The 52,159-nt window shown below is 67.5% G+C and carries 43 protein-coding genes and 1 pseudogene; 25 read left to right on the forward strand and 19 right to left on the reverse strand.

All coding sequences use genetic code 11. The annotated features are described in order from the left end of the window. Positions 1–29 precede the first annotated feature (29 nt). From J1C47_RS14265 to J1C47_RS14285, 5 genes are all read right to left on the reverse strand, one after another. Positions 30–2,453, reverse strand: coding sequence for an aerobic carbon-monoxide dehydrogenase large subunit (locus J1C47_RS14265; RefSeq protein WP_207351441.1), 2,424 nt, complete (start codon positions 2,451–2,453; stop codon positions 30–32). Beyond that, positions 2,450–2,941, reverse strand: coding sequence for a (2Fe-2S)-binding protein (locus tag J1C47_RS14270; protein ID WP_207351442.1), 492 nt, complete (start codon positions 2,939–2,941; stop codon positions 2,450–2,452). The genes J1C47_RS14265 and J1C47_RS14270 overlap by 4 nt, the downstream gene beginning before the upstream one ends. A gap of 110 nt (positions 2,942–3,051) precedes the next feature. After that, positions 3,052–3,906 carry an FAD binding domain-containing protein gene (locus J1C47_RS14275; RefSeq protein WP_207351443.1) on the reverse strand — a complete coding sequence of 285 codons (855 nt, stop codon included), beginning with the start codon at positions 3,904–3,906 and terminating at the stop codon, positions 3,052–3,054. Between the two features lie 448 nt (positions 3,907–4,354). Next, positions 4,355–5,638 carry an MHYT domain-containing protein gene (locus J1C47_RS14280; RefSeq protein WP_207351444.1) on the reverse strand — a complete coding sequence of 428 codons (1,284 nt, stop codon included), beginning with the start codon at positions 5,636–5,638 and terminating at the stop codon, positions 4,355–4,357. A 250-nt stretch (positions 5,639–5,888) separates the two neighbouring features. After that, complete coding sequence (locus tag J1C47_RS14285; protein ID WP_207351445.1) at positions 5,889–6,551, reverse strand: GntR family transcriptional regulator; 663 nt, start codon at positions 6,549–6,551, stop codon at positions 5,889–5,891. Positions 6,552–6,714: 163 nt separating this feature from the next. Between J1C47_RS14285 and J1C47_RS14290 the strand changes: the two genes are divergently transcribed. The 9 genes from J1C47_RS14290 to J1C47_RS14330 all read left to right on the forward strand — a co-directional run bounded on the left by J1C47_RS14290 (position 6,715) and on the right by J1C47_RS14330 (position 17,347). Further along, positions 6,715–7,830, forward strand: coding sequence for a sugar ABC transporter substrate-binding protein (locus tag J1C47_RS14290; RefSeq protein WP_207351446.1), 1,116 nt, complete (start codon positions 6,715–6,717; stop codon positions 7,828–7,830). 178 nt (positions 7,831–8,008) lie between these two features. Further along, complete coding sequence (locus J1C47_RS14295) at positions 8,009–9,559, forward strand: sugar ABC transporter ATP-binding protein (RefSeq protein ID WP_207351447.1); 1,551 nt, start codon at positions 8,009–8,011, stop codon at positions 9,557–9,559. Positions 9,560–9,591: 32 nt separating this feature from the next. Then, a complete protein-coding gene (locus tag J1C47_RS14300; RefSeq protein WP_207351491.1) occupies positions 9,592–11,661 on the forward strand; it encodes an ABC transporter permease in 2,070 nt (689 codons plus the stop codon). 1 nt (position 11,662) lies between these two features. Beyond that, a complete protein-coding gene (locus J1C47_RS14305) occupies positions 11,663–12,457 on the forward strand; it encodes an SDR family oxidoreductase (RefSeq protein ID WP_207351448.1) in 795 nt (264 codons plus the stop codon). After that, the gene (locus J1C47_RS14310) at positions 12,457–13,416 is read left to right on the forward strand and encodes a 3-hydroxyacyl-CoA dehydrogenase (RefSeq protein WP_207351449.1); all 960 of its coding nucleotides are present in this window, start codon (positions 12,457–12,459) and stop codon (positions 13,414–13,416) included. Before J1C47_RS14305 ends, J1C47_RS14310 begins: the two co-directional genes overlap by 1 nt. A 15-nt stretch (positions 13,417–13,431) precedes the next feature. Further along, positions 13,432–14,364 carry a 3,5-dioxohexanoate:acetyl-CoA acetone transferase gene (gene kce, locus J1C47_RS14315; RefSeq protein ID WP_207351450.1) on the forward strand — a complete coding sequence of 311 codons (933 nt, stop codon included), beginning with the start codon at positions 13,432–13,434 and terminating at the stop codon, positions 14,362–14,364. Positions 14,365–14,380: 16 nt separating this feature from the next. Then, positions 14,381–15,253 carry an SMP-30/gluconolactonase/LRE family protein gene (locus J1C47_RS14320; protein ID WP_245396564.1) on the forward strand — a complete coding sequence of 291 codons (873 nt, stop codon included), beginning with the start codon at positions 14,381–14,383 and terminating at the stop codon, positions 15,251–15,253. Between the two features lie 10 nt (positions 15,254–15,263). Further along, on the forward strand, positions 15,264–16,142 hold the full coding sequence (locus J1C47_RS14325) for an SMP-30/gluconolactonase/LRE family protein (RefSeq protein WP_207351451.1): 879 nt from the start codon (positions 15,264–15,266) through the stop codon (positions 16,140–16,142). 173 nt (positions 16,143–16,315) lie between these two features. Next, complete coding sequence (locus J1C47_RS14330) at positions 16,316–17,347, forward strand: 3'-5' exonuclease (RefSeq protein WP_207351452.1); 1,032 nt, start codon at positions 16,316–16,318, stop codon at positions 17,345–17,347. A 187-nt stretch (positions 17,348–17,534) separates the two neighbouring features. Here J1C47_RS14330 and J1C47_RS14335 read toward each other — a convergent pair whose 3' ends face one another. Continuing rightward, positions 17,535–18,491 carry a formylglycine-generating enzyme family protein gene (locus J1C47_RS14335; RefSeq protein WP_207351453.1) on the reverse strand — a complete coding sequence of 319 codons (957 nt, stop codon included), beginning with the start codon at positions 18,489–18,491 and terminating at the stop codon, positions 17,535–17,537. A 142-nt stretch (positions 18,492–18,633) separates the two neighbouring features. Next, on the reverse strand, positions 18,634–19,620 hold the full coding sequence (locus J1C47_RS14340; RefSeq protein ID WP_207351454.1) for a LysR family transcriptional regulator: 987 nt from the start codon (positions 19,618–19,620) through the stop codon (positions 18,634–18,636). A gap of 39 nt (positions 19,621–19,659) precedes the next feature. Between J1C47_RS14340 and J1C47_RS14345 the strand changes: the two genes are divergently transcribed. The 5 genes from J1C47_RS14345 (at position 19,660) to J1C47_RS14365 (ending at position 25,327) form a co-directional block, all read left to right on the forward strand. After that, complete coding sequence (locus J1C47_RS14345) at positions 19,660–20,544, forward strand: carbohydrate ABC transporter permease (RefSeq protein ID WP_207351455.1); 885 nt, start codon at positions 19,660–19,662, stop codon at positions 20,542–20,544. Continuing rightward, positions 20,541–21,362 (forward strand): carbohydrate ABC transporter permease, encoded by an 822-nt coding sequence (locus tag J1C47_RS14350; RefSeq protein ID WP_207351456.1) that lies wholly within the window; start codon positions 20,541–20,543, stop codon positions 21,360–21,362. The genes J1C47_RS14345 and J1C47_RS14350 overlap by 4 nt, the downstream gene beginning before the upstream one ends. Positions 21,363–21,390: 28 nt before the next feature. After that, positions 21,391–22,701 carry an ABC transporter substrate-binding protein gene (locus tag J1C47_RS14355; protein WP_207351457.1) on the forward strand — a complete coding sequence of 437 codons (1,311 nt, stop codon included), beginning with the start codon at positions 21,391–21,393 and terminating at the stop codon, positions 22,699–22,701. A gap of 106 nt (positions 22,702–22,807) precedes the next feature. Continuing rightward, a complete protein-coding gene (locus tag J1C47_RS14360) occupies positions 22,808–24,295 on the forward strand; it encodes a sulfatase family protein (protein WP_207351458.1) in 1,488 nt (495 codons plus the stop codon). Between the two features lie 33 nt (positions 24,296–24,328). Beyond that, positions 24,329–25,327 carry an ABC transporter ATP-binding protein gene (locus tag J1C47_RS14365; protein WP_207351459.1) on the forward strand — a complete coding sequence of 333 codons (999 nt, stop codon included), beginning with the start codon at positions 24,329–24,331 and terminating at the stop codon, positions 25,325–25,327. 142 nt (positions 25,328–25,469) lie between these two features. Here J1C47_RS14365 and J1C47_RS14370 read toward each other — a convergent pair whose 3' ends face one another. Further along, positions 25,470–26,777: a glutamine amidotransferase-related protein gene (locus tag J1C47_RS14370; protein ID WP_207351460.1), complete on the reverse strand. Its 1,308-nt coding sequence runs from the start codon at positions 26,775–26,777 to the stop codon at positions 25,470–25,472. Here J1C47_RS14370 and J1C47_RS14375 point away from each other — a divergent pair. After that, a complete protein-coding gene (locus J1C47_RS14375; protein ID WP_207351461.1) occupies positions 26,769–27,989 on the forward strand; it encodes a pyridoxal phosphate-dependent aminotransferase in 1,221 nt (406 codons plus the stop codon). The genes J1C47_RS14370 and J1C47_RS14375 overlap by 9 nt on opposite strands. Before the next feature lie 80 nt (positions 27,990–28,069). On the opposite strand, the gene J1C47_RS14380 is transcribed toward J1C47_RS14375, so the two are convergent. From J1C47_RS14380 to J1C47_RS14410, 7 genes and pseudogenes are all read right to left on the reverse strand, one after another. Further along, the gene (locus tag J1C47_RS14380) at positions 28,070–28,996 is read right to left on the reverse strand and encodes a dihydrodipicolinate synthase family protein (RefSeq protein ID WP_245396565.1); all 927 of its coding nucleotides are present in this window, start codon (positions 28,994–28,996) and stop codon (positions 28,070–28,072) included. A gap of 37 nt (positions 28,997–29,033) precedes the next feature. After that, a complete protein-coding gene (locus J1C47_RS14385) occupies positions 29,034–30,203 on the reverse strand; it encodes a M24 family metallopeptidase (protein ID WP_207351462.1) in 1,170 nt (389 codons plus the stop codon). A 3-nt stretch (positions 30,204–30,206) separates the two neighbouring features. Beyond that, positions 30,207–31,304: a mandelate racemase/muconate lactonizing enzyme family protein gene (locus J1C47_RS14390; RefSeq protein WP_207351463.1), complete on the reverse strand. Its 1,098-nt coding sequence runs from the start codon at positions 31,302–31,304 to the stop codon at positions 30,207–30,209. A gap of 11 nt (positions 31,305–31,315) precedes the next feature. Then, positions 31,316–32,470 (reverse strand): M20 family metallopeptidase, encoded by a 1,155-nt coding sequence (locus J1C47_RS14395; protein ID WP_207351464.1) that lies wholly within the window; start codon positions 32,468–32,470, stop codon positions 31,316–31,318. 61 nt (positions 32,471–32,531) lie between these two features. Next, a pseudogene (locus J1C47_RS14400) lies at positions 32,532–33,322 on the reverse strand (amino acid ABC transporter ATP-binding protein). Between the two features lie 9 nt (positions 33,323–33,331). After that, a complete protein-coding gene (locus J1C47_RS14405) occupies positions 33,332–34,045 on the reverse strand; it encodes an amino acid ABC transporter permease (RefSeq protein ID WP_207351465.1) in 714 nt (237 codons plus the stop codon). A 245-nt stretch (positions 34,046–34,290) separates the two neighbouring features. Further along, positions 34,291–35,232 carry an ABC transporter substrate-binding protein gene (locus J1C47_RS14410; RefSeq protein ID WP_342591990.1) on the reverse strand — a complete coding sequence of 314 codons (942 nt, stop codon included), beginning with the start codon at positions 35,230–35,232 and terminating at the stop codon, positions 34,291–34,293. Positions 35,233–35,377: 145 nt separating this feature from the next. Between J1C47_RS14410 and J1C47_RS14415 the strand changes: the two genes are divergently transcribed. Continuing rightward, positions 35,378–36,358 (forward strand): GntR family transcriptional regulator, encoded by a 981-nt coding sequence (locus tag J1C47_RS14415; RefSeq protein WP_207351466.1) that lies wholly within the window; start codon positions 35,378–35,380, stop codon positions 36,356–36,358. Between the two features lie 243 nt (positions 36,359–36,601). On the opposite strand, the gene J1C47_RS14420 is transcribed toward J1C47_RS14415, so the two are convergent. Together J1C47_RS14420 and J1C47_RS14425 are read right to left on the reverse strand one after the other, a co-directional pair. Then, complete coding sequence (locus J1C47_RS14420) at positions 36,602–36,967, reverse strand: hypothetical protein (RefSeq protein ID WP_207351467.1); 366 nt, start codon at positions 36,965–36,967, stop codon at positions 36,602–36,604. Between the two features lie 74 nt (positions 36,968–37,041). Then, positions 37,042–38,052, reverse strand: a complete 1,011-nt coding sequence (locus tag J1C47_RS14425) for a LacI family DNA-binding transcriptional regulator (protein ID WP_207351468.1) — start codon at positions 38,050–38,052, stop codon at positions 37,042–37,044. A gap of 141 nt (positions 38,053–38,193) precedes the next feature. Here J1C47_RS14425 and J1C47_RS14430 point away from each other — a divergent pair, with 141 nt between their 5' ends. The 4 genes from J1C47_RS14430 to J1C47_RS14445 are packed head-to-tail and all read left to right on the forward strand — an operon-like array spanning position 38,194 to position 43,428. Then, entirely contained in the window at positions 38,194–39,222 is a 1,029-nt protein-coding gene (locus J1C47_RS14430) for an ABC transporter substrate-binding protein (RefSeq protein WP_207351469.1), read from the forward strand. 59 nt (positions 39,223–39,281) lie between these two features. Next, complete coding sequence (locus tag J1C47_RS14435; protein ID WP_207351470.1) at positions 39,282–41,513, forward strand: ABC transporter permease; 2,232 nt, start codon at positions 39,282–39,284, stop codon at positions 41,511–41,513. After that, complete coding sequence (locus tag J1C47_RS14440) at positions 41,510–42,619, forward strand: ABC transporter ATP-binding protein (RefSeq protein WP_207351471.1); 1,110 nt, start codon at positions 41,510–41,512, stop codon at positions 42,617–42,619. The genes J1C47_RS14435 and J1C47_RS14440 overlap by 4 nt, the downstream gene beginning before the upstream one ends. Beyond that, the gene (locus J1C47_RS14445) at positions 42,616–43,428 is read left to right on the forward strand and encodes an inositol monophosphatase family protein (protein WP_207351472.1); all 813 of its coding nucleotides are present in this window, start codon (positions 42,616–42,618) and stop codon (positions 43,426–43,428) included. The genes J1C47_RS14440 and J1C47_RS14445 overlap by 4 nt, the downstream gene beginning before the upstream one ends. 344 nt (positions 43,429–43,772) lie before the next feature. Here the strand turns inward: J1C47_RS14445 and J1C47_RS14450 are convergent, their stop codons facing one another. Further along, positions 43,773–45,155 (reverse strand): sulfatase-like hydrolase/transferase, encoded by a 1,383-nt coding sequence (locus J1C47_RS14450; protein WP_207351473.1) that lies wholly within the window; start codon positions 45,153–45,155, stop codon positions 43,773–43,775. A 60-nt stretch (positions 45,156–45,215) separates the two neighbouring features. After that, positions 45,216–46,142 (reverse strand): LysR family transcriptional regulator, encoded by a 927-nt coding sequence (locus tag J1C47_RS14455; RefSeq protein ID WP_207351474.1) that lies wholly within the window; start codon positions 46,140–46,142, stop codon positions 45,216–45,218. Positions 46,143–46,299: 157 nt separating this feature from the next. Here J1C47_RS14455 and J1C47_RS14460 point away from each other — a divergent pair, with 157 nt between their 5' ends. From J1C47_RS14460 to J1C47_RS14480, 5 genes are read left to right on the forward strand one after another with little or no spacing between them, the layout of a single operon-like run. Beyond that, positions 46,300–47,637, forward strand: a complete 1,338-nt coding sequence (locus J1C47_RS14460) for an extracellular solute-binding protein (protein WP_207351475.1) — start codon at positions 46,300–46,302, stop codon at positions 47,635–47,637. After that, positions 47,634–48,596 (forward strand): carbohydrate ABC transporter permease, encoded by a 963-nt coding sequence (locus tag J1C47_RS14465; protein WP_207351476.1) that lies wholly within the window; start codon positions 47,634–47,636, stop codon positions 48,594–48,596. The genes J1C47_RS14460 and J1C47_RS14465 overlap by 4 nt, the downstream gene beginning before the upstream one ends. Further along, on the forward strand, positions 48,593–49,423 hold the full coding sequence (locus J1C47_RS14470; protein WP_207351477.1) for a carbohydrate ABC transporter permease: 831 nt from the start codon (positions 48,593–48,595) through the stop codon (positions 49,421–49,423). Before J1C47_RS14465 ends, J1C47_RS14470 begins: the two co-directional genes overlap by 4 nt. A gap of 11 nt (positions 49,424–49,434) precedes the next feature. Beyond that, positions 49,435–50,484: an ABC transporter ATP-binding protein gene (locus tag J1C47_RS14475; RefSeq protein ID WP_207351478.1), complete on the forward strand. Its 1,050-nt coding sequence runs from the start codon at positions 49,435–49,437 to the stop codon at positions 50,482–50,484. Positions 50,485–50,509: 25 nt separating this feature from the next. Beyond that, complete coding sequence (locus J1C47_RS14480; RefSeq protein ID WP_207351479.1) at positions 50,510–52,021, forward strand: sulfatase; 1,512 nt, start codon at positions 50,510–50,512, stop codon at positions 52,019–52,021. Positions 52,022–52,159: the final 138 nt, after the last annotated feature.

A 52,159-nucleotide genomic window follows, 5' to 3' on the forward strand; every position in this document is an offset into this window, starting at 1 on the left:
CGGCGAACCGTCTTCGGCGTCACCGCCCGTCACCCATGCAGGCCGAGATCGCGGGCGATCTTCCAGATCCGCCAGTGGTCGTGCGGCATGTGCGACTGCCTCAGGCCGAAGGGGCGGAAGGCGTCGTGCACGGCGTTGGAAAAGGCCGGCACGCCCCCGACGTTCGGGCTCTCGCCGACGCCCTTGGCCCCGATCGGATGGTGCGGGCTCGGCGTCTCGGTGAAGTCGGTGGTGTAGTGCGGCGTCTCCCATGCCGTCGGCAGGAAGAAATCCATCAAGGTGCCGGTCTTGACGTTGCCGATCTCGTCATAGGCGATCTCCTGGCCCATCGCGATCGCCAGCGCCTCGGTCAGGCCGCCATGGACCTGGCCCTCGATCACCATCGGGTTGATCCGCGTGCCGCAGTCGTCGAGGGCGTAGAACTGCCGGATCTCGTGGACCCCGGTGTCGACGTCGATCTCCATGACGCAGACATAGGCTCCGAACGGGTAGGTCATGTTCGGCGGGTCGTAGTAGCTGACCGCCTCGAGGCCCGGCTCGACGCCCGGGATCGCCTGGTTGTAGGAGGCGAAGGCGATCTCCTTCATCGTCTTGAAGCGCTCGGGCGCGCCCTTGACCACGAAGCGGTCGACGTCCCATTCGAGGTCGCCGTCATGGACTTCGAGGAGATAGGCGGCGATCATCTGGGCCTTCGCCCGGATCTTGCGGCCGGCCATGGCGGTCGCCGCGCCGGCGACCGGCGTCGAGCGCGAGCCGTAGGTGCCGAGACCGTAGGGCGCCGTGTCGGTGTCGCCCTCCTCGACGGTGATCGAATCCGCCGGCAGGCCGATCTCCGAGGCAAGGATCTGGGCGAAGGTGGTGGCATGGCCCTGGCCCTGGCTGATCGTGCCGAGCCGCGCCACGGCCGAGCCGGTCGGATGGATGCGGATTTCGCAACTGTCGAACATGCCCATGCCGAGGATGTCGCAGTTCTTGACCGGCCCGGCGCCGACGATCTCGGTGAAGTGGGTGAGCCCGATGCCGATCAGCTTTCGCGTCTCGCCGCGCCTGAACGCCTCGACGCGCTCGGCCTGTTCCTTGCGCAGATCCGCGTAGCCGACGGCCTTCAGCGCCTTGTCCCAGGCGGTGTGGTAGTCGCCGGAATCGTATTCCCAGCCGAGGGCCGAATGATAGGGGAACTGCTCCTTGCGGATGAAGTTCTTCGCCCTGAGTTCGGCAGCGTCCATGCCGAGCTCGATCGCCAGCACCTCGATCATCCGCTCGATGAAATAGGCCGCCTCCGTGACCCGGAACGAGCAGCGATAGGCGACGCCGCCCGGCGCCTTGTTGGTGTAGACGCCGTCGACGCCGACATGGGCGACGGGAATGTCGTAGGAGCCGGTGCAGATGTGGAAGAAGCCGGCCGGGAACTTGGACGGATCGGCGCAGGCGTCGAAGGCGCCGTGGTCGGCGGTGACGTGGCAGGAAAGGCCGGTGATCCTGCCGTCCTTCGTCGCCGCGATCTTCCCCTTCATCCAGTAGTCGCGGGCAAAGGCCGTGGCCGTCAGGTTCTCCATCCGGTCCTCGATCCACTTGACCGGCCGGCCGGTGACGATCGAGGCGACGATCGAGCAGACATAGCCCGGATAGACGCCGACCTTGTTGCCGAAACCGCCGCCGATATCCGGCGAGATCACCCGGATCTTGTGCTCCTCGATGCCGGACAGCAGCGAGGCGACGGTGCGCACCACGTGCGGCGCCTGGAAGGTGCCGTGCACCGTCAGCTTGCCGTTGACCGTGTCCATCGAGGCGACGCAGCCGCAGGTCTCGAGCGGGCACGGATGGGTCCGGTGATAATAGACCATCTCCTCGGCGACGACGTCGGCCGATGCGATCACCTCGTCGGTGGCGGCCTTGTCGCCGGCCTCCCACAGGAAGATGTGGTTGTGATGCCGGCGATCGCCGTGGGCGCCGGAGGTCCGGCCCTGAAGATCCTCGCGCAGCACCGGCGCGTCCGGCTGCAGCGCCTTGAACGGATCCGTCACCACGGGGAGTTCCTCGTAGTCGACGACGACGAGATCCACCGCGTCGGCGGCGACGTAGCGGTCGGAGGCGACGACGAACGCGACCTCCTGGCCCTGGAACAGCACCTTGCCGTCGGCGAGCACCATCTGCTTGTCGCCGGCGAGCGTCGGCATCCAGTGGAGATTCAGCGGTGCCAGATCCTCCGCCGTCAGCACCGCGACGACGCCCGGCAGCGCCAGGGCGGCGCTCTTGTCCACCGACTTCACCCGGGCGTGGGCGTAAGGGCTGCGCACGAAGTCGCCGTGCAGCATGCCGGGCAGCTTCAGATCGTCGACGTAATTGCCCTTGCCCTGCGTGAAGCGGACGTCCTCGACGCGCTTGCGCGAACAGCCGAGGCCCTTCAGCTTCTCCACCCGCTCCTCGCGGCTGATCGGCGCCATCTCGTTCATTCTGCGGCCTCCCTGACGGCGTTCAACTCGGCGGCGGCGGCCATGATCGCCTTGACGATGTTCTGATAGCCGGTGCAGCGGCAGAGATTGCCGGCCATGCCGAAGCGCACCTCCTCCTCGCTGGGATTGGGGTTTTCCTGCAGGAAGCGGTGGGCGCGGGTGATCATGCCGGGCGTGCAGAAGCCGCATTGAAGGCCGTGATGCTCGCGGAAGGCCTGCTGCAGCACGCTGAGCCCGCCCGGCGCTCCCAGCCCCTCGATGGTGGTGACGTCGGCGCCGTCGGCCTGGGCGGCGAAGACCGTGCAGGACTTCACCGAGCGGCCGTCCATGTCGACGGTGCAGGCCCCGCAATGCGAGGTGTCGCAGCCGACATGCGGGCCGGTCAGTCCGAGCCTTTCGCGCAGCACGTAAACGAGCAGTTCGCGCGGCTCGACGAGGAGCTCCGCCGCCTCGCCGTTGACCGTCAGCCTCAGTTGCATCTTCGCCATGGATCTCCTCCCGTGGAGCCGCCGGCCCAAGGCCCTGCGCCGCTCCGAATTGTCCGGTCGCGGCCTCCCGCCGGCCCGGCCGTTGCCGATCGCCGCCCGCCTGCGAAAGCTCAGGCGCGCGACCAGGCCCGCTCGATGGCGCGGCGGATGACCACGCCGGCGGCGTGGCGCTTGAACTCGGCCGGTCCGCGGTTGTCCGCCGTCGGCGCGATGTCGGCGAGCGCGGCCGCCACCGCCCTGCCGACATCCGCCGGGCCGCAGGCGCTCCCGACCAGCGCGTCGCCGGCGGCCTTCGACCAGACCGGGACGTCGGAAAGGTTGGTCATCGCGACGGAGGCGGCGCTGCAGGCCGTGCCGTCCTTCCGGATCGTCACCGCGGCGGCGGCCGTCGCATAGTCGCCGATCTTGCGCTTCTGCTTCTCGTAGGCATAGCCGCCGCCCGGCGCCGCGAAGTCGATGGCAACGAGGATCTCGTCGTCCTCGCGGGCGGTCACATAGGCGGCTTCGTAGAATTCGCGGGCCTTGACCGCGCGGCTGCCATTCGGCCCGACGAGGGAGAAACTGGCATCGAGGCACTGCATCAGCGCCGGCATGTCGTTGCCGGGATCGCCGTTGGCGACGTTGCCGCCGATCGTGCCGACGGCGCGCACCTGCGGGTCGGCGATCTGCAGCGCCGTCTCGCGCAGGATCGGAGCGGCGCGGGCGAGCGCCGCATCGGCGATCAGTTCCTGCTGGGTCACCATGGCGCCGATCCGGACCGCCGCACCGTCGATGCGGATGCCCTTCAGGTCGGCGATCGCCCGGAGATCGACGAGATGGCCGATCGTCGCCATGCGCAGCTTCATCATCGGAACGAGGCTGTGGCCGCCGGCGATGACCCGCGCCTCGTCGCCGAACTCTTGGAGCGTCGCCAGCGCGGCCTGAAGGTCGGTCGGCCGGTGATATTCGAATGCCGCCGGAATCATGCTCGCGTCCTCCCTCGCTGCCGCGGTGCCGGGTTCCCCCCGGTCTCGCCGCCTTTCCGGAGTCATTCTAGGAAGGCGCGCCTGCGTCCGCCGCACCCTCCTAACCAGCGGCGAGCGGCATTTCACGAGATGCGAAATGGCTGCACGAGATGCGAAGCCGGGCGTCTCGGCCATCGCCGGGCCTTGCGCAGGCGCCCGCCGCCATGGCGTTGACCGTTGTTTTTCAAAACGTTTTCCGGCCGCGGCCATGATGGCCATGACGGCCACGATGCCTGCGTGACCAAGGCGGCCCGACCTCCTCCGAGACCCCGCGGCTTCGCCCTGACGGCGCGGGGAAGGTCGGGCCTCATACGAGATCCGCTCTATCAGACCGGGGCTCGTATCAAGCCCGCGCGGCGAATGAGCGTCTTTGTTTCCGGCATCGCGACGTGATCTGCCGGAAACCGTATCAGAGGCCGAGGGCGTGACGGACGGCGGGCAGCCGGGAGCGGCTGACCGTCACCTTCCCGAGCGACAGGGTCTTTTCGAAGAAGCAGGTGCCGTTGTCCTTGTGCCGTTCGAATCCTGTCACGTGCCCGACATTGATCAGGTAGCTGCGATGGGCCCGCACGAAGTTCGGATCGGCCAGCCGGGTCTCGGCCTCGGAGATCGACCAGGGACAGAAGAGCTGCTGGCCGCCGACATAGAGGATCGTGTAATGCCCCTCCGCCCGGATCGCGGCGATCGCCGCCCGGTCGACGAAGATCGTCCGCCCGTCCTTTTCGAAGGGAACCGCAACGGCCGGCCGGGCCTCCGCCGCCGCCGCCGGCTTCGAGGCTGCCTGCTCCGGCTCCTGCTGCGGCAGAAGGTCCAAGGCGATCGGCGCCGACCGGCCGTCGCCGACGGCCCCCGGAAGCGCGCCGAAGGCCGGCGCCGACACGCCCGCGAGAGCCGGCGCCGGCATCCGGCGCGAGGGGTCGGCGTCCTGCCCGCGATGGCGCCCGTCGTCTTCCCCTGCGTCTCGTCGAGCAGCGGCCGGATCGCCGTCCTCGGGCAAGAACGTCACCCCGGTGAGGAGGAACGCCCCGCAGATCACGAAGGCCGCCACGGTGACGATCATCGCCAGCGTCGCATTGTCGAGGAGGGGGCCGTCCGCCGCCCCCGCGGCGGCGTCGGAAAATCCGGTCCCGCCCATCGCGATGAAGTGCACGGCAAAGACCGAGGAGCCGAGACAGAGCGTGCCGAAGACGATGTTGCGGCGGCTGCGGTCGCTGTAGATCACCCAGAAGGACAGGGCGCCGAGCACCACCGAGGCCCCCCATGCGAGAAAAAGGCCGGGCGGCGAATAGACCGGCCGGCAGAGCTGGATGCCGGACATGCCGATATAGTGCATCAAAGCGATGCCGAGGCCGACCATCGCGCCGGCGCCGAGGATCGTCGCCGGCGTTCGCGCCCTGAAGTGCATGACGAGCAGCGCCGCCCCGACGACGAGGATCGCCACCAGCGCCGAGACCAGCGTCGTCAGCGCGTCGTAGTAGAAGAGAACCGGCAGTTGCATCCCCAGCATGGCGACGAAATGCATCGACCAGATGCCGCCGCCGAGCGCGACCGCCGCCATGGTGACGTTCAGCTTGCGCTGCGGGCTGGGCAGCGCGCCGATCCCGTGCGTCAGCGACAGGCCGGTGAAACTCGCCATCAGGGAAACCGCCAGCGAGGCGGCCACCAGATACGGGACATGCGTTTGCTCGAGCACGGTAAATCACGGCCTCCCGCCGCTGTTCGACCGATGTCTGTTCGAGAGCGGGACGCGGCGTGCGCCTCCCGCCTGACGGAAGGCCCACCCCTCCCGTCTCGACTCATTCTAACAGAACAGGGGCGCAGCAGGCCACCGCGTGCGATCGACCGCCGGAGCGGCTTCGCCTGTCGGAAAACCGCAATGCATTGTGCGCGTCCGGCCGCCGAACTCGGGCCGTCCGGGCGGCGCCGGGCCGGCGGGAACCGGCTCACACGAGGGTGGCAAGGATGGCGTAGGCGTCGTTGACGTCGCTGGTGATCGCGGCGCGGGCGGCCGTGCCGTCGCCCTTCGACATCGCCTCAAACAGCTTGGCGTGGTGATCGTTGGAGATCCGGAAGTTGCCGGATTCCCTGAGGAGATGGAAGAACGGGCTGACCTGCAGCCAGAGGCTTTCGATGATCGAGAACATCGTCGGCGAGCCGGACTGGCGGTAGACGGCGAAGTGAAACGCGTAGTTCGCCTCGACATACATCTTGGCGTCGGCCGCCGCCTCGCTCTCGACGAGCCGGCGATAGCGCCGGTCCATTTCGGCGATGAAGGCGTCGTCGACGTTGCCGGCCGCCCATTCGGCGGCGATCGGCTCGATCTCGAGACGCACCCGGCGCAGGTCGTCCAGCCGTTCGCGGGTGAGCTTCGGAACGCCGATCGTGCGGCCCGAGACGACAGTGAGCGCGCCCGCCGCCGTCAGCCGCGTCAGGGCTTCGCGCACCGGCATCGGGCTGACGCCGAAGGCGCTGGCGAGGCTCGCCACGGTGATCGATTCCCCCGGCGCGATGCCGCCCTGGAGGATCAGGTCGCAGAGCCGCGTGTAGACGCCCGTCTGAAGCGTTTCGCGCCTGAGCGGCACCACCTTGTCCTCGATTCTCGCCATTGCCGATTCGTCACTCCACGGTTGCCTCGCCCCTGTCGTCATAGCCGGATTCGCCTGCCCGGTGAATGGCTATTGATTTTTGATCAAATATCAATGAGACTTCTCCCCGTTCGCTCCGGCGGCGGGAGGGCCGCGGGGCGACGACGGTTTCGGGAGGATCCACATGACGAGCTACGTGAAGCAGCTGGCGCTCGCCGCCGGGCTGACCTGTGCCTTCGTGGCCGCTGCGCCGGCTGCCGAAAAGCACAAGGTGTTTCTGTCGATGAGCTACATCGGCAACGACTGGCAGGCCGAGGCGGCCAACATGGTCAAGGCGCTCGCCGCTTCGAAGGACTATGCCGACAAGGTCGACCTGCAGGTGCAGGTGGCCGGGCCGAACGCCCAGCGCCAGATCCAGCAGATCAATGCCATGGTGCAGGCGGGCGCCGAGGCGATCGTCGTCTATCCGATCTCGCCGACGGCGCTGAACCAGGTCGTCAAGAACGCCTGCTCCAAGGGCGTGAAGATCGTCGCCTACGACGCCGAGATCACCGAGTCCTGCGCCTACAACGTGACGATCGACCAGGAGGAGGCCGGCCGCAAGACGGCGGAGTGGCTGGCCGACAAGCTCGGCGGCAAGGGCGACATCGTGCTGATCACCGGCGTGCCGGGCACCTCGGTCGACATTGCCCGGACCAAGGCCGCCAAGGAGGTCTTCGCCAAGCATCCGGACATCCACGTCGTCGGCGAGGCCGTCGGCATGTGGAGCCAGGCGGTCGCCCGCACCGAGCTCTCAAAGCTCCTGGCGACGCGCAAGTGGGACGACATCGACGGCCTGTGGATGCAGGTCGGCTGCTACACCGCCAACGCCATGCAGCTCGAAGCCGGCCGCTCCGAGGACAAGCTCGTTCCCTGCGCCGGCGAGGGCTCCAACGGCGGCCGCATCCAGGCACTGGCCAAGGGCACCGAGGTGGAGGGTGCGAGCAGCCCCTATGCGCCGCTCGGCGCGCCGCGCATCTCCTACGCCTCGCCGCCCTATTCCGGCGCCCTCGCCCTGAAGCTCGCCGTCGACATGCTCGAGGGCAAGGACGTGCCGCATCACACGACGCTGCCGCTGCCGCTGGTGACCAACGACACGATCAAGCTCTGCGAGACCGGCAGCTGGGAGGAGATGAAGAACGGCTGCAACACCTTCAAGCCGTCGATCGTCGCCAATCCCGGCTGGTTCGGCTCGATCTTCTCCGATCAGCTTCCGCAGCTCGGGCTGAACGCCGCTCTGGTCGGCCAGCCCGAGACCTGAGCCGCCGACGCCGGCCGGCGCCCCGAAGGCGCCGGTCGGAGCATGATCCCGAAAAGCTGCAACCGGCTTTCGGGAACGATCATGCGCCAACGAGAAGAGAGAGCGGGATGACGGGAAATGCTCGTCTCATCCCGCTCCAAGGGCCCCGGGAAACGCGGTCCGGACGACGAGGGTGAGGATGTCCAACGATCGGCCGCCGGCCATCGCCATCGAGGGCCTGTCGAAGACGTTCGGCGCGACGCGGGCGCTCGACGACGTCTCCTTCGCCGTGGCGCCCGGCACCGTCCACGCGCTCCTCGGCGAGAACGGCGCCGGCAAGTCGACGACCATGAAGCTGTTGTCGGGACTGATCGAACCGGACGCCGGGACGATCCATGTCGACGGCCGGCCGGTGCGCCTGCGCAGTCCGCGCGACGCGCACCGGGCCGGCATCCAGACTGCCTTCCAGGAACTGACGCTGGTCCCGGACCTCACCGTCCTCGAAAACATGACGATGCCCTATACGCCCGTCTCGCTGTTCGGGACGCGTCGGATGCGTGCGGCGGGACGGGCCGTGCGGGCGCATTTCGACCGGCTCGGCCTGGCGATCGATCCGGAGGCGCTCGCCGCTTCGCTCGACCTTGCCGAGCGCCAGAAGATCGAGATTGCCCGGGCGCTGTTCCGCGAGCCGCGGATCCTCCTCCTCGACGAGCCGACCTCGGCGCTCGCCGGCGGCGACGTCGCCTGGCTCGGGCGGATCGTCGCCGATGCGCGGCGCCGGGGCGTCACCGTCCTCTTCATCTCGCACCGGATGCAGGAGGTGCGCGAGTTCTGCGACCGGCTGACGATCCTGCGCAACGGCCGCCACATCGTCACCTGCGAGGTCGCGGAGATCACCGACGAGGCGGTCGTGGAAAAGATCATCGGCCGGTCGATCAGCCAGACCTTCCCGCCGCGGCCGGCGGCGGCGCGCGCCGGAGCCGAACCGATCCTCGAACTGCGCAAGCTCTCGGCCGGCGCCAAGCTGCGCGACGTCGACCTCGACCTCAGGCCCGGCGAGATCCACGGCATCGCCGGGCTGCAGGGAATGGGACAGATCGCGCTATTCAGGGCCTGTTTCGGGGCGGAGCCGATCGCTTCCGGCGAATTGCGGGTCGACGGCCGCCCGGTGCATCTGGCCGCGCCGGCCGACGCGCTGCATCCGTCGCTGCGGATCGGGCTTCTGCCCGAGGAGCGCAAGACCGAGGGGCTGTTTCTGCGGCTCGACGGCAGCAACAACGCCACCCTGCCGACGATCGACCGCTTCACGCGCGCCGGCCTGATCGACCGCGATGCCGAGCGCGAGGCGACGCTCGCCGCCTTTCGCGCCGTCGAGGTCGACGACCGGGCGATCTACATGCCGGCCGGATCGTTTTCCGGCGGCAACCAGCAGAAGATCGCCATCGCCAAGTGGATCCTCGCCGAAAGCCGCATCCTGCTGCTCTTCGACCCGACCCGCGGCATCGACGTCGGCACCAAGCACCAGCTCTACCAGCTCATGCGCGACTTCGCCGAAGCCGGCGGCGCGGTGCTCGTCCATTCCACCGAGGTGCCGGAACTCGTCCACCTCTCCGACCGCATCTCGGTGCTCTACGAGGGCGAGATCGTCGCAAGGCTCGAGGGCGAGGCGATCAGCGAGATCGCGGTGATGGCCGCGGCGCTCGGCGGCGCCGACAAGGCGGCGGCAGAACGACGGGAGCCGGTGCATTGAGCGAGGCCGCGGTCATGGCGAAGGCGGAGGCGATGCGGCGTCCCGGGTCCCCCTGGACCGGGGGCTTCCGGCACAAGGCGGCGCGCAGCCGCGCGACGCTGGTGGCGATCGCCGTCTTCGTCCTGTTGTTCCTCGTCACCGACTGGATCAGCCCCGGTCCGATGACCTATTTCGACGTCTCCTTCCTCGCCAGCGGCGGCACGACGCTGGCGCTGGCGGCGATCGGCCAGACGCTGGTCATCCTTTCCGGCGGGTTCGATCTCTCGGCCGGGGCGGTGATCTCGCTGGTCAACGCCGTCCTCGCCGCCAATATGAGCATGACCGACATGGAAGCCTCGGTCGCCGAATGGACGGCGGTCGGCATCGGCGTCGGCATGCTGGTCGGGGCGTTCAACGGCTTCTTCGTCGCCTTCCTCAGGCTGCAGCCGATCGTCGTCACCCTGTCGACGATGTTCATCGTCGAAGGCGGCACGCTGCTGGTGCTGGAGCAGCCGGGCGGCTTCGTCGCGCCGACCCTCGGCTCGTTCTACATGGGCGATGCCGTGCCGAACCTTCTGCCGGCGCCGATCCTGCTCCTCGGCGTCGTCCTCCTCGCCTGGGCGTGGCTGAAGCGCACCCGCTACGGCCTGGCGCTCTACGCCGTCGGCAGCGACCCCGCCTCGGCCGCCGCCGTCGGCATTTCGGTGCCCTGGGTGCGCTTTGCCACCTACGTCCTCGCCGGCGGCCTCTACGGCCTCGCCGGGGTGTTCATCAGCGCGCAGACCGGCTCCGGCGACCCGCTGGTCGGCAACTCGCTGCTGCTCTCGGTCTTCGCCGCTGTGGTGATCGGCGGAACGCGCCTCGGCGGCGGCAAGGGCGGGCCTGTCGGCAGCGTCTTCGGCGCCTACACGCTGATGATCGTCGTCAACATCCTCCTCGCCCTCAACGTCTCGGCCTATTTCTCGAGCATCGCCGAAGGCGCCGTCCTGCTCCTCGCCGTCCTGTTCGCCTCGTTCTCGAAGACCTCCGTCCTCGCCGACCAGATCCGCCACGGCCTCGCGGCGGCGCGGGCGCGCAGTGCCGGGCTTCTGGTCGCGCAACGGCCGAAGGCGGATCGCCGGCTCGCCTTCGCGGCGCGCCGCGGCGCCGCGTCTGCCGGCGGCGTCGAGCTCCCCGGCCTCTTCAGGCGCAACGCCGAGACGATCCGCTATGCCGCCCCCGCCTATGTCGCGCTTTGCCTGGTGCTGATCGCGACGCAGTTCGTGCTCGGCAACGTCCTCGTCAATTTCGGCTACTGGAACGCGCTCTTCGTCCTCTCGACCTTTCTGGCGATCCTGGCGCTCGGCCAGGGCGCGGTGATCCTCACCGGCGGCCTCGACCTGTCGCTGCCCTGGACCATCGCGCTGTCGGGGATCCTGCTCGCCGGCATGGTCCGGGGCTCCGATCCGGCGCTCCTCTACGCCCTGCCGATCGTCCTCGCCGTCGCGGCGGCGATCGGCCTCCTCAACGGCATCGGCGTCGTCATGCTGGGCCTCTCGCCGATCGTGGTGACGCTCGCCATGAACGGCATCCTGCAGGGCGCCGCGCTGCTCTATTCCAACGGCACGCCGTCGGGCTTCGCCTCGCCGGCGCTGCGCTGGTTCATGACCGGGCACGTCGCCGGGGTGACGCCGGTGATCCCGTTCCTCGCCGCCTTCGTGATCGGCGCGACGGTGCTTCTCGGCCGCACCAGCTTCGGCCGGCGGGTCTACGCCATCGGCAACAGCCTCGAGGCGGCGCGGCTGTCGGGCGTGCGCACCGGCCGGGTGATCATCGCGGTCTACGTCCTGTCGGCGCTTTCGGCGGCGCTGGTCGGCATTCTCCTCACCGGCTTTTCCGGCCAGGCGAGCCTCGGCATGGGCGACGACTACCTGCTGCCCTCGATCGCCGTGGTGGTCGTCGGCGGCGCGCTGATCACCGGCGGCCGCGGCCATTATCTCGGCATGTTCGGCGGCGCGCTGCTGCTCACCGCGCTGCAGACCCTGCTCGCCGGCACCACCCTCCCCTATGCCTTCCGGGCCATCCTCTTCGGCTGCGTCGTGCTCGCCGCGGTCGTCGCCCTTCGTGAACGCAGGACCTCGTGACATGTCTGATACGACGCCCAACATCCTTTCCGGCCTCGCCGGCCAGCGCGTCGCGCTGACGGCGGGCGGCGCCGGGATCGGCTTCGCCATCGCCACCCTCCTCCACGCGCTGGGCTGCCGCCTGGCGATCTGCGACGTCGCCGAAGAGGCGCTGGAATCGGCCCGCCAAGCCCTGCCGGGCTCCATCGCGGTGAAGGCGGACGTCGCCGACGAGGGCTCGGTCGAAGGCTTCTTCGCGGCGGCGATCGACGGTCTCGGCGGGCTCGACGCGCTGATCAACAATGCCGGCATCGCCGGACCCACCGGCGGCGTCGAGGAGATTTCCGTCGCCGACTGGCGCCGCTGCCTCGACATCGGCCTGACCGGCCAGTTCCTCTGCACCCGCCTCGCCGTACCGCATCTGAAAGCGGCCGGCGGCGGCGCCATCGTCAACATGTCCTCCTCGGCTGGGCGCCACGGCTATGCCTACCGCACGCCCTACGCCTCGGCGAAGTTCGGGGTGATCGGCTTCACCCAGAGCCTCGCCAAGGAACTCGGCCCCTCGAACATCCGGGTCAACGCGATCCTGCCCGGCATCGTCTCCGGCCCGCGCATGGAGGGCGTCATCCGCGACCGTGCAGCGCAGCTGGGCGTCTCCTACGGCGAGATGGAGACGCGCTATCTGGAGAAGGTCTCGCTGCGCCGGATGGTGACGCCGCAGGACGTCGCGGCGATGGTGGCGTTTCTCCTGTCCGATGCCGGCCGCAACCTCTCCGGCCAGTCGCTCGGCGTCGACGGCAACGTGGAGACGCTGTGATGACCCCCTCCGAGACGACCGTCGCGATCGTCGGCTCCGGCCTCATCGGCCGGGCCTGGGCGATCACCTTCGCCCGCGCCGGCTGCCGCGTGAAGCTCTCCGATCCGGACCCTGCCGTTCCCGAAAAGGCCGTCGGCTTCGTCGCCTCGGTGGTCGACGACCTTGCGGCGAACGGCCTTTTGCGCGGCTCGACGCCGGCCGAGACGCTGTCGCGCATCGGCTGCCATGCAGCGCTCGAGGATGCGCTGGACGGTGCGCATTGGGTGCAGGAATGCGGGCCCGAGGCGATCGCGGTGAAGCGCGAGACCTTCGCGCGGCTCGACGCCGCCGCCGGCCCGGAAACAATCCTCGCAAGCTCCAGCTCGGCGCTGCTCCCGTCGGCGATCTCCGAGGGGCTGCCCGGCCGTTCGCGCTGCCTCGTCGCCCATCCGATCAACCCGCCCTACCTCGTGCCGGCGGTCGAGCTCGTGCCGGCGCCCTGGACCGCGCCCTGGGTGATCGAGAAGGCCGAGACGCTGATGCACGCCGTCGGCCAGGCACCGCTGATCATGGCCCGCGAGATCGACGGTTTCATCATGAACCGCCTCCAGGGCGCACTCCTGGAGGAGGCCTTCCGGCTGGTTGCCGGCGGCTACGCCTCGCCGGAAGACGTCGATCGCGGGATCGCCGACGGCCTCGCCCTGCGCTGGTCGTTCATGGGGCCGTTCGAGACGATCGACCTCAACGCGCCGGGCGGCGTCGCCGACTACGTCGCCCGCTATCAGGGTCTTTATCGCGGCCTGTTCGAGGGCATGAAGGAGCGGGTCGACTGGGCCGGCCCGGTGCTTAAGACCGTGCTCGCCTCGCGCCGCGAGAAGCTTTCCGAGGAACGGCTGGCCGAACGCCAACTCTGGCGGGACAAGCGCCTGATGGCGCTCTCCGCCCACAAGCAACGCGCCGACGACGACATCGGCCGCTGAAACGGGACAGATTCCATGAGCACTGAGGGCAAAGTCATCATCACCTGCGCGGTGACCGGCGCGATCCACACGCCGACCATGTCGCCGCATCTGCCGATCACCCCGGACGAGATCACCGAAGCCGCGATCGGCGCCGCCGAGGCGGGGGCCGCCATCCTGCATCTGCATGCGCGCGACCCCGAAACCGGCAAGCCGGACCAGACGCCCGAAGCCTTCGCCCGCTTCCTGCCGCGCATCAAGCAGGGCACGAATGCCGCGATCAACATCACCACCGGCGGCAGCCCCTACATGAAGGTCGAGGAGCGGGTCCGCCCGGCCGCAGAGTTCAAGCCCGAGGTCGCCTCGCTCAACATGGGCTCGATCAATTTCGGCCTCTACCACCTCGTCCAGAAATACGAGAGCTTCAAGTTCGACTGGGAAAGGCCGCATCTCGAAGCCACGAAGGACCTCGTCTTCCGCAACTCCTTCAAGGACATCGAGTACATCCTTCAGACCTGCTACGACAACGGCACGCGCTTCGAGTTCGAGTGCTACGACATCGCCCATCTCTACAATCTGGCGCATTTCGCCGATCGCGGTCTCGTCAAGGCGCCGTTCTTCGTCCAGTCGGTCTTCGGCCTTCTCGGCGGCATCGGCACCCATCCCGAGGACGTCCAGCACATGAAGCGCACGGCCGACCGGCTGTTCGGCTCGGACTTCCGCTGGTCGGTGCTCGGCGCCGGCGCGAGCCAGCTGAGGATCGCCGCCCAGGCCGCGGCGCTCGGCGGCAACGTTCGCGTCGGGCTCGAAGACAGCCTGTGGGCCGGCAAGGGCAGGCTCGCCACCTCCAACGCCGAACAGGTGACGATGGTGCGCAAGATCATCGAGGGCCTCGGCCTCGCCGTCGCCACCCCCGACGAGGCGCGGCAGATCCTGTCCTTGAAGGGCGGCGACCAGGTCGGCTTCTGACGCGGAGACACGGCCGATGCTGCGGATCGAACTTCTCACCGACCAGCGCGACAGTCTCGGCGAGGGCCCGCTCTGGGACGTCGCCGAACAGCGGCTCTACTGGATCGATTCCTATGCGCCGGCGGTCTATTCCTGCGACGCCTCGGGCGGCGAGCGCCGGAGCTGGCGGGTGCCGGAGCCGATCGGCTCGCTGGCGCTGCGGGAGAAGGGCGGCGCGATCGTCGCCCTGCGCTCCGGCTTCTTTACCCTCGACTTCGACACCGGCGCCGTCGCGCGGCTTGCGGAAACCCAGCCCGGCGCGCTCCGGCCGCGCCTCAACGACGGCAAGGTCGACCGGCAGGGCCGCTTCCTCGCCGGCTCGATGGACTTCGAGGAGCGCGACCCGGTCGGCGCCCTGTTCCGGCTCGATCCCGACATGTCGGTCCACCGGCTCGACGACGGCATCGTCTGTTCCAACGGGCCCTGCTTCAGCCCAGACGGGCGGATCCTCTATTTTGCCGACACCGGCCGGCGGGTGATCTACGCCTACGACTACGACACCGCGACGGGCGACGTGCTGTCGCGGCGGGTCTTCGCGAGCTTCGAGACGATGCGCGGCCTGCCGGACGGCGCGACGGTCGACGCGGAGGGTTTCGTCTGGAGCGTCGAGGTCTATGCGGGGCGCCTCGTGCGCTTCGACCCTAACGGCGTCGTCGAGCGCATCGTCAACCTGCCGGTGGAATCGGCGACCAGCCTGACCTTCGGCGGCCCCGATCTCGACATCGCCTACGTCACCTCCATGGCCCGGCCCTTCCAGGGCAACTACCACCGCCACCGCGAGGCCGGCGGGCTCTTCGCGGTTCACGGCCTCGGCGTGCGCGGGCTGCCGGAACCCCGCTTTCTCGGATAGGAGTGTTGTGATGCGCATCGACGTGCTTCTCGACGTCAAGACGACGCTGGGCGAGGGCCCGCTCTGGGACGTCGGCCAGGAGCGGCTCTACTTCATCGACAGCTTCGACGGCCGGGTGTTCCGCACCACCGCCGACGGCGGCGAACTGCGGGCCTGGGACGTCCCGGAAAAGATCGGCTCGATGGCGCTCAGGAAGGACGGCGAGGGCGCGATCGTCTCGCTCCAGAACGGCTTCCACGCGCTCGACTTCAAGACCGGCGACGTCGACCTGATCCACGACCCCGAGCCGGATCGCCCCGCAAACCGCATCAACGACGGCAAGGTCGACCGGAAGGGCCGCTTCTTCGCCGGGTCGATGGACACGATGGAGGAAGGGCCCTTCGGCGCCCTCTACCGGCTGGATCCGGACTTCACGGTCACCAAGGTCGACAGCGGCATCATCTGCTCGAACGGCCCCTGCTTCAGCCCGGACGACAGGACCTTCTATTTCGCCGACACCTGGACCGGCGAGATCTGGGCCTACGACTTCGACGTTTCGACCGGCGCGATCGCCAACCGTCGCACCTTCACACGGGTCGACACGGCCGGCGGCGGCGCCGCCGACGGTTCGACGGTCGACAGCGAAGGATGCCTGTGGAACGCCCTCGTCTATGCCGGCAAGCTCGTGCGCTACACCCCCGACGGCGCGGTCGACCGGGTGATCGACATGCCGGTGAAGAAGGTCACCAGCGTGATGTTCGGCGGCCCGAAGCTCGACATCCTCTACGTGACGTCGATGGCGAAGCCGCCGCTGCCGCGCTTTCCGGGCGACGGGGTGATGCGCGGCAGCCTCTTCGCCATCCACGGCCTCGGCATCACCGGCGTTCCGGAACCCCGCTTCGGCGCCTGACTGTCCCTGCGAAAGGCGGCCGCAGGCCTCCCGGCACGGGCCACCCGGCGGAAAGCCACCGGAGGAAACGCAGCGGGTCCGACGAAAAAGCCGGGGATAGTGCGGCCGGCCTCGCCCCTTCTGTACCCGTGGCGCCTCGCGCCGCGGCGGCCCCTGCGCTAGGCTCGCCGGCGATGCAGTCCGCCCCGACCCGACAATTCGATCTCTTCACCGCCCCGGCGCCGCAGAAGGGCGGCGGGGAGCCGGCCCGCCCGAAGCCCGCCGCGCGGCCCCGGCTCGAGGCTGTGCCGCAACCGGCTGCCGCGCCTTCCTCGGATCTTTCCTCCGACCTCGAAGCCATGGCCCGCCGGATCGAGGCGAGCGGCGACTATCGCGTGCTGCGCCGGCTGCGCCCGCGCCCGGTCGTCGCGGGCTGGTCCCCCGCCGCCCGGCGCGACGGCGAACGCATCGGCGTCATCCTCGACACCGAGACCACCGGCCTCGATGCCGCCGCCGACGAGATCATCGAACTCGGCATGGTGATGTTCACCCATGACGAGAAGGGCATCCGCGACGTCGTCGGCGTCTACAGCGAACTGCGCCAGCCGCGGCAGCCGATCCGCCCGGAGATCACCAGGATCACCGGCATCACCGACGACATGGTCGCCGGCAGGACGATCGATCCCGAAGCGGTCGCCGCCTTCGTCGCACCGGCCGACCTCGTCATCGCCCACAACGCCCGCTTCGACCGCCCGTTCTGCGAGGCCTTCGCGCCGGGCTTCGCCGACAAGGCCTGGGCCTGCTCGGTGGCGGAGGTCGACTGGGCCGGGCTCGGCTTCGAGGGGTCGAAGCTCGCCTATCTCGTCGGCCAGTGCGGCTTCTTCCACAACGGCCACCGGGCCGTCGACGACTGCCACGCGCTGCTCGAAGTCCTCGCTCACGGCGAGGCGGCGGGCAACGACGGCTTTTCCCGCCTCGTCCGCTCGGCCGCGGCGAGGCGCTGCCGGCTCTATGCCGTCGGCAGCCCGTTCGAGCGCAAGGACCTCCTCAAGGCGCGCGGCTATCGCTGGAACGACGGCAGCGACGGCCGGCCGAAGAGCTGGTGGATCGACGTCGACGAGGAGCGCCACGACGCCGAATGCGCATTTCTGGCGGAAGCGGTCTACGGGCGGAAACCCGGCGTGGTGGAGCACTGGCTGACGGCAAAGGACCGCTACAAGGCATGACGGCCCGGCGCCCCAAGGGGCGCCTGCCGGCGAGTCCGCCGATGGCCGGCCTGCGGCCGAGTTCCGGCCAACCTCCGGCCGAGCTCCGGCTCGACGGCACCAACCGTGGGGATCGGCTGCTGCAGCGGGCGATCGGATGAGAAAGCCGTTTCGCCTATGCTGCAGAGATGGCGCCCGACGGGCCTTTTCACGCGTCGTAAAACACCCGAAATCCGGTATGGCTCGCGGCGCTGTCGGGCGCCGTGCCCGACCGCGCGGCAATGCGGTAGCGATAGCAGTAGCTGCGATGGCAGAGAAAGCTGCCGCCCTTGGTCACCCTCTCCCCCGCCTCGCGCGCCTTTGCGTTGCGCGACTTGGCGGCTTTGCTGAGTGAGCGGATCCGGAAAGGGTCAGCCGTCCACTCCCAGACGTTTCCGGCCATGTCGTGAAGCCCGGCCCCGTTGGCCGGGAAGCTGCCCACCGGAGACGTTCCGAACCATCCGTCGAGACGGCTGTTTTCGTCCGGAAACCGGCCCTGCCAGATGTTCGCCGGGGTGAAATCCCTATCGTCCGGCTCCCGGTCTCCCCAGGGAAAGCGCGGGTCGCCCTCAAGTCCGCCGCGGGCGGCATGCTCCCACTCCGCCTCGCTCGGCAGGCGCCCGCCGGCCCAGACGGCGAAGGCCTGCGCGTCGGCGAGCGAGACATGGACGACCGGGTGGCCAGCCCGTTCGGCGACGTCGCTTTCCGCCCCTTCCGGCGCGTGCCAGCAGGCGCCGTCGCGCGCCGTCCACCAGGGCGCGGGTCCGGGAGACGCGATCCGTTCCGCCTCGGGCAGGAGCCCGGAAAAGACCGGCCCCCATCCGAAGCGCTCGGATTCGGTCACATAGCCCGTGGCCGCGACGAAGGCGGCGAATCTCGCATTGGTGACCGGCACGGCGTCGACGAGAAAGGGTTGCAGTCGCACCTTCCGCACGATCCCCTCGCCGTCGGCGACGATCTCCGGCCGAAAGGTGCCCACGTGGCTCGGCCCCCCTTCGAAGCGCACGCGTTCGCAGGGCGTGGCGTCGGCAATCGCGGCCGAGCGTGTCGCCGGTCCCGCGGCGCGGCCGGGCGCCGCGTTGCCCGGTTTCGAACCGGCTCTCGTCCGATCGCCGCAGCAGGTCATCGGGTCTTGGCTCCTCTCACGCCGGGATCCGGCGGTTCTCCGATACGAGATCCGCTCGATCAGAGCGGGGCTCGTCTCAAGCCCGCGCGGCGAATGAGCGTCGTTGTTTCCGGCGTCGCGACGTGATCTGCCGGAAACCGTATCAGTCCGGTCCGGCTTCGTGCTCCGTGAGGCCAGGCACGCAGAAATCCCGATACAGCCGCCGGCAGGCCGTCCGGCAATAGCCGATGAACAGGCGTGCCGGGGCCGGCAGGATCGCCTCCCTCAGCGTATGCAGACCGGACAGATGCTGCGCCGACAAGGGATCCGGGCCGAGGCTGACGACCTCGTGCCGGGCGAAGAGATCGCGGGAGATCGCGGAGGTCGAGATGAGAAACTCGGTCTGGCGGACGACTTCCAGCGTGCTCACCATCGTGTTCGTGCTCATCGCATAGGTGCGGCCGGTGACCTGCCACTGCCCGGGATCGTGATCGAACTCGAACTTGTGCTTGATCCATGAGAACTGCCGCAGATCCTCGGCGGTCAGCGAGCCCGACCGCATCCTGAGGGGATGATCGGCGGCGCAATAGACCGAATAGCCCGCCTGCAGGATCGGCTCGAACACGATCCGCCCCAGCCGCTCGTGGCGGGGCAGCGTGATCCCGCAGGAGACGTCGTAGTCGCCGGCGGCGAGCCCCGCCATGCGCGCTTCGCTGCCGATGACGTCGAGCCGCAGGCGGATCTCGGGATGCTTCCCGAGGAAGCCTTCGACGATCTGGGGCAGCACCGCATTTCCCCACGAGTCGCCGGCGCAGATGCTGAGCGAATGCTGGCCCCCCATCCCCTCGTAGTCGATGCGCTCCTCCGCGTCCCGCAGAAGGCGCAATGCGCGGCTTGCATGATCGTAGAGAATGCGCCCCGCCTCGGTCAACTGCATACCGCCCGCTCCGCGCCTGAACAGATTCGTCCCGTACCGGTATTCGAGCTGGGCGATCGTCCGCGACAGCGTGGGTTGCGACATGTTCAGCGTTTCAGCAGCCCGCGACATGTTGCCGAGATCGGCGACGGCGAGGAAGCGCGCAAACTCCTCCATGCGAACCCTCCCATAGAAAATACGAATAATATATCCGTTTTCGGCATTGGACGCCATGCGCGTCCGGCGTCATCTTCCGCATGGGAGGAATTCGACATGCATTCAAGCCGCCTCAGGGGCTACGGCTTATACATTCTGCCGACCTTCTTGGTGCTGGCGACGATCACCATCGTGCCGCTGTTCGTCACCTTCACGGTCAGCCTGTTCCTCATCGACGTGACGTCCGGCCTGCCGCCGGTCTGGCAGGGCTTCTACAACTACGTCTCGCTGCTGTCCGACAGCCGCTTCCTGAATTCGCTCGTGGTGACGGCCGAGCTGATCTTCATTCCCGTCGCGCTGCAGCTGCTGTTCGGTCTGGCGCTCGCGATCTGTCTGCGGGAAAGGCTCGCCGGCACGCGCTGGATGCGCATTCTCTTCCTGCTTCCGGCGGTCATTCCGCCGGCCGTCAGCGGTCTCGTCTGGAAGCTCTTCGTGATCCCGGGCGCCGGCGGGCTCGCCTGGCTTTCGGGCCTTCTCGGCATCGATCTCGACATCGACCTCTTGAGCATGCCGGCCACCGCACTCGCCACCGTCGTCGTCGCCTCGACCTGGGTCGGCACGCCCTTCGTCGCCCTGATCCTCCTGTCGGGCATCGAAACGATCGGCAAGGACCAATATGAATCCGCAACGCTCGACGGCGCCACGTGGTGGCAGACCCACCGCTACATCTCGATCCCGACGCTCGCGCCGATCATCCGGACGGTCGTGGTGTTCCGCATTCTCGAGGCGCTGGCGATCTTTCCGATCATCTTCGTCCTGACCGGCGGCGGCCCGGCGGGCGCGACGGAGCCGGTGAACTTCTATGCCTATGTCACCGGCTTCGACTATCTGCAGATCGACTACGCCGCCTCGATGATCGTCCTGTTCTTCCTGGCGATGATGGCATTCTGCTCGCCCTTCCTGGTTCAGATCGCGCGTTCGGCCGAGGGAGGCGCACGATGATCCTGTCGCGTCGGGAAAAATTCGTCTGCTATGCCGTCACCTATCTGTTCGCGCTGTTTCTGCTCGCGCCGATCGTCTGGATGCTGTCGACCTCGTTCAAGGGCCAGCTCGCGATCTTTCAGAAGCCGCCCAGCCTGTTCACCGAGTTCACGTTCCAGAACTACGCGGCCGTTCTGAGCGACCCGCAGTTCCTCCACGCGTTCTGGAACTCGGTGCTGATCTCCTCGGGAACGGTGGTCGTCTCGGTCGCTCTCGCCGTGCCGGCGGCCTACGGGCTGTCCCATCTGACCGGAGGCCGGCGCGCGGGCTTCCTGTCGTGGGTGCTGCTGGTGCGGGCCGCGCCCGGAATGATCTACGTCCTTCCGTATTATCTCGCCTACAGCCAGATCGGGCTGATCGACACGCGGATCGGGCTGATCCTCATCAATTCGGTCTTCACGATTCCGCTGGCGATCTGGATCGTCATTCCCTTCTTCGATGCGATCCCGCACGAGATCGAGGAGGCGGCGATCATCGACGGCGCCACGAGGTTCCAGACGATGACGCGGATCGCCATCCCCCTGGCGGCGCCCGGCATCGCCTCCACGGCCATCCTCATCTTCATCTTCGCCTGGAACGAATTCCTCTTCGCCCTGACCCTGACCCGCTTCGAGGCGCGCACCGCCGCCGTCTCGATCCTCAGCTACATGGCCTATGAGGGCACGGAATGGGGCAAGGTCGCCGCCGCCGGCGCGCTGATCCTGCTGCCCGTGCTCTGCTTCTCGATCCTCATCCGCAAATACCTGGTGCAGACCACGGCCGGCGGCGTGAAGGGATGAATTCACAACCAGAATGGGAGGAAAAAGAATGAAACGAACGATCGCATCCCTGGCGCTGGCGGCGAGCCTGCTCGCATCCGCGAGCGCCGTGGCGCAGGACAAGCCCTATGAGGGCGTCACGCTCCGCGTTCTCGGCACCCAGCAGCCCTGGGAGACCGAGCTTCAGAAGCGCGCGGACCAGTTCACCGAAGCGACCGGCGCGAAGGTCGTCTTCGACCTCTATTCCCTGACCCAGGGCATCCAGAAGGTGACGGTCGAACTCTCGTCCCGTTCGCCGGCCTACGATCTCGTCTTCGTCGAGGCGAGCGACGTGGTGCGTTTCGGCGGCGGCGGGTTGCTCGAACCCCTGGACGATGCGATCGCCGCCGATCCCGACGTCGATCTCGCGGACTTCCTGCCGGCCACGATCGATGCGAACCGGATCGACGGAAAACTCTACGCGCTTCCGCATTTCGCGGCGACGCAGATGCTCTACTGGCGGCCGGATCTGTTTCAGGCCGCCGGCATCGACGGCCCGCCGAAGACCTTCTCGGAAATGATGGACGACTGCGCCAAGCTGCAGACGCCGGAGATGAAGTGCACGGCGATGCGCGGCAAGCCGTCGACGTCCGAGAACATCTGGTACTGGACACAGTTCCTGCTCGGTTTCGGCGGCAGCTTCGTCAAGGACTATCCGGACGATCTGACCCCCACGCTCGATTCTCCCGAAGCGGTCGAGGCGGCGAAGTTCTACGCCAAGCTGTTGACCGACTACGGCATCCCCGGCTCCGTCTCGGCGAGCTACGACGAGGTGGTCATCGCCATGCAGCAGGGCGACATCGCCATGGCGATCGAAGGCGCGCCGCTGGCGGGCCGCATTCTCGATCCGAAACTGTCGAAGGTCTCCGGCAAGCTGGGCTTCGCCGTGCCGCCGGGCGGCCCGGCCGGCACCTTCGCGCCCTTCACCTCCCAGGCCTACGCGGTCAACGCGGCGTCGAAGAACAAGCAAGCGGCCGAGGCCTTCCTGATCTGGGCGACCAGCAAGAAGACCATGCAGGACATCGCCGCCAACAGTTCCTTCGTCGCCGTGACGCGCAATTCGGTCTGGAACGATCCCGCCTTCATCAAGGCCCATGGCTACGATTTCGGCCATGGCAGTTTCACCGACGCCTATCGCGACACGCTGGCGACCGCCGACCCGCACTATCGCCTGCCGATCGCCGAGTTCCGGCCGGCCGCCGACCGGGTCGGCGCCGCCCTGCAGGAGATCGTCACCGGGCAGCGCAGCGCGGAGGACGCGCTTGCGGCGGCAAATTCCGACGTCGAGCGCATCTTCAGGCGCGCCCGGCTCCTGCGCTGACCATCATGTGAGCGCCCGGCCCGCGATCGCGGGCCGGGCGCAGCGAAGCCACCGCTCAAATCTCCCCGCTCCCAGAGCGGCGCGGGGATACGGGAAAGCCATGTCCATGACGAAGCCGAACATCCTCTGGATCTGCACCGACCAGCAGCGCTGGGACACCATTTCGGGGCTGGGGTTCGAGGGGGCGCGCACCCCGCATATCGACAGCCTGATTAAGACGGGCGTGGCCTTCCGCCGGGCCTACACCCAGAGCCCGATCTGCACGCCCAGCCGGGCGAGCTTCCTGACCGGCATGCATCCCGTCGCCCATCACGTCCAGCGAAACGGCTGCGACCATTTTCCCGAGCATCTGGAGCTCGTTCCGAAGGTCTTCCAAAAGGCCGGATGGCGCACCGGCCTGATCGGCAAGCTGCATCTCGCGGCGACCCAGCGCCGGATCGAGAAGCGCGGCGACGACGGCTATGACGAATTCTACTGGAGCAAGCACCCCTACCCCGAAAAGGACGTGAGCGAGGCGGTGCGCACCGCCCACGACTATCAGAACTGGCTGGTGGAAAAGGGCGTCGACGTGGACGAGGCCTTCGCCTTCGCCAGCGAGGCGCTCGCCGACGGCATGCCGACCGAACATCACCAGACCACCTGGGCGAGGGAGCGCGCCGAGCGCTTCATCGAGACCCATCGCGACCGGCCGTGGTTCCTGTCGGTCAACCTGTTCGATCCGCATCCGCCCTTCGATCCGCCGGCCGAATACATGGCGAAGTTCGATCCGAAGGAGATGTCGCTGCCGATCTTCCGGGAGAGCGACATGGCACGTTTCGAACGGTTCCGCGGTGTCGACCAGCAGTCCACCACGCCGGTCGACCCGCGCGTCTTGCCGCCCGAAGGCAAGGCGATGACGGTTCCCGAGGGTCGCGAGAGCCACGACACGCCGCCCGACAGCTATGACGCGAGGCGGATCAAGGCCGCCTATTACGCCATGATCGCGCTCATCGACGACATGGTCGGCAGCCTGCTCGACACGTTGCGGCGGACCGGCCAGGAGCGGGACACGCTGATCCTCTTCATGTCCGATCACGGCGAGATGCTCGGCGATCACGGCCTTCTCTACAAGGGATGCCGCTTCTACGACGGGCTGGTCCGCGTGCCGATGATCGCCTCCTGGCCGGGGCACACCCGACCCGGCATTTCGAACGCGCTCGTCGAACTCGTCGACATTCCCGCGACCCTCTGCGAGGCGGCCGGGCTCGCGCCGATGGAGCAGGACCAGGGCCGTTCCCTCTTCAAGATCCTCACCGGGAACGCCCCGCTCGACGAGCACAGATCCCATGTGATCTCGGAGTTCTGGGATGCGATCAGCTTTCCCGGCAGCAGGGGGAGCCGGGGCAGCATGTATTTCGACGGGCGCTACAAGCTCTGCCTCTACCACGATGCCGGCGAAGGCGAGCTCTTCGACACCGAGACGGACCCGGGCGAATTCGACGACCTCTGGCCCGTGGAAAGTCGGAAGGATCTGCGCCTCAGGCTGACCGAAGAGAGCTTCGCCGCCTTCATGATGGCGTCCGGCATCGGCCCGAAGCGCGTCGCCGACTTCTGAGCCCGGCACACTCGCTTTGAAGGAGACAGGCAGATGGCCGAAGTGAGTCTGGCCGACACGCGCAAGGTCTTTGGCACGCATACGGTGATCCCGGAACTCTCGCTGAGCGTTCCGGACGGGTCGTTCACGGTCCTCGTCGGACCCTCCGGCTGCGGAAAGTCGACCCTCTTGCGCATGATCGCCGGTCTGGAGACAACGTCCGGCGGACGCATCGAGATCGGCGGCCGCGACGTGACCGCGGTGACCCCCTCACAGCGCGGCATCGCGATGGTGTTCCAGAGCTATGCGCTCTATCCGCACATGAGCGTGCGCGACAACATCAGTTTCGGCCTGCGCCTCGCCAGGCGGCCGGCGGCAGAGATCGACGGGAAGGTGCGCCGCGCCGCCGAAATCCTGCAGCTCGAGCCCTATCTCGACCGCAAGCCCGCCGCGCTGTCCGGCGGCCAGAGGCAGCGCGTCGCGATCGGCCGGGCGATCGTGCGCGATCCGGGCGTCTTCCTGTTCGACGAACCCCTGTCCAATCTCGACGCGGCCCTCAGGGGACAGATGCGCATCGAGCTGCTCGACCTGCATCGCCGGCTCGGCTCGACGATGATCTACGTCACCCACGATCAGGTCGAGGCGATGACCATGGCGGACAAGATCGTGGTGATGAATGCGGGAAGGATCGAGCAGGCGGGCAGCCCGCTCGACGTTTTCGACCGCCCCCAGTCGCCCTTCGTCGCGGGTTTCATCGGCTCGCCGCGGATCAACTTCTTCAAGGGCGGGATCGCCGAGAGCCGAGGCGGCGACATGGTCGCCGTTCGGCCCGAACATCTCCGCATCGTCGAAACGGGCGGCCGCTGGCGCGGACGCATCCGGCTTCTGGAACAGCTCGGCACCGATACGCTCGTCCATGTGACGCTGACGGACGGGGACGAAATCGTCATCCGCGCGCCCCGGATGGGCCCGGAGCTTCAGGATGCGCAGGTCGCGATCGACTGCGACGACCGGCATTTCCACGTCTTTTGCGACGGACAGCGTGTCGACTGAGAGGCCGCATGCCCTGATACGAGATCCGCTCGATCAGAGCGGGGCTCCTATCAAGCCCGCGCGGCGAATGAGCGTCGTCGTTTCCGGCATCACGACGTGATCTGCCGGAAACCGTCTGAGAGGCTGCACGCATCCCTCGGCTTCAGGATCGTTGCCGGGCCGCTTCCAGGAACGCGCGGAACACCGGATGCGGCGCCGCTTCCGGCGCGCCGAGCTCCGGATGGCCTTGCAGGCCCAGAAAGAACGGATGCTCCGGCCATTCCACGGCATCGGCGATCCGGCCGCCGTGACTCTCGCCGCAGACCACCAGCCCCGCGCGCTCGAGCCGCGGGCGCAGACCCGGCGACAGGCGGTAGCGATGGTTGCAGCGGATCGTCATCGTGGCTGCGGCCATCAGGCGGGCGAGCTGCGTTCCCGGCCGGAGCCTGACCTCGCCATCGCCGGTTCTGTGAACGGGCAAGGGCGGCATGTCCGCCTCCCCTGCCTCGGCCATGGGAACGAAGCTCTTGTCGGGGGTATCGGCATCGGCTTCCGCCAGCGCGACGCCGACGACGCCCGCAACCGCTTCGGCAAAGGCGGTCGCCATCGTCTGCATGCCGAGGCAGAGGCCGAGAACCGGGACACGGCGGCGTATCGCGAACGAAGCCGCCGCCATCTGGCCGGGCACGTTGGCCATGTCGGACCCGCCCGGCAGCAGAATGCCGTCGGCCTCCCCGATTTCGGACGATCCCTCTTCGACGAGATCCAATGGATCGACGAAGCGGATGTCGACGGCAATGCCGGTCTGTGAGGCGGCGTCGGCAAGCGACGTCAGCGCCGCCGGATAGACCCTGCAATGGTCGTGCTTTCGGCCGAGGAGGGCAATCCTAAGCGGCGGGCCCGGCAGAGCCGTCCGGCCGCCGACCGGTTCTGCCGCCGCATCATGGCAATCGATCCGTCGCCACGCCACCCCGGCCCGATCCGCCGACCGGACCAGATCATCGACGTCCTGTCCGAAGCGCGGGTGGACGGGCACGACGACCTCCGTCTTCCGCGCTGATGCAAGGATCGCCTCGATGGAAGCCGTCGCCTGGACGGCGCCGGCAAGGATGCGCTCGACGAAGAACAGCCCGCTCGGTCCGAGCCCGCCGCCGGCAAAGACGTACTGGGCGGCGTCGGCATCCCTTGCCAGATCGAAGGTCGCACCGCCGTGCATGAAACACGCGCCGAGCCGCCGAGCGATCCGGGCGGCCGCGACGCCGAATTGAGCGGGACTGTCGGTGGAATCGACGACGAGGACGAGCGACATCGGATGATCGGACGAAAGAGGCGGATCGGAACAAATCGAGGGTCGACGATAGACGACATTCGATCGCAATGCCGCATTTTTAGAGCGGTCCCATATTGATCGAAGTGTGTCAATCAATACAATACCGCCGTCATTCCAGAAAAGGCCGCGTCCATGACTCAATCCCGTTTAGCCCCCCGCATGCGCTCGGTCGGCATTTCGCCGACGGCCGAGATCTCCAACAAGGTGCGGGCGGCGCAGGCAGCGGGCTTCACGGTGACCAATCTGGGCGAGGGCGAACTGGACTTCGCCACCCCGGAGCCCATCGCCGACGCCGGGATCCGGGCGATTCGCGCGGGTGACACGAAATACACCGCCGTATCCGGCACGGCGGCGCTCAAGGCCGCCATCGCCGCGAAGTTCGAGCGCGAGAACGGGCTCTCCTACAAGGCGGACGAGATCATCGCCGGGACGGGCGCCAAGCAGCTCCTCTTCAATGCCTTTCTGGCGACCCTCGCAGAGGGGGACGAGGTGATCGTCCCGGCGCCCTACTGGGTGTCCTATCCCGACATGGTGCGGCTTGCCGGCGGGGTGCCGGTCATTGTCGGCACCCGCCGCTCCGAGCGCTGGATCCTGACGGCGCAGGCGCTCGAAGCCGCCATCACCCCGCAAACGCGCTGGGTGGTCCTGAATTCGCCGAACAATCCGACGGGCAGCGTCTATTCTCCGGCCGAGATGGCGGCGCTCACGGAGGTGCTGGAACGCCATCCCCAGGTCATGGTGATGGCGGACGACATCTACGAGCACGTCCGCTATGGCGGCGCGTTCGCGACGCCAGCCGCCGTCGCCCCCGCCCTCGGCGGGCGCACGCTGACCGTCAACGGACTGTCGAAGGGATATTCGATGACCGGCTGGCGCATCGGCTATGCCGGGGGTCCCTCCTGGCTGATTTCCGCCATGGACGTGCTCCAGTCGCAAAGCACGTCGAACCCGTCGTCGATCAGCCAGGCGGCGGCCGTCGCCGCGCTGTCGGGAGGGCTCGGCTTCATGGAAGGCTGGCTGCAGACGCTCGAGCAGCGTCGCGAGATCGTCATGAGGATGATCGATGGCGTCGACGGGCTGGAGGCGGACACGCCGGACGGTGCCTTCTACGTCTTCGCCGAATGCACGGGGCTGATCGGAAGCCTGGCGCCCGACGGGCGCATCCTCCGGTCCGATCTCGATGTCGCGACCTTCCTTCTGGAAGAGGCGCGGGTGGCGCTGGTCCACGGCTCGGCATTCGGCATGCCCGGCCATCTGCGGATCGCCTATGCGGTGGAGACAAAGACGCTGCAGGATGCCTGCCGGCGGATCGCCGCCGCCGTCGCCAGGCTGCAGATCCGCAAGGCGGCCTGAGCCGCCCTCGCCCATAGGGGCGTCGCAATTGCAAAAAGGTCCGGCGTGACGATCCGCCGGACCTTCCTCCGTCACGTCGGTCAGGCTGCCAAAGCGAGTTTTGCGGCGGGTTCCCCTGCCAGCGTCTGCAGCACCTTTGCGATCTCGGTCTTCTCCGCGAGCGAAACGTCGCGCAGCGGCGGGCGGACATGGCCGCCATCGAAGCCGCGAAGGTTCATCGCCGCCTTGGTGGTCTGAGGCTGGCCGAATGCGCGCGCCAGCGCCCGGAATTCGTACCAGAGGCGATGGAGATCGCGGGCGCCCGCCGCGTCGCCGCGCTCCAGCGCCCGATAGGAATCGAGGATCAGCTCAGGCAGGGCGCAGCTGTTGGTCGAGGAAATTCCATCGAAACCGGCCATCATCGGCCCAAGGAAGGCGAGGTCCGAGGCGCAGAAGAGCTTGAGCTTGCCCGACAGACGGTTGGCGATCCTGTCGATGGCGGTGACGTTGAGATCGCCCTGTTTGACCGCGACGGCGCCCGGAATGTCGGACAGACGTTCCAACAGCGCCGGCGACAGCGTGATGCCGATCCCCGGCGCGTTGTAGACGAGGAACCCGGTCTTCGACTTCGGCGCGATCTCCTCGAAGAAGGCGGCAATCTGGTCGTCGGTGACCTCCGAAACATAGGGCGCGGTCACCATGGGGATGCCGCCGATTTCACCGGCGAGCGTCGTCAGTTCGCTGACGAGGCGCGCGTCCGACCCGGCCGTGCACAGCATCACCGGCACGCGGTCGCCGACGACGTCCATGACATGGCGGAAAAGACCGGCACGCTCCTCCCCGGTCATGGCGGGGAACTCGCCATAGGTGCCGCCGATCAGAAGCCCGTCGTAGCCGAGGCCGATCATGCGCTCGACGGTGCGCGCGATGCCGGCCTTGTCGACGGCGCCGTCCTCGGCGAAGGGCGTCACGGTGATGTTGAAGATGCCCTTCAAGCGGGCGCGGCTTTCCTCGATGTCTTTCATCATTGGTCTTTCTTGTCGTTCTGGTTGGCGGGAAAAGCGGTCAATCGACGACCCTCAACGCCCTGTCGATGGTGCCGAGAGCCCGGCAGCCGGTGTCGGTGACGACGATCGTCTCGCTGACGCCCACGGTGAACCGGCCGTAGACGCGCAGGGCCGGCGGCAGGTGGAAGGACATGCCCGGCTGGAGCTCGTTTAGGACGCCCTTGTTGAGGCCGAGGATCGCTCCCTCGCCCCAGTCGGGAGCGAACGAGATGCCGACCGAATAGCCGAGCCGTTTGCGGAAGGCGTCGGTGTAACCCGCTCTGTCGATCACCGCCTGGGCGGCGAGATGAGGAGCCTCGCAGGTCACGCCCGGCCTGATCGTGTCCAGCGCCACGGCCAGGGCCTCCTGGCAGACCTTCATCATCTCGACGGCCTCGGCCGGCGGGGTGCCGATCCAGGCCGAGCGCATCAGCGCTGCGTGATAGCGGTCGTGGCAGGCCGCCATTTCGAGAAAGGCCGGATCGCCGGCCTCAAGACGCCGCCGCTTCCAGGTGCCATGCGGCACGCCCGACCGGGGGCCGGAGGAGACCAGCGGCTCCATGCCCATATATTCCGAGCCGGCAGCGATCGCCGTGCCCATCATGGCGGCGACGAGATCGTTCTCGCTCGCCCCCGCCCTGAGGGCCTGAAGGCCCGCGGCCATGCCGGCATCGACGTAGGAAGCCGCACGCTCCAGCTTTTCGATTTCGGCCGGCGACTTGATCGCTCGCAGCTTCTCCACGATGCCGGCCGCGTCTCCGATCGCACCCAGCGCCGACTGCAGCGCCTCGTAGACGGCGATGGGCAGGAACCAGCCCCGCTTGTCGATGGCGATGCGCCTGCCGTTCCATCCCTTGTCGGCGATGACTTTCGTGAGAAAGGCGATCGGGTCCTCGTGGTCCTGATAGACGGCGGCGCCGGTGATGAAGGTGTTGGCGATGAAGTTGAAGACCTCGAGCTGCCGCACCACGAAGACCGGATCGCCGTCGACCGGCAGCACCAGGGCCTGGAAGGTATAGTAGCCGGGCGTCTGCTGACCGGTGAGATAGAAGATGTTCTCGGGGCCGGTGACAATCATGACGTCGAGGCCGGCGGCTGCGAGGCCCTCGCGCGCCCTGGCGACGCGGGCGTCGTACTCGGTTTTCGCAAAGGCCGATTCCGCGCCTTGCACGACGTTCGTGTTTTCCATGTCTCAGTTCTCCCAAAGGGTGCGGGTGCGCTCGGCCCTGAAGGCGAGGCCGAGCCCCGGCCGGGCCGGGGCGGCGACCATGCCGCGTGCGTAGGAAAGACCTTCGGCGGGATCGGCGAGGATCCCGTCGGCGCCGTAGAGCTCGGCGAAGCGGGGCTTGAGCGCCGCGCTCGCGTGGAGCACGGCGGCGGTGGCCAGTCCGCCCTCGTTCATCTGTCCGATCATGATCGGGACGCCCTGCGCCTCGAGGGCACGGGCGGCGCGCATGGTCGCGGCGATGCCGCCGAGCTTGACGAGCTTCAGATGCGCCATCAGCCGGTGGCCTGCCGTCGCCAGCGCCATTGCCGCCGCCTCGCTGCCGATGCTCTCGTCGAGCATGATCGGCACCGGGCTCGCTTCGGCGAGCCGCGCGAGCTCGGCGAGCGGAGCGGGTGCCGCCGGCTGCTCGACATAGGCAAGGTCGAACGGCGCCAGCCTCTCCAGATGACGGAGCGCCGCATCGACGTTCCATGCGCCGTTGGCGTCGGCGGCGATCTTGATGTCCGACGCAAAGCGTTGCCGCAAAAGGGCGATCCGGCGAAGATCGTCCGCCAACTCGCCGGCGCCGATGCGCACTTTCAGATCCGTGAAGCCACGCGAGACATAGGCCTCGGCCTGGGCGAGAAAGGTCCGATCGTCGCTGACGAAGAGGGTCTGGTTGGTCGGATAGGCCACTGCCTCGCCGGGAGCGAGGCCGAGGAGGCCGGCGAGCGGCAGGCCTCGCTGCCTGGCCGCCCGGTCATGGAGCGCCATGTCGACGAGCATTCGCACCGGCGACGTCGCTTCGGCCAGCGCCGGCGGCGGCTCGGCGAGGAGTGACAGGGGATCGGGCGAAAGGTCCAGTCCCGCCAGCACCGCTTGCGTTTCGGCGAGCACGGCATCGGGCGACAGGCCGTTCAGATAGGCGATGTTGATGCGGACCTCGCCGACCGCCTCGATCCCGTCTCCGTCGCGCAGACGCAGATAGAGCGTGTCGAGGCCCGAGACGGGCCCGGACGATGCGGTGTGGAGCGTCAGCCCGCCGCCGTAGGTCAGCATGGCCCGGTGCAGTGACAGATGCATGCCGACCGCCCTCAAGCCCGCAGCATGGCGGCGGCGACGTCGCGATAGATCAGGCTGGAGGTCACCAGTTCGTCGCGCGGCACGAACTCGTCGGCCTTGTGCGCGACCGCGAGCGACCCGGGGCCGATCACCACGCCTTCGGCGCCCGTCGCGCGGAAATGCACGAGATCGCAGCCGCCCTGGAAGCCGAAGGGGCCCGGCTCCGCCACCCCGTGGCGGCGGGCGACCGCAAGGCTCGTGCGGACGATCGGGCGGTCGGCATCGGTCTCGGTGGCGCTGCCGGTGGTCGGCTTGTATCCGACGATCTCGGCGCGCAGACCGAAAAGCCGGTGGGCGCGATCGATGAGAGCGGCGATCTCGGCCTTGACCGCTTCCTCGCTTTCGCCGGGGACCATCCGGCGGTCGAAAAGGATATCGCAGGCGCCGGGCAGAACGTTGTCCGCATGGCCGCCGGAAATGCGCGTCACGGTCAGGCTCGCCTCGCCCACCAGCGGATGGACATGGGTCCTGACCCGCAATTCGTGCTCTTCGAAGACCATCGAGAGGAGCTCGCCGGCCCGAAGGATGGCGTTTTCGCCCAGATGCGGCGTGCCGGAATGGGCGGGAATGCCGTGGACGCGCACCAGCGGCCGCAGGCTGCCCTTATGGGCGCTGTAGATGGTGTTGGAGGTCGGCTCGCCGACCACGGCGAAATCGATCTTGGGGCGCTTTGCCGCGTAGTGCTTGGCGCCCTCGCTGGCGATCTCCTCGTCGGCGACGAAGATGGCCAGAAGCGTGCCCGACCAGCCGTCGCGGTCGGCCGCCAGCATGCGGACGGCTTCCAGCATGGCGGCGAGCGGTCCCTTGCAGTCGCAGGCGCCGCGGCCGAACAGCTTGCCGTCGCGCTCGCTCAAGACAAACGGGTCGCTCGACCAGCCCTCGCCGGCGGGCACGGTGTCCATGTGGGTGTTGAAGGCGAAGACCGGGCCCGGGCCGTTCTCCAGGCGCGCCTCGACATTGACGCGGCCGGGCTTGAAGACGTCGAGGGTGACGGAAAGGCCCATGTCTTCGAGCCGTTTCGCGACGAAACTGGCTGCCTCCGCCTCGTTTCCGGGCGGGTTTTCGCTGCGGATGGCGACGAGATCGGCAAGGTCGCGCACCAGGCGATGGGCATCGGGTATGGTCATGGAGGCGTTTCGTTTCGGTGAGCCGGCAGGGAGCGGCGATCGCCGCCCCGTGTCGAATGGATCAGTGCAGGATCTGGTCGAGGAAGCGGCGGGCGCGCTCGTTGACGGTGCCGCCGAAGAAGTCCGCGCCCTTGGCGGTCTCGACGATCTCGCCGGCTTCCATGAAGACGATACGGTCGGCGGCGCGGCGGGCGAACCCCATTTCATGGGTGACGACGACACTGGTCATCCCCTCTGCCGACAGCTCGGCCATGACGTCCAGCACCTCGCGGATCATCTCCGGGTCGAGGGCGGAAGTCGGCTCGTCGTAGAGCATCAGGGTCGGCTTCATCGCCAGCGCCCTTGCGATCGCCACACGCTGCTGCTGGCCGCCGGAAAGCTCGTCCGGATAGGCGTCGGCCTTGTCCGGGATGTGCACCTTGTGCAGCAGGTCGAGGGCGACGTCGTGGGCACCCGGCGCGACATTCCCAGGACCTTGACCGGGGCGAGCATGATGTTCTCGGCCGCGGTCAGATGCTGGAACAGCTCGAAATTCTGGAAGACCATGCCGATTTCGCGGCGGATGCGGTCGGCATTCCTGAGCTCGCGGGTGATATCGCGTCCGCGGAAAAACACGTTGCCGGCGTCGGCCGGCTCCAGAAGATTGATGCAGCGAAGCAGCGTCGACTTTCCCGAACCGGAAGGGCCGATCAGCACCACCGTCTCCTTGGAGCGGACGTCGAGCGAGCAGCGCTTGAGAATGCGGTTGTGGCCGAAGCTCTTGTCGATGCCGATGATCTCCAGGAGCGGCCGGTCTCCGGCCGAAGCCGTCTGGGCCGGGTTGCGATCGTGGGCGGGAGCGGAAAGGTCCATTGGCATGCCTCAGCGTGCCTCGGCGGCGGGAGCGAGACGCTCGACGGCAGTGGTCCTGCGTCGGCGCCGGTGCTTCGGGTCGAGGGAGCGTTCCAGCCAGTTCTGCGCGCCCATGAAGATGGTGGTCAGGATCAGGTAGTAGATGCCGGCCGCCGTCAGCGCCTCGAAATAGCGAAAGTTGGCGCTGGCCGTCTGGTTGGCGACCAGCAGGAGTTCTTCGACGGCGACGACGGAGACGAGCGCGCTCGTCTTCAGCATGCCGATCATCTGGTTGCCCACCGGCGGCAGAATGATGCGCAGCGCCTGGGGCAGCACGATATGGCGCATCACGCCCGCCCGGGTGAGGCCGAGCGCCAGGCCGGCCGTGCGCTGGCCCTTCTTCACCGCGCCGAGGCCGGAACGCAGGATCTCGGCCATGTAGGCCCCCTCGTTGAGCGAGAGAGCGACCACCGCCGAGGTGAAGGCCGACAGCCGGATGCCGAAGCCCGGCAGGACGTTGTAGATGAAGATGATCTGGAACAGCACGGGCGTGCCGCGGAAGAGCCACAGATAGACGAGGGCGAGAATCCTCGAGATCCTGAGATTCGCCTCCTGCAGCAGCGCGATCACGAGGCCGGCCAGGATGCCGAAGAACAGCGATGTCACCGTGATGAGCAGCGTCATCATCGCGGCACGGAAGAAGACCGGCGACAACAGATAGTCGATCACGAGTTGGAGAGACATCGCCGGTCTTCTTCATCGTTGGAATGGCAGCGCCGGCCGGGTCGTGTCCGCGCCGGCGCCAGCGCGTGTCGCTCGTGGTCCGAACTCCGACATTTGATGGAGCGCCCCGCCAGACGGGGCCTCAAATGTCGAATTCGGTCCAGCGGAGCATGATCCCGCAAACCTGAACCGGTTTCCTAAAGAAGATCATGCGCATACGAGAATGGAGAGTGCAGGATGACGAGCAAAGCTCGTCTCACCGCGCCCTATTTGAAGATCGACACCGAAGCGGGCAGCTTCCACTTCTCCACCAGCTTGGCGTAGGTGCCGTCGGCGACGACTTCCTTGATCGCCGCGGCGAGCGACTGCTGGAGTTCCTTGTCGCCCTTTCGCGTGGCGATGCCGATCTGCGTGTTGGCCTCGAATTCGTCGCCGACGCTTTCGAACTGATCCGGAAGCTCGGACAGAAGCTTCGCCACGCCCGGAGTGGAATCGAAGATCGCGTCGGCGCGGCCCTGGCGCAGCGTCAGCGTGGAATCCTGCGCCGTGGGCAGGGTCAGCACGTCGACGCCCTCCTTGCCGGCCTGCTTGCAGCGCGCGTCGTCGGCACGGGCCTGGCTTTCCTGGATGCCCCCGAGCGTCACGGCGATCGTCTTGCCGCACAGGCTGTCGTCGCGCCCGGTGATGTTTTCCGGATTTCCCGCGCGCACCACCACCCGGTTGCCGATCTTCATATACGGAACGAAATCCACCTGCTCGGAACGCTTCTCGTTGATGTACATGGCCGAGTTGATGACGTCGAGGCGCCCGCCCTGCAGCGCCGGAATGAGGCCCTTGAACTCCATGTTCATGGGGGCGAGCTTGGCATCGAGCTTCTTTGCGAGGGCGTCGATGAAGTCGATGTCGAAGCCTGTCAGCGCGCCGTCCTTCTGGAACTCGAAGGGCGCGAAGGTCGCCGCGACGCCATAGGTCAGGGTGCCGTCGGTCACGAGGCCGGTCTTCGGCAGTTCGGCCGCTGAAGCTGCCTGTCCGAGTGACAGGGGCAGGAGGAAAGCGAAAGCCAGTCTTTTCAGCATGCCAATCTCCTCAGGAGAGAAATTGCTCTTGATGACAAAATCAATACAATACCGCCGGCGTCCCTGTGTCAATCGCGGGCAGGCATTTTCAATGCATAAATTGTGTGCATCCGCTGCAAACTGCCTGCTCACAAGGCTTGCAGACGTCCTGATTGACCGCTTGAAGAGAGTGTGAGAGGCAGGTTCGGCACCGGTGGGCGCCTCGGCCGGCCCCGAACGGGCGGTTCGGTTTTGTATCGAATGGTTCGTCCATACCAAGCGGGTGAGCGGAGGAGTGATGATCGAGACCCCGATCCAGCGCCGGCATCGTCTCGCCAACCAGATTCTCGACGTCATCCGCGATGCGCGGTTCGAACCGGGCCATCATCTGCGCGAACAGGCGCTGAGCGATCTCCTGGAGGTCTCGCGCACGCCCGTGCGCGCCGCGTTGCAGCTGCTCGCCGAGCGCGGCATCCTCGAAGCGAAGCGCAATCAGGGCTTCTTCCTCAAGGCGCATCCGAACGACATCAGCCGGCTCGACGTCGAGATCCCTGCCACCAGCGACCAGGATCTCTATTCCCAGATCGTGCGCGACCGGCTGGCGGAACGGCTCCCGGCTTCGTTTCTCCAGAGCGACGTGGCGAGACGTTACGACGTCGACCGAGCCACGTTCCAGCGCACGCTGGCGCGCCTCGTCGACGACGGGCTGCTGCAGAAGAACGCGGGTCGCGGCTGGAGCTTCATGCCGACGCTCAATACCGACCTCGGATTGCGCTCGAGCTACGAATTTCGCCGCATCGTCGAGCCGTCCTCGTTCGGGCTGACGACCTTTCGTGTCGACGCCAGCGCGGCGGAGCGCGCCCGCCTGCAGCATCTTTATCTGATCTCCCATCCAGACCTCGGCGAAGTGGATCGTCGGCAGCTTTTCGAAACCGACGCGCAGTTTCACGAGATGCTGGCGGAGTTTTCGGGCAATCCCTTCTGCCTGCAGGCGATCCAGCAGCAGAACCGGATGCGGCGGCTGCTCGAATTCGGAAGCTACAGCAATCGCCGGCGCGTCAAGGACTGGTGCCGCGAACATCTGGCGATCCTGGATGCGGTGACGAAAGGCGAGACGAGGCGGGCAGCCGAACTCATGGTGCTGCATCTCGACAATGCGTTCGGCGTCGCCCCTTCCCTCGCCGCGGCCAAGGCCAGGGGCTCGCGCGAGGGTTCGGCAGACAGCGGAGGCAGCCCGCCGGACGCCGCGAATGCCCTCCCGCATCCGCACGCTTCGTGATTTATCGGCCGTGAAGGGATCGGCAGGCGTGATCGCGCGGAAGCGGCACACGAGCCCTTACGCGAACGGTCTCGTCACCGCGGCTCGGTCATACGAGATCCGCTCGATCAGAGCGGGGCTCGGATCAAGCCCGCGCGGCGAATGAGCGTCGTTGTTTCCGGCATCACGAAGTGATCTGCCGGAAACCGTATCAGAGCTGCCGCTATCGCCGTCTTCCGACCGGTCGTTCTTCGCTGCTGCGTTCTAGAATTTCCGCAAGATCCTGAATTTTGCCGAATATCCGTCCCAGCCGTTGCTCTGCCCCTCGCGCTTGTTCCAGGGCCAGCGCGTCCCCGAGTAGTTCGACAACTCGAACGAGACGTCCTTCGTCGGTTTGTAGAGCAGAGAATAGGTGAAATCCGGATCCCACGGCTGCTGCTGCGCGCCGTCGGGAAAGAAGTTCAGCGTCGCCCGCAGGCTCAGCCTGTCGGTCGGCTTGATGCCGCAATTGAGGCCGCCATGGGCCTTGTGCCAGTCGTAGCCGCCGACATTCATGTTGTAGAAGCGTGGCGTGTAGGCGGCGAAGACGTTGCAGTCGAGAATGCCGAGCTTGGGATCGTCGCTCGACACGAGCCGCGGCTTGTAGGGCAGATTTGTCGACGAAATCTCAGCGGAATTGACCGGCGCGCTGCGACCTTGACGGATCAGCGGCGCACGGTGCCGCGCCAGACCATCGGCGCGGCGAAAAGGCGCCGCGAGGCGTCTGCGGGAGCATCGTATTCCGTGACGCAGGAAACGACGTGGTCGGCGATCTCCGCGACCGGCTGGGCGAAGGTGGTGAGCGCATAGGACGGCCAGCCGGCATGTTCGATGTCGTCGAAGCCGATGACGCTGAGATCCTCCGGAATCCTCAGCCCGAATTCGTGGCGGGCGGCGTCCATGAACCCGCAGGCGAGGAGATCTGTGACGCAGAACACCGCGTCCGGCGGGTCCGTTCGGGCCAGGAGGTGCCTGGCGCCGGCGGCGCCGGTCGCATGCGCGGTCGGACCGTCGCTCCATGTGGCCACGTCCAGCCCGACGCTGCGGGCGGCGTCGACGAAGCCCTTTTCACGGCCAACGAGGCTCGGGGTCCGGGCGGCGGAGGCGACGACCGCCAGCCGCCGGCAACCGGCCTTCAGGAAGGCGTGCAGTGCCTGGCGTGCAGCCGCGGCGTTGTCGAGCGCAACGTTGCGGATACCCGGCAGGACTTCGTCGCGATTGAGCAGGATCAGTCGCTGGCCGCTGTCGAGGCAGGTCTGAATGATCGCGCGGTCCGGCGAGCCCGACAGTACGACCGTCGCGTCGGCGCGGTAGTGGAGCGTCTGACGGATTGCGTCCTCGATCTTCTCCAGCCTTCCGGTGGCGTTGATCACCATCGCCACCTTGCTGGCTTCCTGCAGCCGCCGGGTCAGCGCGTCGACCATGCTCGACAGATACGGCGTGGCGATGTCCGAGACGACCAGACAGACGATGCCGGTGGTCTGGCTGATCAGGCCGCGGGCCAGATGGTTGACGTGGTAGCCAAGCCTGTCGGCCGCCTCAAGCACCCGCTCGCGCGTGTCGGGCGAGACGCTGGCGCCCGGCGTGAAGGTGCGCGACACGGCCGAGCGCGAGACGCCGGCGAGCCGCGCGACCTCCTGTGCACTGACGAATCCCGGCCCTGACCTCGACTTCATCCTGGGCGATCCTCGTCCGATTCCCGGCTCATGACTGCGGCGGGCCGTCGGCGGCGCCGAATACGGCGTTGACAGCGGCGCCATCATGCGACAGCTTTGCACACGAGTGCAACACATAGACAACAAGCACCGGGAGGAAACATGCGCATCCATCTTCTGGCCGCGACGGCCCTTGTCGCGACCCTGCCGCTCGCCCCGTCCGCAGCTCTCGCCAAGGGCTCGCTCAACATGATCTGCGCCGCCGACGTGAAGTGGTGCGAGCTCATGGAGAACATGTTCGAGAAGAGCCACGACATCGACGTCAACATGGTGCGCATGAGCTCGGGCGAAGCCTATGCCCGCATCCGCGCCGAGGCGCGCAATCCGAAGACCGACATCTGGTGGGCCGGCACCGGCGATCCGCACCTGCAGGCGGCGCAGGACGGGCTGACGATGGAGTACAAGTCGCCGAAGCTCTCCGAGCTGCAGCCCTGGGCGCAGCATCAGGCGGAGGTCTCCGGATACCGCACGGTCGGGGTCTATTCCGGCGCGCTCGGCTGGGGCTACAACACCGACATCCTGCAGAAGAAGGGCGCCGAGCCGCCGAAATGCTGGAAAGACCTGACGTCTGACGCCTATCGCGGCGAAATCCAGATCGCCAATCCGAACTCCTCGGGCACCGCCTACACCGCCCTTGCGACGCTGGTGCAGATCATGGGCGAGGACCAGGCCTTCGACTATCTGAAGCAGCTGAACGAGAACGTCACGCAATACACCAAGTCCGGCTCGGCGCCGGTCAAGGCGGCGGCGCGCGGCGAGACGGGCATCGGCATCGTCTTCATGCACGACGCCGTGGCGATGACGGTGCAGGGTTTCCCGGTCAAGACCGTCGCGCCGTGCGAGGGCACCGGCTACGAGGTCGGCTCGATGTCGATCGTCAAGGGCGCACGCAACCTCGAGAACGCCAAGACCTTCTACGACTGGGCGCTTTCGGCCGACGTGCAGTCGAAGGCCGTGGAGGCGGATTCCTTCCAGATCCCCTCCAACAAGGACGCGACGGTGCCGCCGCAGGCGCCGAAGCTCGATGAGATCAAGCTGATCGACTACGACTTCGCCAAGTACGGCGACTCCGAGACGCGCAAGGCGCTGCTCGAGCGCTGGGACCGCGAGATCGGCTCCATCGCCAAGTGACGCCGCGGGCCGGGCTGCGCCACAGCCCGGCCACGACCTTTCCTGCATGGAGGCTGTCGATGGATTCGCGCGTCCGCCGGCTCGACCTGGCGCTGCTGCTCGCGGCCGCCGCATTTCTGCTCGCGCCTTGGTACCGGATCGAGGGCGGCGTGCTCGCCTTCGGCTGGCTCGCCCGCTATCCCCTCGACGCCGAGATCGGGCCGGCGGTGGTGCAGCCGGTCGTGCGCGGCGCTTGGTGGCTGCTCCCGCTCGGCCTTGCCGTCGCCGCCGTCGCGGCGCTGCGCTTCCGGCGGCCGGGGCCGGGCCGCGGCCTCGCGGTGGCGCTCGTGGGAGCGTTCGGCATTGCCTGGCTGCTCCTCGAAGGGCTGTCGATCGGCTATCGCGGCTGGAACTGGAGCGGCTGGGAGGCAATGTTCGGCCCGCTCGACGACGGGCAGCTGCCGCTCGGCATCGGCGGCATGGGGCTCGCGCTGAGTTTCCTGCTCTTCCTCGCCTTCGGCCTCGCCGAGCGCGGCGTGCTGCGCGGCGACGCCTTCGTCGTCGCCTCGATCACCATCCTCGTCGGCCTGGTCTCGACCTTCGTGCTCTATCCGATCGCGAGCCTCTTCATCGGGGCGTTCCAGACCTTCGACGGCTCGTTCGATCCGACCAGCTTCATCACCAACATCCAAGACCCCTCGATCTGGTCGCTCGCCTGCCTCGATTCGGGATACAGCTGCGGCATCGCCTGGCGGACCGTGTTCCTGGCGATTGCCACGGGGCTTGGAACGACGCTGCTCGGCCTCGCCTTCGCGCTGCTCCTCACCCGCACGCGCTTTCCCTTCAAGCGGCCCCTGCGGCTCCTGACCATCCTGCCGATCATCACGCCGCCCTTCGTCATCGGCCTGGCGCTGATCCTCCTGCTCGGCCGCTCCGGCGTCGTCACCCGCTTCGTCGCGGACTGGACCGGCTACGATGCCGGGCGCTGGCTCTACGGGCTTTCCGGCATCTTCATCGCCCAGATGCTGTCCTTCACCCCGATCGCCTTCATGGTGATGATCGGCGTCGTCGAGGCGATCAGCCCGTCCATGGAGGAGGCGGCGCAGACGATGCGGGCGAACCGCTGGCGCACCTTCTGGACGGTGACCTTCCCGCTGCTCCGGCCGGGCCTCGCCAACGCCTTCCTGATCGGCTTCATCGAGAGCATGGCGGATTTCGGCAATCCGCTGGTGCTCGGCGGCAGCCATGGCGTGCTCTCGACCGAGATATTCTTCGCCGTCGTCGGCGCCCAGAACGATCCGGCGCGGGCGGCGGTGCTGGCATTGATCCTGCTGTGCTTCACCCTGTCGGCCTTCCTCGCCCAGCGGGTCTGGCTGAAGGGCAAGAACTTCACCACCGTCACCGGCAAGGGCGACGGCGGCCGGCACGCCGAACTCGATCCGCGGCTCGCCTCGCTGGTCTATGCCATCGTGCTCCCCTGGATCGCCTTCACCATGGTGATCTACGCGATGATCATGTTCGGCGGCTTCGTGCGGACCTGGGGCCTCGACCACACGCTGACGCTCGATCACTTCGAGAAGGCCTTTTCGGTCGCGCTCTCGCCGGCCGGCATTCGCTGGAGCGGCGTCGCCTGGGACTCCTTCTGGACGACGATGGAGATCGCGCTGATCGCGGCGCCGCTGACTGCCGCGCTGGGGCTCCTGACGGCCTATCTCGTGGTCCGGCAGCGCTTCGCGGGACGGGAGGTGTTCGAGTTCCTGCTGATGCTGAGCTTTGCGATTCCGGGTACGGTGATCGGCATCAGCTACGTGCTGGCGTTCAACTTGCCGCCGATCGAACTCACCGGCACGGCGACGATCCTGGTGATCTGCTTCGTGTTCCGCAACATGCCAGTCGGCGTGCGCGGCGGCATCGCCTCGATGAGCCAGCTCGACCGCAGCCTCGACGAGGCCTCGCTGACGCTCGGGGCGAACAGCTTCACCACGATGCGCCGGATCATCCTGCCGCTGCTCAGGCCGGCGATCGTCACCGCCCTGGTCTACAGCTTCGTGCGCTCGATCACCTCGATCAGCGCGGTGATCTTTCTGGTCAGCGCCCAGTACAACATGGCCACCGCCTACATCGTCGGGCTCACCGAGAACGGCGAATACGGAGTCGCGATCGCCTATGCGGCGGCGCTGATCGTCGTCATGGTCCTCGTCATTTCGGGCTTCCAGCTCGTCGTCGGCGAGCGCACGCTGCGCCGCCGCGCCGTGGCGGCAAAGTCCGTTCCGCTTCCGGCTCCCGCATTTTCCGAGGAGAAGCCCGCATGACCACCCAAGACCTGCGCGGATCGGTGAGTTTCGATGCCGTGCGCAAGGACTTCGGCGCCCATGTCGCGATCCGGAGCCTGTCACTGACGATCCGGCCGGGGACGCTGGTGACGCTGCTCGGTCCGTCCGGCTGCGGCAAGACGACGACGCTGCGGATGCTGGCCGGGCTGGAGCAGCCGACGAGCGGGCGCATCCTCATCGGCGGCCGGGACGTGACCGTCTTGCCGGCGAACGAGCGCGACGTGTCGATGGTCTTCCAGTCCTATGCGCTCTTTCCGCATATGAGCGTCGCCGAGAACGTCGCCTACGGGCTGCGCTCCTCGGGGCTGGGGCGCAAGCCGGCGGCCGAGAAGGCCGAGCACGGGCTCGAGCTGGTTGGTCTCGCCGGCTACGGCGGGCGGCTTCCGAGCGAGCTTTCGGGCGGCCAGCAGCAGCGCGTCGCGGTGGCGCGGGCGCTGGTGCTGGAGCCGCAGGTGCTTCTCCTCGACGAACCCCTGTCCAATCTCGATGCGCGGCTGCGCCGGCGGGTGCGCACCGAGATCCGCGAACTGCAGCAGCGGCTCGGCTTCACGGCGGTCTACGTGACGCACGATCAAGAGGAGGCGCTCGCGGTCTCCGACGAGATCGTCGTGATGCGCGACGGCGAGGTGGCGCAGATCGGCTCACCGCGCGACCTCTACGAAGAGCCGGCCTCCGACTTCATCGCCGACTTCATCGGCGAGGCCAATGTCGTCGCCTGCGAGATCCTCGGCCACGGCGCCGGCCGGGCGCGGATCCGGATCGGCGGCTACGAACACGAGCTGGACGCGCGCCAGGCGCCGGCGGGCGCGGGGCGGCTCGCGATCCGCCCCAATGCGGTCTATCTGCGCGAGGAGGACGGCGGCTTCGGCGGCCGGGTGCTGAGCGCCGCCTATCTCGGAGATCACGTCGAATACGAGATCGAGACGGCGGCGGGCACGCTCTTCGTCACCGACCCCGCCGTCGAGCGGGTGCGGCCGGTCGGCAGCAGCGTCGGTCTCGGCCTCGCCGAGCGCGGCGTCGCGATCATCCCTGCCACTTCTCAAAAGGGGCCGCCGGTCCCGCCCCAGCCAGGACGTCCAGCTTGAACCAGACCGAAGCCGCGCTCGCCGAGCGTTCCGCCCTCGCGCGCGAGATCGCCCGGGAAGCCGGGCTGCAGGCGCTCGCCTTCTTCGCCGACCGCGCGGAGCTCGCCGTCGACACCAAGCGCAACGCCCAGGATGCGGTCACCATGGCCGACCGCCAGGTGGAACTCCTGCTGCGCGAGCGTATCCGGGCAAGGTTTCCGGACGACGGCCTCTTCGGCGAGGAATTCGGGGTCGAGGCGGGACGGTCGGGCTTCGTCTGGGTGATGGATCCGATCGACGGGACCAGCCCCTTCATCTTCGGCCTGGACTCCTGGTGCGTCTCGATCGCGGTGACACAGAACGACCGGCCGGCGATCGGCACGATCTATGTGCCGGTCGCGGACGAGATGTTCGTGGCGGAAAGGGGTGGGGGCGCGAGCCTCAACGGGGCGCCCCTGCGGCTTGGCGACGCAGCGACGGTGCAGAACGGCCTGGTCGGCATCGGCGCCAGCCACCGTGTCGAGCCGGGGCTCGTCGCACGCTTCGTCGAGCGGCTGCTTTCACGCGGAGGAATCTTCATCCGCAACGGCTCGGGCGCCCTGATGCTCGCCTATGTCGCGGCGGGGCGGCTCGCGGCCTACTGGGAGCCGCACATGAATGCCTGGGACTGCCTCGCCGGCCTGCTCATCGTCGAGGAGGCGGGCGGCTGGATCCACGATCCGCGGGAATGGTCGAGCCTCGAGGCGGGCGGTCTGGTTGTCGCCGGTGCGGCCGGGACGCGGTGGGACATGCTGGAGCTTGCAGAATTGACGGAGAGGCTGCCTGCCTGACCGTCCTCGCGGCACGTGCCGGTGCCGAGGGACGGCAAGCCGGCGATCGGCGATCCGCCCTCGCCGGCGCGTGTTCTCGTCCGACCCCGGCCTGGCCAATGCCGACGGCGCTCGCCTTCATGGCGGCCGGCCGCGCGGGCGGGCCGACGCCACGGGACGACGAAGCAGCGAGACCGCTTTACCGGTCGCACGGCCGGACCGGATCATGTCGCAGGCCTTCGGTCGGTGCGCATGATACGAGATCCGCTCGATCAGAGCGGGGCCCGTATCAATCCCGCGCGGCGAATGATATGAGCGTCTTTGATCCTCTCCGGCAGCCGGTTCCCGGCTTCCGGGATCATGCCCTAATCGCCCGGCCGCATGCCCATCGAACTGTCGCGCGCATACTCCTCGCGCAGTTGCCTCGGATGCAGCCGGTACTGCCGCGACGGGCGCTGCGGCGCGGCGACGATTTCCGGACGATGCCCGTCCTCGATTCGCTCGATCCAGTCGAGAAGCCGGGCTTTCAGCTCCGCCACCACCGTCACGAAGGCATCCATGCCGATCAGGTTGACCATCTCGTAGGGATCGGCGTCGAGGTCGTACAGATAGGCCTCGCGATAGCTGTCGGCACGCGGGCAATCGTGATCGTACTCGGCCGTGACGCCGTATTTCCAGCGATGCGTTCGCAGCGCCCGACCCGTCTCGGTCTCGCTGATCTGGAAGAACAGGTCGTCGCGCCAGGGGCTGCGGGCGTCCCGGACCACCGGCATCAGCGAACGGCCCTCCATCGACGGAGGAACCTCGATACCCGCGGCGTCGATCAGCGTCGGCGCGATGTCGGGGGTGGAAAACAGCGCCCTCACCTGCCCGCCGGCCATGAAGCCGGGCCCGGTGATCATCGTCGGGACCCGCACCGCGCTCTCGTGGCAGGACCGCTTGTATTCGACGTTGCGCGTCTTGAAGTGGCAGGCATGGTCGGACGTGAACATCACGATGGTGTCGTTCGCCATTCCGAGCGACCGCACGGCGTCCATCAGCCGGCCGAAGGCCTCGTCCAGGCGCTTGACCATCCCGTAATAGCCGCCGAGTTGCCATGAACTCGTTCCCTCCAGGGCCACGAGGTCGGGCGGCGTCCAGAGATTGGCGTCCATCGCCTGGCGATACCCCTCCGGCGGCGGATAGTCGTCGGTGTGATTTTGATGGTGCGGCTCGAGAAACGAGACGAACAACAGGAACGGGTCGCTCCGGTGCCGGTCGACATAGCGGATCGCCGCATCGGTCAGAGCGTCCACCCGGTAGCCGGGCAGCTTTTTCTCCTGGCCCTCGCCGTCGAAGAGCACGGCGTCATAGGCGTCCGAAATGAATTCGAGATTGTTGGCGGCGAGCCATTCCTGCCAGCCGCCGCGCCGCTCCTTCGGCACCGGCTCGACGCCCGCCAGGTGCCATTTGCCGATATAGGCCGTCGAATAGCCGTTGCGGCCGAAAACCTTTGCGAGAGTCTCGATGTCGTCTGGCAGCGGTATCTCGTTGCGGAACACGCCGGTCTGCGTGGCCCACAGCCCCGTCTGCAACGAGGCGCGCGCAGGCCCGCAGAGGGGCTGGCAGGCGAAGGAGTTGTAGACATGCGTGCCGGCCCGCGCGAGGCGGTCGAAGTTCGGCGTCAGTCCCATGGGATTGCCGTGCGCACCCGTGGTGTCGTGTCGCTGCTGATCGGTGAAGAACACGATCACGTTGGGCTTCTGCATGGTCCGGCTCCTTGGTGGGCGCCGAGACCCTAGACCGACATTGTCATGACCAAAAAATGACTAATTCTGCGACATCGATAACTCGCCGGAATGATGCGTCTCGGTCCTGACGAGCTGGTGCAGGATTTCGATCGAGCGGCGCAGGATCGGATAGCCGCGCGTCGACCGTCGCATCCACGCCCCGGAGGGGAACGTCCAGATCGGTTGTTCGAGCGGCAGGACCACCAGACCTGCCTGTTCGGCCATCGGCCGAAGCGTGGTCGGCGCAGCCGTCAGGAAATTCGTTCCCTTGACCACCATCATGCTGGAGGCGAGCGCGTCGATCTCCATCACGACCTGAGGCTCCGACAGCCGGTGCTGCAGACAGAAGCCCGCAAGCCGCTGCCACATCAGCGCGTCCCGCTTGTAGATGACCCAGCGACCGCCCTCGAGGGCCTGCGGCGGAACGGTGGCCATCCGCGCGAGCGGATTCGTCGAGCAGCACATCGCCCCGGTCATCACCTGCAACAGCCGCTCGGTCACGATCCCCTCCGGAGGCTCATCGAACAGCGCGCCGAGCAGGAGATGGATGTCGCCGGTCACGAGATGCGGCAGCATCGCGCCGGCCACGTCGAAGTCGAGGACGAAACGCGTGTCCGGAAACTCCTGGGCGAGCTGGCGCACGAGCAGCGGCGCGATCCGCATGTGGTAGGCGGCGCCCGACGCGATCCGGAACTCCCTGAGGGCGCCGATCGTGTGGGCGTGGGCCTCTTCGCGGGCCTGGGCCCACTGCGCCTCGATCGCGCGGGCCCGTTCGAGGAACATTTCGCCGAGCGTCGTCAAAGACATGCCCTTGACCGAGCGCTCGAAGAGCGGCGCCCCGATTTCCGCCTCGAGGCGCCGGATCGTCTTGGTCAGGGCCGGCTGCGTCAGTCCGACGGCCTCCGCCGCCGCGGTCAGGTTTCCCGCCCGCACGACAGCCAGAAACGTGCGCAGATTGCGATCCAAGACATTCCTCTGAGTAATAGAGTGGGCCTCATAATATCATTTTTCATCCTGAATGGGACTCTTTAGCGTGCCCCTGTCCGTCGTCACCGACCACGGACGCCAATGCCGGGGGAGTGGCGGCGGCCGGGACGGTGGCACAAGCATCTGGGAGGAGTCATTGACCATACGCAGCTTCAGACAGGCGTTTGCAGCCGGCCTCGCGCTGGCGGCTCTCGTCGGCGCCCCTGCCCTCGCCGAGGAGGCTTTTCTCGACGTCGGCAAGCAGGAGCCGATCACGATCCTGATCAATTCGTCGCCCTGGTATCTGGGCTTCGAGAGCGTCGTCGACCTCTATACCGAGCAGACCGGTAACGAGGTGAAGATCGACGCCACGCCCTATGGCGGGGTGCTGGAAAAGGCGCGCAACGCCGTTCGCACCTCTCAAAGCCCCTACGACATCCTGAATCTCGATTCCGGCTGGACGATCGAATTCTACCAGTCGGACGTGTTGCGCCCGCTCGGCGAGATCGTCGACGGCTATGAGATGCCCAAAGAGGTCTTCACCTGCGGCGGGAGCTATTTCTGGAACGCCGAGAAGCACTTCAGAACCGCCGAGGGCGGCAAGCTGATGGCGGTCCCGCCCAACTGCAACACCCATGTCCTCGTCTATCGCAAGGACCTGATGGAAAAGCCGCCCGCGACCTGGGACGAGGTGCTCTCCAGCTGCCAGAAGGTCCAGGACAAGCCGAAGCTCTACGGCTTTGCGACCCGCGGCGAGCGCGGCAACGGCATCCACTACGACTTCATGCCGTTTCTCCTCAGCTACGGCGGCAGCATCGTCAAGGATCCCGAGGCCGGCGACTACACGGTGACGATCAACAGCCCCGAAGCGCTGCAGGCGCTCGAGCAGTTCATCAAGATCGAGCACGGCTGCGCCCCCGACAACGTCGCCGCCATGGGTCAGGGCGACGTCATCCAGCTGATGTCGGCCGGCAGCGCCGCCATGGTCGAAACGGTGATCGCGGCCTGGCCGAACTACGTCGACCCGACCCGGTCGGCGGTGGTCGACACGGTCGCCGCCGCGCCGATGCCTGAGGGCCCGTCCGGCCGGGGCGTCGCCATCGGCAACTGGCACTTCGCCATCCCGCGCAACATCCCCGACGAGCGCGCCAAGGCCGCGATGGCGTTCATCCAGTGGTTCCTGACCGAGCAGGCGCAGACGGCCTACGCCGAGGGAGGCGGCATCCCGGTGCGCGCGGACGTCCTCGAAAAGCTCTCGTCGCAGCCGAAATTCGCCTGGATGGCGGCCTACAAGACCAATCTCGAGGCCGGCAAGCAGCCGCTCGGCTTCGCCGAGGGTGCGGCGGTGGAGCAGGTCATCGGGCTCCGGCTGAACCAGGCGCTGGTCGGCGAGATGAGCCCGGCCGCCGCGCTGAACACCGCCGCGAAGGAGATCGAGGGGATCTTCAAGCAGAGCGGTCGCAACACCGGCATGCTCGATCCGCTTTCCGAATGAACCTCCCGAGCGAAACGCGGACCGGCCTCCCAGCCGCCGGTCCGGGATCTGCGGCGCGGACCCGTTCCCGTGCGGGTCGGCGCCGCAGACGTGCCGGCGACCGCTGGTTCCGGTGGGCGCTCCTGCTGCCGGCACTCGTCGTCCTGCTGGTCCTGACCGTGTGGCCCGTCGCCAATCTCGTGCGGATGGCGGTCTCCACCATCGAATTCGGCCGCGAGGGTGCAGAGTTCACCTTCACGCCGCTGCGCAATCTCTCGCGCCTCGCCGGCGACGAACTCTTCCTCACCAATCTCTGGACCACGGCATTGTTCGTCGTGGTCTCCGTCGCCATCGAGATGGCCCTCGGGTTCCTCTTGGCGCTGATGGTCGCCGGCGTCCCGCGTGCGAAGGGGCTGGTGCGGACGATGATGATCCTGCCGGTGCTGGTTCCGCCCGTCGCCATCGGCAGCATGTGGAAGCTCATGTACAATTACGACTTCGGAATCCTGAACCAGGCGCTCGGCCTGATCGGGCTCGGGCCGATCGGCTGGCTCTCCGAGCCCTCGCTCGCGCTCTGGTCGGTGGTGCTGGTCGATGTCTGGCACTGGACCCCCTTCGTCTTCCTGATCCTGTTCGCCGGCGTGGAGGGTCTGCCGCGCGAGGTGATCGAGGCCGCGCGCGTCGACGGCGCGACCACCGCGCAGATCGTCCGCAAGATCATCGTGCCCTTGATGGCCCCGGCGATCGCGGTCGCCTTCATCTTCCGCTCGATCCTCGCCTTCAAGGTGTTCGACCAGATCTACCTGCTCACCTCCGGCGGCCCCGGAACCTCGACCGAGGTCGTGAGCCTGCGCCTCTATCACGTGTTCTTCGGCCAGAACGAGCTCGGCTACGGCGCGCTTCTGTCGCTGGTCATCATCGCGGCGATCGTCGCGTTCCTCGTGACGACGCGCGGCCTGGTGGGGAGGTTCGCCCGATGATCCCCCTCAGGGGCCGCGAGCTCTGGATCGGATACGCCTTTCTGGCGGCGGGCGTGCTGTCGATCGTGCTGCCGTTCCTGTGGATCGTGATGACCTCGTTCAAATACGAGATCGCGATCCTGCAGGGGCGGTTCACCTTCGCCCCGACGCTCTTCAACTATCAGGACGTCCTGTTCGGGCGGCGGTCGAACTTCATCGTCAACATCGGCAACAGCCTGTTCGTCGCGGCCTTCAGCACGATCGCCGTCCTGATCGTCGGTTCGCTCGCCGCCTATTCCCTGTCGCGGCTCTCCTGGTCGCGGTGGATCGCGCGCGGGTTCCTCGGCTGGACGATGCTGTTCAACACCATCCCCACCCTGACCGTGGTCGGGCCCTGGTATCTCATGTCCCAGGAGGTCGGCCTCTACGACACGCTGACGGCACTGATCCTGACCCATATCGCGATCAACCTGCCGATGACGGTCTGGCTGATGATGACCTTCTTCGGCGATATCCCGATGGAGCTCGAGGAGGCGGCCCGCGTCGACGGCGCGGGCCGCTGGGAGGCCTTCGTCAAGGTCGTCCTGCCGCTCGCGATCCCCGGGCTGATTGCGGCGGGCATCATCGCCTTCGTCTTTTCCTGGAACGAGTTCACCGTGGCCCTCAACCTGACCAGCCGGGGCACCGCGACCGTGCCGGTCGGCATCGCCAATTTCGCCCAGCAGTACGAGGTGCAGAACGGCCAGATGGCGGCGGCCTCGGTCCTTTCCACGATCCCGGCCATGATCCTGATGATCTTCGGCCAGCGCTTCGTGGTGCAGGGCCTGACCATGGGCGCCGTCAAGTAGGAGATCCGCATATGGCGACCGTCGAGATCGACGCGCTGCAAAAGCATTACGGCCGGTTCCACGCGCTGAAGGACATCGCCTTCACCGTCGAGGACGGCGAGTTCGTGGTGCTCGTCGGCCCGTCCGGCTGCGGCAAGTCCACGCTGCTGCGCACCATCGCGGGGCTCGAGGAGGTCTCCGACGGGGCGATCCGCATCGGCGGGAACGACGTCACCGACCTCGAGCCGCGCGACCGCGACATCGCCATGGTGTTCCAGAGCTATGCGCTCTATCCGCACATGTCGGTGCGCGACAACATGGCCTTCAGCCTCAATCTCAGGAAGACGCCGCAGCAGGACATCGACGCGCGCGTCGCGGAGGCTGCCCGCATCCTCGGGATCGAGCCGCTGCTCGAGCGCAAGCCGCGGGCGCTTTCCGGCGGCCAGCGTCAGCGCGTGGCGATGGGCCGGGCGATCGTCCGCCATCCCCAGGTCTTCCTGTTCGACGAGCCCCTGTCGAATCTCGATGCCAAGCTTCGCGTGCAGATGCGGGCCGAGATCCGCGCCTTGCATCAGCGCCTCGGCGCGACCAGCATCTACGTCACCCACGATCAGGTCGAAGCCATGACCATGGCGGATCGGATCGTCGTTTTGGAAGCCGGCCGGATCGTCCAGGCCGGCAGCCCGCTCGAACTCTACGAGCGGCCGGTGAACCGCTTCGTCGCCGAGTTCATCGGCTCGCCGTCGATCAACCTCGTCCCGGCGACCGTGGACGGGCGGAACCTCCGACTGCCGGCCGGCGCGATCACCCTGCCCGCCAACGTCTCCGGCGGATCGGTGATCGCGGGGGTGCGCCCGGAAGACCTCCGGCCGGCCGCGGACGGCCCGATCGCCGGGACGGTGCGTCTGGTCGAGCATCTCGGCGCCGAGACCTACGTCCTCTTCGGCGACGAGGACCGCGATCTCAGCCTGTGCTGGCGGGTCGGCGGAACGCCCGCCGTCGAAGCCGGCGATCCCATCCGCCTGACGACGGATCCCTCCCGCATCCACCTCTTCCATCCCGAGACAGGGGCCCGGCTCTGAGGAGCGGCCCGCGGAGGCTTTCAGCATGAAGTGCGTTTTCGTCCTGTTCGATTCGCTCAATCGGCACATGCTCGGCGCCTATGGCGGCACCCGCGTGCCGACGCCGAATTTCGACAGGCTGGCGGCGCGAACGCGGGTCTACGATCGCCACTATGTCGGCTCGCTGCCCTGCATGCCCGCCAGGCGCGATCTCCTGACGGGCCGGCTCACCTTCCTGCACCGGTCCTGGGGCCCGCTCGAACCCTTCGACAACGCCTTCCCGGAGATACTGAAGGCCAAGGGGGTCCACTCGCACCTGGTGACCGACCACTATCACTACTGGGAAGACGGCGGCGCGACCTATCACAACCGATACTCGACGTTCGAATTCGTGCGCGGCCAGGAGAGCGACCCCTGGAAGGCGATGGTCCAACCGCCCTGGGAGCGGCTGCGGGAGAAGTATCACGAGCGCCAGATGGCGGTGGACGGGATCAGCAAATACGCCGCTCACGTCATCAACCGCGAATTCATCCGCGAGGAAAAGGACTTTCCCTCGGTCCAGTGCTTCGCCCACGGCCTCGACTTCCTCGACCGCAACCGCGATGCCGACGGCTGGTTCCTGCAGATCGAGACCTTCGACCCGCACGAGCCCTTCTTCGCGCCGGACCGCTTCAAGCAGCCCTTCGCGACCGGCTGGAACGGTCCGATCCGCGACTGGCCGCGCTATGGCCGCGTCGACGAATTGCCCGAAGAGGCCGAGGAGCTGAGGGCGAACTACTACGCCGTGGTCGCCCTGTGCGACGAGCTGCTCGGCCGGTTGCTCGACGAGTTCGACGAGCACGACATGTGGCGGGACACCGCGCTGATCGTCACCACCGACCACGGGTTCCTCCTCGGCGAGCATGACTTCTGGGCGAAGAACCGGATGAACATGTACGAGGAGATCGTCCACATCCCGCTGATGGTCCATGATCCTCGCGACCTGAGGGCGGAGCGGGTTGGCCGTCTCACCCAATCGGTCGATCTCGCGCCGACGGTCCTCGATCTGTTCGGAGCAGAGGTGCCGGCAGAGACGCAAGGCGTGTCGCTCCTCACGGAGCATCAGCGCGAAGCCGTGATCTTCGGCTATTTCGGCGGGGCGGTAAACGTCACCGACGGCCGGACCACCTATCACCGCTTTCCGGCCGACGTGGCGACCCAGGAGATCTGGCAATATACGCTGATGCCGACCCACATCACATCGCGCTTTACGCCCGAGGAGTTGAGGGCTGCGACGCTGGCGCCACCCTTCGACTGGACCAAGGAGGCACCTTTGCTGAAGGTGCCGGTGATCGCCCGCTCGCCGATGTATCACAATTACGGGCCGGGGTGCCTGCTCGAGAGCGACACGCGGCTTTACGACCTGACGACGGATCCCGGCCAGGAACGGCCGCTGAGCGACGCGACCCGTGAATCTTCGATGGTGGAGAAGATGGTCCGGCTGATGCGGGCGACGGATGCCCCTTGCGAGGCATTCGATCGTCTGGGTCTGCGGCAGGAGGCTGGCCGGATCGCCTGAGGCCCGGACGCAAAAAAACGCCCCGCCGGTTGGACCGGAGCGGGGCGTTTTCGTTGGATGTGGAGAAGAATTGGCTTGGGCTTGGCAGACCTGGCAGCGACCGACTTTCCCGCGTCTTGAGACGAAGTATCATAGGCG

This window comes from Jiella sonneratiae (assembly GCF_017353515.1).
Lineage (GTDB): Bacteria > Pseudomonadota > Alphaproteobacteria > Rhizobiales > Rhizobiaceae > Jiella > Jiella sonneratiae.

Coding starts and splice junctions, on each gene's coding strand:
- J1C47_RS14265 (WP_207351441.1), bottom strand. CDS start 2,453: ATGAACGAGATGGCGCCGATCAGCCGCGAGGAGCGGGTGGAGAAGCTG.
- J1C47_RS14270 (WP_207351442.1), bottom strand. CDS start 2,941: ATGGCGAAGATGCAACTGAGGCTGACGGTCAACGGCGAGGCGGCGGAG.
- J1C47_RS14275 (WP_207351443.1), bottom strand. CDS start 3,906: ATGATTCCGGCGGCATTCGAATATCACCGGCCGACCGACCTTCAGGCC.
- J1C47_RS14285 (WP_207351445.1), bottom strand. CDS start 6,551: ATGGCGAGAATCGAGGACAAGGTGGTGCCGCTCAGGCGCGAAACGCTT.
- J1C47_RS14290 (WP_207351446.1), top strand. CDS start 6,715: ATGACGAGCTACGTGAAGCAGCTGGCGCTCGCCGCCGGGCTGACCTGT.
- J1C47_RS14295 (WP_207351447.1), top strand. CDS start 8,009: ATGTCCAACGATCGGCCGCCGGCCATCGCCATCGAGGGCCTGTCGAAG.
- J1C47_RS14300 (WP_207351491.1), top strand. CDS start 9,592: ATGCGGCGTCCCGGGTCCCCCTGGACCGGGGGCTTCCGGCACAAGGCG.
- J1C47_RS14305 (WP_207351448.1), top strand. CDS start 11,663: ATGTCTGATACGACGCCCAACATCCTTTCCGGCCTCGCCGGCCAGCGC.
- J1C47_RS14310 (WP_207351449.1), top strand. CDS start 12,457: ATGACCCCCTCCGAGACGACCGTCGCGATCGTCGGCTCCGGCCTCATC.
- kce (WP_207351450.1), top strand. CDS start 13,432: ATGAGCACTGAGGGCAAAGTCATCATCACCTGCGCGGTGACCGGCGCG.
- J1C47_RS14320 (WP_245396564.1), top strand. CDS start 14,381: ATGCTGCGGATCGAACTTCTCACCGACCAGCGCGACAGTCTCGGCGAG.
- J1C47_RS14325 (WP_207351451.1), top strand. CDS start 15,264: ATGCGCATCGACGTGCTTCTCGACGTCAAGACGACGCTGGGCGAGGGC.
- J1C47_RS14330 (WP_207351452.1), top strand. CDS start 16,316: ATGCAGTCCGCCCCGACCCGACAATTCGATCTCTTCACCGCCCCGGCG.
- J1C47_RS14335 (WP_207351453.1), bottom strand. CDS start 18,491: ATGACCTGCTGCGGCGATCGGACGAGAGCCGGTTCGAAACCGGGCAAC.
- J1C47_RS14340 (WP_207351454.1), bottom strand. CDS start 19,620: ATGGCGTCCAATGCCGAAAACGGATATATTATTCGTATTTTCTATGGG.
- J1C47_RS14345 (WP_207351455.1), top strand. CDS start 19,660: ATGCATTCAAGCCGCCTCAGGGGCTACGGCTTATACATTCTGCCGACC.
- J1C47_RS14350 (WP_207351456.1), top strand. CDS start 20,541: ATGATCCTGTCGCGTCGGGAAAAATTCGTCTGCTATGCCGTCACCTAT.
- J1C47_RS14355 (WP_207351457.1), top strand. CDS start 21,391: ATGAAACGAACGATCGCATCCCTGGCGCTGGCGGCGAGCCTGCTCGCA.
- J1C47_RS14360 (WP_207351458.1), top strand. CDS start 22,808: ATGACGAAGCCGAACATCCTCTGGATCTGCACCGACCAGCAGCGCTGG.
- J1C47_RS14365 (WP_207351459.1), top strand. CDS start 24,329: ATGGCCGAAGTGAGTCTGGCCGACACGCGCAAGGTCTTTGGCACGCAT.
- J1C47_RS14375 (WP_207351461.1), top strand. CDS start 26,769: ATGACTCAATCCCGTTTAGCCCCCCGCATGCGCTCGGTCGGCATTTCG.
- J1C47_RS14380 (WP_245396565.1), bottom strand. CDS start 28,996: ATGATGAAAGACATCGAGGAAAGCCGCGCCCGCTTGAAGGGCATCTTC.
- J1C47_RS14385 (WP_207351462.1), bottom strand. CDS start 30,203: ATGGAAAACACGAACGTCGTGCAAGGCGCGGAATCGGCCTTTGCGAAA.
- J1C47_RS14390 (WP_207351463.1), bottom strand. CDS start 31,304: ATGCATCTGTCACTGCACCGGGCCATGCTGACCTACGGCGGCGGGCTG.
- J1C47_RS14395 (WP_207351464.1), bottom strand. CDS start 32,470: ATGACCATACCCGATGCCCATCGCCTGGTGCGCGACCTTGCCGATCTC.
- J1C47_RS14405 (WP_207351465.1), bottom strand. CDS start 34,045: ATGTCTCTCCAACTCGTGATCGACTATCTGTTGTCGCCGGTCTTCTTC.
- J1C47_RS14415 (WP_207351466.1), top strand. CDS start 35,378: ATGATCGAGACCCCGATCCAGCGCCGGCATCGTCTCGCCAACCAGATT.
- J1C47_RS14425 (WP_207351468.1), bottom strand. CDS start 38,052: ATGAAGTCGAGGTCAGGGCCGGGATTCGTCAGTGCACAGGAGGTCGCG.
- J1C47_RS14430 (WP_207351469.1), top strand. CDS start 38,194: ATGCGCATCCATCTTCTGGCCGCGACGGCCCTTGTCGCGACCCTGCCG.
- J1C47_RS14435 (WP_207351470.1), top strand. CDS start 39,282: ATGGATTCGCGCGTCCGCCGGCTCGACCTGGCGCTGCTGCTCGCGGCC.
- J1C47_RS14440 (WP_207351471.1), top strand. CDS start 41,510: ATGACCACCCAAGACCTGCGCGGATCGGTGAGTTTCGATGCCGTGCGC.
- J1C47_RS14450 (WP_207351473.1), bottom strand. CDS start 45,155: ATGCAGAAGCCCAACGTGATCGTGTTCTTCACCGATCAGCAGCGACAC.
- J1C47_RS14465 (WP_207351476.1), top strand. CDS start 47,634: ATGAACCTCCCGAGCGAAACGCGGACCGGCCTCCCAGCCGCCGGTCCG.
- J1C47_RS14470 (WP_207351477.1), top strand. CDS start 48,593: ATGATCCCCCTCAGGGGCCGCGAGCTCTGGATCGGATACGCCTTTCTG.
- J1C47_RS14475 (WP_207351478.1), top strand. CDS start 49,435: ATGGCGACCGTCGAGATCGACGCGCTGCAAAAGCATTACGGCCGGTTC.
- J1C47_RS14480 (WP_207351479.1), top strand. CDS start 50,510: ATGAAGTGCGTTTTCGTCCTGTTCGATTCGCTCAATCGGCACATGCTC.